We start from the raw sequence: 57,059 nt of genomic DNA, 5'->3' as shown, positions 1-57,059 counted from the left end.
TGTCAGCCAGGGCTGCACACCCCGTGACAAAGTAAGCCATGGACTACACGCTTTCCCTATCGACAGGCGGCACCAGCCCTCCAAAATGCTTGCTGCGGCCCCACCCCGGAGGCTTGTTGACAAGCGCACACCATGAGCGAAACCACATTCGACTACATCATTATTGGGGGCGGAACCGCAGGTGCTTTGCTCTGCAACCGCCTGAGCGCAGACCGCAATGTGCGCGTGCTGCTGCTGGAAGCAGGGCGCAAAGACGACTACCACTGGATCCACATTCCGGTCGGGTATCTGCACTGCATTGGCAACCCCCGCACCGACTGGCTATACCAGACAGAACCCGACGCTGGCCTCAACGGCCGCAGCCTGCGCTACCCGCGCGGCAAGACGCTGGGTGGCTGCTCCAGCATCAACGGCATGATTTACATGCGCGGCCAGGCTCGCGACTACAACCAGTGGGCCCAGCTGACCGGCGATGACGCCTGGACCTGGGACAACGTGCTGCCCGCATTCAAGCGGCATGAAAGCCACTGGCGACTGGATGAAGGCCAGCCCCACGACGCCAGCTTTGCTGCGCTGCACGGCAGCAAGGGCGAATGGCGCGTTGAAAAACAGCGACTGCGCTGGGACATCTTGGATGCGTTTGCGCAAGCCGCGCAGCAAGCGGGCATTCCCGCCACCCCCGACTTCAACACCGGCAGCAACGAAGGCGTGGGCTACTTTGAGGTCAACCAAAAAGACGGTCTGCGCTGGAACACCGCCAAAGCCTTTTTGCGGCCCAAGTGCTATGGCCGCCCCAATTTTGAGATGTGGACCTCGGCCCAGGCCATGCGCCTGATCACCGAAAAGCAGGCCGATGGCTCGGTGCGCTGCACCGGCGTGAATGTGTGGACGGGTGACGGCATGGAGCACGTCACCGCCACCGAAGAGGTGATTGTGTGTGCGGGCGCCATCAACTCGCCCCAATTGCTGCAGCTGTCGGGCATTGGCCCGGCCGATTTGCTGCACGCCAAGGGCATTCCGGTGGTGCACGACCTGCCCGGCGTCGGCGCCAACTTGCAAGACCATCTGCAAATTCGCTCGGTCTACAAAGTCAGCGATGCAACCACCCTCAACACTTTGGCGGCCACCCGCTGGGGCAAGCTGCGCATTGGCTGGGAATACCTGCTGCACCGCACCGGGCCCATGAGCATGGCGCCCTCGCAACTGGGGGCGTTCACCCGCAGCCGCCCGGAGCTGGAGCACCCCAATTTGCAATACCACGTGCAGCCGCTGTCGCTGGACGCGTTTGGTGAGCCATTGCACGGCTTCCCCGCGTTCACCGCCAGCGTCTGCAACCTCAACCCCACCAGCCGCGGCACGGTGCACATCCGCAGCCCCAACTTTGAAGATGCGCCCAGCATTGCGCCCAATTACCTGAGCACCGCCGAAGACCAGCGCGTGGCCGCCGAGAGCCTGCGCGTCACGCGCCGCATCGTCAGCCAATCTGCGCTGGCGCGCTACCAGCCGCAAGAATTCAAGCCCGGGGTGCAATACCAAACCGATGAAGAGCTGATCCGCCTGGCGGGCGACATTGCCACTACCATCTTCCACCCCGTAGGCACCACCAAAATGGGGCGCAACACCGACCCCATGGCCGTGCTGGACAGCCACCTGCGCGTGCGCGGCATACAGGCGCTGCGCGTGGTGGATGCCGGGGCCATGCCCACCATCACCAGTGGCAACACCAACAGCCCCACGCTGATGCTGGCCGAAAAAGCTGCGCAATGGATCCGCGCCGACCACAAAGCACGCCACGGCCTCAACGCCGCAGCACCCGCCCGCGCGCAGCCCGTGCCACAGCCAGACGCCGAGGCCGCTTCGCTTACGCTCTAAACAAAAAAGAGAGCTACCAGCGTACGTGTTTGCTTGGTTTTGATATGAAAACTATTCAAAACCCAGCAATAACAAGCGCTAGCAGCTCTCTTTTTATTTATTAATTGCCCCGAGCCTTCCACTACCCCGCCGCATGCCAGGCCAGCGGGGCACAACGGCGCCCCTGCGCGACACGGCCCATACCTGATGGCCCATCGCCCGCACAACGCCAGCCAGTCCAGGTGCTGCCAACACGGCCTTGGGCTTAGCGCAGCCGTCCAATGTAGCGCCCCGCATCCTCCGAAGTTAGCTCCGGCGCAGACGGCGGCGCCCCGGCCTGCAGCCCACGCAGCGGGGGCAGGCGTTCCTGCAGGGGCATTGCCTGCGGCCCTTGCGCAGCGGGTGCGCCGATGTGGGCTTCCAGCTTTGCCGCCAGCGCTGCCAGTGCGGCATCCCCCTCTTCGTGGGCACAGGCCCGCGCCACACGCACCACTTCGCGGGCATAGGCATCGTTGACCGCCATCCAGTCGGTATCGGTCACCCGCCCCGCTTTGCGGCGCAGGGCCACATGCAAATGCGCCGCCACGGCCATGCGTTCATTGCTGCTCATCGCTCCACTCCTTGCTCGGTCATGCGCTGGCCATCACGGGCCAAGGTGTTCGCGGTGCTGGCTGATGTCCAGCCCCTGCTGCTCGTCGGGCAGCTCCACGCGCACCGGTAGGAATCGATCCGTCACCCACATCAGCACGCAGGTAGCCGCAAAACTAAAGGCTGCCACGGCCACCACCGCCACGGCTTGCGCCAGCACATTGCCTTGCACGCCAGCAATGGTGCTGCTGGCCAGCAGCCCGGTCAGGATGGCGCCCACCATGCCGCCCAAACCGTGCACACCAAACACGTCCAGCGCATCATCAGCGCCCAGCCAGCGCTTGAACCCCGTGGCGCCCCAGTAGCAAACCAGACCGGCCACCGCCCCAATGCCCAGGCCCGCCCCCATGCCCACATAGCCTGCCGCCGGCGTGACGGCCACCAGCCCCGCAACCAGGCCCGAGCACAGCCCCAGCAGCGATGCACGGCGGTGCAGCAACCACTCGCCCGCTGCCCAGCCCAAGGCGCCCCCCGCCGCTGCCAAATGGGTGACCACCATGGCCAATGCAGCACGCCCATCGGCGGCCAGGGCCGAGCCCCCGTTAAAACCAAACCAGCCTACCCACAGCAAGCATGCGCCCAGCATGGTCCAGCCCAGGTTGTAGGGCTGAAAGGCTTCTTTGCCATAGCCGTCGCGCTTGCCCAAATAGCAGGCACACGCCAGCCCCGCCGCACCCGCATTCACGTGCACCACCGTGCCCCCTGCAAAATCCAGCGCGCCCATGCGGGCCAGCCAGCCCCCGGGCTCCCACACCCAGTGCGCCACGGGCACATACACCAGCAGGCTCCACAGCGCCATGAACAGCATCAGCGCACCAAAGCGCATGCGCTCCACCAAGGCGCCCACGATCAAGGCGGCCGTGATGATGGCAAACGTGAGCTGAAACAAGGCATAGGCCGCCTCGGGAATGTGCGGCGCCATGGGGCTGACGGCCACCTGCTGCGCCACCAACTGGTAGTCCAGCCCGCCAAACCACCAGCGATCCAGCCCACCCAGCCAGCGCGTGCCGGGCGTCAGCGCCAGCGAATAGCCCACCGCAAACCACACCACACTGACCACACAGGCGGTGCCCAGCACCGCCGCCAGCGTGCTCAGCACATTCTTGCGCCGCACCATGCCTGCATAAAACAGCGCCACACCGGGCAAGGTCATCAACAGCACCAGCGTGGCCGACACCAGCACCCATGCGGTGTCGGCAGCGTGCATCTGCGCCAAGCCCACCAGTTGCTGCGCCTGCACCGCCTGCGGCAAAGCCAGCCATACACCCCACCCCCACCGCCTACACAGTTTGCTGCGCATCTGCATGTCGACCTCTCCCGTGGATTTTTGGTGCAGGCCACCAAGCACAAGCCGTGCCTGCGCAAAGCAGGCGTGCATGCCACCACGTAAAGCAATCTCAACTAATGCTTGTCAGACACCGCACCCGCTCCTTGCGGGAAATCCCCGATGCACCATCCCGAAGCAAGGCTTACATTGACCCCACTCTAGCGCGCACCAAGGTGTGGCAGCACGGAGGGCCCGAGGAGACAACTCGATCCACAACCAGACCAATATCTACAAAGCATCCACCAATGAGATGCCTTTCCAAAGCGCCGGCACCCCCGGCGCTTTTTGTTTGGGCAAGTGACAGCTTGGGGCAACCAGCCAGCGCACAATGCAGCCCATCATGGAATGGATCTTTGTTTCTCTGGCTTCGGCCCTCGCAGGTTTTGTGGATGCCATCGTGGGCGGTGGCGGGCTGATTCTGGTGCCCGCCATGTTTGCTGCTTTCCCCCACGCCGCGCCTGCCACCTTGTTTGGCACCAACAAAAGCGCAGCCGTCTGGGGCACGGCCATGTCCACCTGGCAATACAGCCGCCGCATCTCCATCACCTGGGCCACGATCACGCCGGGCATCGTGGCCGCAGGGGTGGGCGCTTTTGTTGGCGCATGGGCGGTGACGCTGGTCAACCCCGACTTTTTGCGCAAGCTGCTGCCCTTTATCTTGCTGGGCGTGCTGCTCTACACACTGGCCAAAAAAGAGCTGGGCCGCGACCACGCCCCCCGCCACAGCGTGCGCGCCACGCAGTGGCTCACCGCAGGCATTGGTCTGGTGATTGGGTTTTATGACGGCTTTTTTGGCCCCGGCACGGGCAGTTTTTTTGTGTTTTTGCTGGTGCGTCTGCTGGGCTATGACTTTTTGAATGCCTCCATCAACGCCAAGCTGATGAACGTCACCACCAACATCGCCGCGATTGCCCTGTTTGCGCTCAAAGGCCATGTCTGGTGGCACTTTGCCGTACCGCTGGCGGTGGCCAACGTGCTGGGCAGTGTGCTGGGCACCTGGATGGCCCTGCGCCACGGCGCGGGCTTTGTGCGCGTGATTTTCATCGTGGTGGTGGGCCTGCTGATTCTCAAAACCGGCTGGGATGCCTTTGGCGCTTAGCCCGCTGCACGGCGCGACTGGGCATAAAGCCATCGGGGCTGCTCCAGCGCCCTTCTGCATCAACGAAGGCTGACTTCTATAATCACGCGCTGCTTTCGCCCTCAGGCCACCCCGTTTCGGTGCATTCAGCACCGTTGGTCGGGTGGCACAGCGGGCATCTTGTGCCCTGCTGTGGCCCCTATGTTTCCGCGCCGCGTGGTGCGTGCGGAGGCTCCAAACCCTTGGAGCCGGGGGCCGGACCCTGCGACTGTCTCCAGGAACTTCTCATGAAACGCATTTCCGTGATCGCCGCTGCCGCATTGGCAGTATTGGCTGCTACTGGTGCCCACGCCCGTAGCTTGGACGCCATCCAAAAGGACGGCACCCTCCGTGTGGCCACCGAGGGCTATTACGCCCCTTTTGCCTACTTTGAAGGCAAGAAGCTGACCGGCTTTGAAGTGGACTTGACCGAGCTGATGACCCAGAAGATGGGCCTGAAGCTGGAGTGGAAGACCATTTCTTTCGACGCGCTGCTCACCGGCCTCAAGCAAGACCGCTGGGATCTGGTCATCTCCTCGCACGGCATCACGCCCGAGCGTGAAAAAGCCGTCACCTTCACCCTGCCCCACTACTGCTCGGGCGCGCAGGTGATCTCTACCGACGCTGCCATCCAAGGCGCCAAGGACCTGAGCGGCAAGACCGTATCGGCCCAAACTGGCACCACCTACCTGGAGTACGTGCAAAAGAACGTAGCCGGTGTGAAGCGCGTGGTGAACTTCCCCACCAACGAAGCGGCCATGAACGCGCTGATGACCAAGCGCGCCGATGCGTGGGTGACCGAGCGTTTCCTGGCCAAGGAAATGCTGCAAAAAAACCCCAAGATCAAGTTCCACCAGGGCGAGTTGCTGTTTGTGGAAAAGATTGCCGCTGCCGTCGCCAAGGACAACCAGCCGCTGGCGGACGCGTGGAACAAGGCGTTTACCGAGTCCTTGAAGGACGGCAGCTACGCCAAGATTTCGCAAAAGTGGTTCCAGGAAGACATTCGTTGCCCTGACTAAACCTGCGAAGTGGCAGTGGGCAGGCGCGCCAGCATGGCGCTGCCGCGCCCCTGCCAACGCCCTGCCACCGCTGGCAGGGCGTTTTTTGTTTCACCAACCCCGTTTTTCTTATGCTTACCGCCCTTTGGCCCTCCCACTGGAGCCGTCCACAGCGCAGCAATGCCACCCTCATCACCGCCTTGCTGCTGATGGTGGTGGTCGTGTCCTTGCTGGGTGACTTGCTCAGCCTGATGCCCGAACCGATCGGGGACCACGCGGCCGAATTTGCCGAAGGCGCGCGCACCACGCTGTACCTGACCCTCATCAGCGGCGCTGTCGGCCTGCTGCTGGGTGTGTTCGCCGCGCTGGCACGCACCTCGGGCAATGCGTTGTTGCGCAGCGTCTCTGGCGCCTACATCTGGATCATTCGCGGCACGCCGCTGCTGGTGCAGATTCTGTTCATGTACTTTGCGCTGCCCGTGCTGGTGCCGTGGCTGAGCCTGCCGGACTTTGCCGCCGCCTGCGTGGCCTTGTCGCTCAACGTGGGCGCCTACAACGCCGAAGCTGTGCGCGCGGGCCTGAACGCCGTGCCCCGTGGCCAGGCCGAAGCGGCCCGCGCCCTGGGCCTGCCCAAAAGCCGCGTGTTTCTGGACGTGGTGTTCCCCCAGGCGTTCAAGATTTCGCTGCCCCCGCTGGTGAGCAATTTTGTCGCCTTGCTCAAGGACTCATCGCTGGCCTACGCGATTGGTGTGGTGGAGCTGACCAATGTGGGCAACCGCATCCAGTCGGCCACCTTCCAGCCCGTCGAGACCCTGGTCACCGTGGGCATCACCTACTTGGTGCTGACCACGCTGGTCACCCAGGTCACCGACGCCATCGAGTACCGCTTTGATGTGGAGGGCCGCCAGAAATGAACGCCACCTGCAATACCCGCATTCCTTACATCGTTTGCGAGAACGTCACCAAAAGCTTTGGCAGCCACCAAGTGCTCCAGGGCGTCTCCACCGCGTTCAGCAAAGGCGAAGTGACGGTCATCATCGGCGCTTCCGGCTCGGGCAAATCCACGCTGCTGCGCGCGCTGAACCGCTTGGAGCCGCACGACGGCGGAACCATCACCATCGACGGCGTACCTGTCACCGACCATGAAGCCACGCTGCAAAAGCAGCGCTGCGAAGTGGGCATGGTGTTCCAGCAGTTCAACCTGTTTGGCCACATGACGGTGCTGGACAACATTACCCTGGCGCCGCGGCGCATTCACAAAACCCCGCGCGCCACGGCCAATGCCAAAGCGCTGCAGCTGCTCGAGCGCGTGGGCATGCAAGACCATGCGCACAAATATCCGTGGCAGCTGTCCGGTGGCCAGCAGCAGCGCGTGGCGATTGCCCGTGCGCTGGCCATGGAGCCGCAGGTGATGCTGTTTGACGAACCCACCAGTGCGCTCGACCCCGAGATGGTGCAGGAGGTGCTGGAAGTCATGCGCGGACTGGCCCAAAGCGGCATGACCATGATCGTGGTCACCCACGAGATGGGCTTTGCCCGCGAAGTGGCCGACCGCGTGATGTTCTTTGACCAAGGCTGCATCGCTCACGAAGCGCCCCCGGCCGAATTCTTTGCCCGCCCCGCCAACGAGCGTATCGCCGCCTTCATTGGTCGCGTGGCACACTAGGCGCTGTTTTCACACCGCCCTGCGGCTTATCAAACTAAGGAGCTATCAGCGCCCGTGTTTCAAGGGTTTGAGCATTCTTGAATGCTCAAACACAGAAAACACCAGCGCTGGCAGCTCCCTTTTTTTACGTCTGTTATTGGCACATGCGTACCGAACGTTGGGGCCTTGTCGCCCTGCTCACCGTCACCGTGGTCTGGGGCACCACCTTTCCTGCGATGAAGCAGCTCACCGCCGACCTGAGCGCGCTGCAGATCATCTGGCTGCGCTTTGGCATCGCGGCCGTGGTGCTGCTGCCGCTGTGGCGGGGCCTGCGCCGCGCAGAGCTGCGCTGGGGGCTAGGCCTGGGCGTGCTGAACTTTGTCGCTTTCTGGCTGCAAATTGAAGGTCTGCAGCACACCACCAGCAACCGCAACGCGTTTGTGACGGGGCTGAATGTGCTGATCGTGCCGCTGCTGGCCTGGCTGCTGCTGCGCCGCCGCACGGGCTGGCACATCTGGGCAGCCTGTGCACTGGCCGTGGCTGGCATGTGCCTGATGTTTTTTGAAGACGCGCCGTGGAACTGGGGCGACACGCTGACGCTGTGCAGCGCCGTGGTCTACGCCCTCTACATTTTGGCCATGGAAGCCGCCGCGCTGCGCAACCAGGCAGCGCCCTTGCGGGCGCCGCGCATGGCCGCTGCGCTGGCAGGGTCGATGTGGGCCTGCACCACGCTGATGCTGCTGGTACAGCCGCAAGGCATGGTGCAGCTGTATGCCCAGGCCACCGCGCTGCCTGGCAGCGGCTGGGTGGCGATCGTTTACCTGGGCTTGATGGCCAGCGCCCTGGTCGTCGTCTTGCAGGCGTGGGGCCAGCAGTATGTGGACGCCATGCGCAGCGCGATTGTGTTTGGGCTGGAGCCGGTGTTTGCCGCGCTCACCGCGTGGTGGCTGATTGGTGAGCGCATGGGCCTGGTCGCCCTGTGCGGTGCCGCGTTGATGGTGGTGGCCCTGATTTTCAGCCAGTACGCGCCGCCGCCACCTCGCACTGCGCGCCAGCGCGGCGGGCCAGCCCGGGTGAACGCGCCCAGCACTTAGCGGCGCTGAGGGCGCCACCGCTCGCGCAGCGCCTTAATCCTCAACTTCCGGCTCGGCCCCCGCAGGAGCGGCCAGCTCCGGCGCACGCGGCGCGGCCACGTCGCCCCCACTGAGGTTCTCCAGCACGCGGGCAGCGCCCACACCGGGCAGGGCCATGCGCTCGTACCGGGCCATCATGGCCTGGCCGCTGCGTGGCGTACCGATAGGGCGCCCCACCTGCCCTTTGCGCACTGCTGCCATGTCTTCTTCGCTGGGGTACTGATCCAGCAGCCAGTAATCAAACACCCGGCGCGCGATAGGGGCCGCAGCGGCAGCGCCAAAACCGGCGTTTTCCACAATCAGTGCAACGGCAATCTTGGGGTTTTCGGCCGGGGCATAGGCGATGTACAGCGAGTGATCGCGCTGGTGTTCGGCCAGCTTGGCGGCGTTGTACTTTTCTTTCTGGCCGACCGTGACCGCCTGGGCCGTACCGGTTTTCCCCGCCGAGGTGTAGGGTGCACCACCGAACACAAAGCGCGACGTGCCCTCCACCGTGACCGCCGCCAGCGCGCTGCGCACGGCTTCCACGTGCTCAGGCTTGTAGCCCATGGAGGTGCCTTCTTCGCGGTACAGCGGCTTGAACTGGCGGCTTACGGCATCGACCGTGCCCTTGCCCAGATGCGGGGTATGCTGAATGCCGTGGTTGGCCAGCATGGACGTGGCATACGCCAGCTGCACCATGGTGAAGTGGTTGTAGCCCTGGCCAATGCCCAGCGAGATGGTTTCGCCCGCATACCACTTCTTTTGCTCGGGGCGCTTGTAGGTGTTGCGCTTCCACTCGGTGCTGGGCAGCACGCCGCGGCCCTCGCCCACCAAGTCAATCCCGGTCTGGCGGCCAAAGCCCATGGGCGACAGATACTCGTGGATGGTGTCCACCCCCATGTCATTGGCCAGCATGTAGTAGTACACATTGGACGACTTGATGATGGAGCGGCGCAGATTGGTCGGGCCGTTGGGGTGGCCCGAGCGGAAGGTATGGCCTCCAAACGTCCAGCTGCCGCTGTCCTGGATGGTGGTTTCAATCTTGCGCTTGCCCGACTCCAGCCCCGCAATCGCCATAAAAGGCTTGTAGGTAGAGCCCGGTGGGTAGGTGCCGCGCAGCGCACGGTTGAGCAAGGGGCGGTCGATGGAGTTGTTGAGAAAATCCCAGTTTTCCTGGTCAATGCCGTCCACGAACAGGTTCAAGTCATAGCCAGGCTTGCTCACCATGGCCAGCACTTCGCCGTTGCGCGGGTCCATGGCCACCAGCGCACCACGGCGCTCGCCGTACAGGTCTTCCACCAGCTTTTGCAGCCCCACATCCAGGCTCAGCACCACGGTGTCCCCGGGCGTGGCGGGGCGGCTGTTGAGGCGGCGCACCGCATAGCCACCGGCCGTGGTTTCCAGCTGCTCCCACCCCGTGGTGCCGTGCAGCTGTTTTTCGTAGCTTTGCTCAATGCCCAGCTTGCCAATCACCTCGGTGCCCCGGTAGTTGGCATAGTCATCGCTGTCTTCCAGCGCCTCTTGTTCGCGCTGGTTGATGCGGCCGATATAGCCCACCACATGGCCCGCCACATCTTCCAGCGGGTAATTGCGGAAAAAGCGGGCCTTGATATCCACCCCGGGAAAGCGCCAGCGCTGCGCGGTAAAGCGCGCCACTTCCTCATCGCTCAAGCGGCTGCGCAAAGGAATCGATTCAAAGCGCTTGGAGTCGTCCATCAACCGCTTGAACTTGCGCCGGTCGCGGGGGGTGATTTCCACCAGTTGCGACAGCTCATCGATGGTGGCCTCCAGATCCGGCACCTTGGAGCGCGTAATCTCCAGCGTGTAGGCGGAGTAGTTGGTGGCCAGCACAATGCCGTTGCGATCCAGAATCTGCCCCCGGTTGGGCACGATGGGCACCACCGCCGTGCGGTTGCTCTCGGCACGCTCGGCAAAGCTGTCGTGGCGTACCACTTGCAGCACAAACAAGCGGTAGAGCAGCACACCAAACATGAGCAGCACCACCAAGGCCACCACGGCAATGCGCACACGAAATTTGTAAAGCTCCGCTTCGCTGTTACGGACTTCGAAGCCGCTCATGCCAGCTCCTTCCAATCAGGGGCACACCGCGGACAACGCATCGCGCCCGCCTTACAAAGGACGGTTGCTGTCAGCATCGGGCGCACGGCGCTGGGGCGCCAGCAAGATCGCACTCACAAGGGGCCACAGCACCATCTCCAGCACCGGGGCCAGCGCAATGCTGAATCCGGGGAACATTCCGCCGGCCAACATGCGAATGAGCATTTGCAGCACATGGGCTGCGGCAAACACGGGCAGCAGCTGCAGCGCCTGCGTCAGCGGTGAAAACCACATCATGCGGCGGCTAAAGCGTTGCGAAAAATAAACCACCAGCACATAAGTGAGCGCATGCTGACCCAGCAAGGCGGTCTGCTGCACATCCACCCCCAGCCCCAGCAAAAACGCCACACTCATCGGCATGCGATGGGGGTGGTGCATGGCCCAGAACATCAGCACCAGCATCAGCAAATCGGGCATCCACACAAAGCCCCCCAGCGGCAGCAGGCTCAGCAAAAACACCAGCGCCACGCTAAAGGCAATAAAAGCCGGGCGCACCGGCATCAGCAGTTGCTGACCACGCGGCATGATCATCGTTGACCTCCTGCACCGGGCAAATTGGCCTTGCCCAAGGCTCGGCGCTGGGCGGACTTATCTTCGCGCTGCTGCTTGGTTTCGGCCTCTGAAGGCGCAATGGGCGCCGCATCGGGCGAATGCTGGGCCTTCACCATGTTCAGCGGCGTCAGCACCATCACATGGCGGGCGCCATCCAGGCGGGCAATCGGCTCACAGTAAATCCGCATAAAAGGCGACTGAGCGCGGCGCTCCACCTGCACCACCCGTGCAACTGGCAGCCCCGCAAGGTAGACCCCGTCCACACCGCTGGTGACCAGCTCATCCCCCACCAGAATGTCGGCATCGTTGGACAGGAAGCGCAGCTCCATGCTGTCGGTGCGCAAATTGGAGGCGTCACCATATGCCACGCTGCGCACGCCGGTGCGCGCCACCATCACCGGGATGGCCTGGTCGCGGTCAGACAGCAAGGTCACTTCACTGGAAAACGGTTGCACCCGGGTCACTTGACCCAGCACCCCCAAATCATCCAGCACAGGGCTGCCCGCCTCAATCCCGGCAACCTGTCCTTTGTCCAGCACCACGCGGCGGGTGTAGCTATCGGGGGTTTCGTACATCACCTCCGCCGCCACCGTATCTACCGTCAAGCGCGGGCGCAACTGCAGCAAATCGCGCAGTTGCTGGTTTTCTTCGTGCAAACGCTCGGCCTCGTGGGCTTTGAGCATCATGGCAGTCATTGCCTGGCGAGACGCTACCGCTTCGTTTTGCGCCTTTGCCAGATCTTCAAAATACGACTGCCCGCTGGCGAGCCACTCCACGGGCTGCATCACTGCCCACTGCAGCGGAAACAGCACCGCCGAGACGGCCTGGCGCAAGGGCTCGGTAATCTTCAAACGCGCATCAGCCAGCATCAGCACCAGGGCTACGGCGCTGAACACCAGCACCCGGGTGCCGGCAGACACACTGTGTTTGAACGAGGAAGGCGCGTCGCGCTCTAAGGTTCTCAAGCTCATGGTGCGCACCTGTGCGTGTGCGTTGCAGCACCGACGGCCACGCCGCGCGGCCCGTCAGAGATCCGAGCTTTCACAGAGAACATGGGGAAACCATTCCATCCAAAAGCTTGCCGCGGGCAATCAGGCACCCGGCGGCAAGCTGTGCACCGCATCAGTCGCTGGTAAAGATGCTGCCTTGACGATCCAAGCTGTCCAGCGCCATGCCGCAACCGCGCACCACGCAGGTCAGCGGCTCTTCGGCGACCAGCACGGGCAGGCCGGTTTCCTCGGCCAGCAGGCGGTCCAGGTCACGCAGCAGGGCGCCGCCGCCGGTCAGCATCATGCCGCGCTCGGCAATGTCGGCGCCCAGCTCGGGGGGTGTCTGCTCCAGCGCGTTCTTCACGGCGGAGACGATCTGGTTGAGCGGCTCGGTCAGCGCTTCCAGCACTTCGTTGGAGCTGATGGTGAAGCTGCGGGGCACGCCTTCGGACAGGTTGCGGCCCTTGACTTCCAGCTCCTTGACTTCCGAGCCGGGGAAGGCCGAGCCAATTTGCTTTTTGATCAGCTCTGCCGTGGGTTCACCAATCAGCATGCCGTAGTTGCGGCGGATGTAGCTGATGATGGCTTCATCGAACTTGTCGCCGCCCACGCGCACCGAGCCTTTGTAGACCATACCGCCCAGCGAGATCACGCCCACTTCGGTGGTACCGCCGCCAATGTCGACCACCATCGAGCCGGAAGCCTCCGACACGGGCAGGCCAGCACCGATACCGGCGGCCATGGGCTCTTCAATCAGGTACACGGCCGTGGCGCCCGCCGCTTCTGCTGCGTCCTTGATAGCGCGGCGTTCCACCTGGGTCGAGCCGCAGGGCACGCAGATGATGATGCGCGGGCTGGGCGTCATCACATTGCGGGGGTGCACCATCTTGATGAACTGCTTGATCATCTGCTCGGTGATCACAAAGTCCGCAATCACGCCATCCTTCATGGGGCGGATGGCTTCGATGTTGCCGGGCACCTTGCCCAGCATGGCCTTGGCTTCGCGGCCCACGGCCTGAATCACCTTCTTGCCGTGGGGGCCACCTTCGTGGCGGATTGCGACCACCGAGGGCTCGTCCAGCACGATGCCCTTGTCGCGGGCGAAAATCAGGGTATTGGCTGTACCCAGGTCAATGGCCAAATCGGTGGAGAAGTACCGACGGAAAGCACCGAACATTCAAATTTCCTCTCAGGCACAGCACGCGCTTCGGCTTGCTATCGCCAGGGTATAGATCAACAGGAATCAGGGGGGAGTCAAGTTTAGGCTTTTCTGCACAATCGCAGCCATCCAAAGATGGCAATTGCGCAAAGACCAGATAATACCGTATCCCCTGTGAATAACTCATGGCGGCGCACGCCGTCTGACAGCTTTACATCCGGTTTCGAACCGCAGAAAACCTATGGCACTCACCTCGAACGACATTGACCGCATCGCCAACTTGGCGCGGCTCGAACTCTCCCCAGAAGAAAGTGCGCGCATGCTCTCGCAACTCAACGGCTTTTTCGGCATGGTCGAAAAGATGCAGGCTGTGGATACCTCGGGCGTGCTGCCGCTGGCCCACCCTGTAGCCGCCATCCAAGATGTGGTGCTGCGCCTGCGTGAGGACGTGGCCAGCGAGCCCAACCAGCGCGAAGCCAATATGCGCAACGCACCCGCCCAGGGCGAGGGTCTGTTCCTCGTGCCCAAGGTCATCGAATAAGCGCAAGGCAAAAAAATTTCATGAGCACTACCGATCTGCACCACCTGGGCGTGGCCGAACTGGCCGCCCAGCTCAAGAACAAGCAAGTCTCCGCCGTGGAAGCGGCCCAGCACTTTCTGGCCCGCGCCCAGCAGCACCAGCACCTGGGCGCGTTTGTGGCCATCAACGAATACGCCACCCTGGCCCAGGCCAAGGCGGCCGATGCGCTGATTGCCGCAGGCCAAGGCGGCCGACTGGCCGGTGTGCCGATGGCGCACAAAGACATCTTTGTCACCAAGGACTTCCCCACCACCGCCGCCAGCAAAATGCTGCAGGGCTACCAGTCGCCGTTTGACGCCACCGTGGTGCGCAAGCTGGCCGACGCAGGCATGGTCACGCTGGGCAAGCTCAATTGCGACGAATTCGCCATGGGCGGCGCCAACGAAAACTCCGCCATCGCCCCCGTGGGCTTTGCTGAGCCCCAGCCCGTGCGCAACCCCTGGAACACCGAGCGCGTGCCCGGTGGCTCTTCGGGCGGTTCGGCCGCAGCGGTGGCGGCCCGTCTGGCCCCTGCGGTCACCGGTACCGACACCGGCGGCTCGATTCGCCAGCCTGCATCGTTTTGCGGCATCACCGGCATCAAGCCCACCTATGGCCGCGCCAGCCGCTACGGCATGATCGCCTTCGCCTCGTCCCTGGACCAGGCCGGCCCCATGGGCCGCAGCGCCGAAGACTGTGCGCTGCTGCTGTCCGAAATGTGCGGCCCCGATCTGGACCGTGACTCCACCAGCCTGGACCACCCCGCCGAAGACTTCACGCTGCAGTTGAACGACAGCATCGAAGGCCTGCGCATTGGTATCCCTGCTGAATTTTTTGGCGAAGGCCTGTCGGCCGACGTCCGCGCCGCCGTGGATGCCGCGCTCAAGGAATACGAAAAGCTGGGCGCCAAGCTGGTGCCCATCAGCCTGCCGCGCACCGAGCTGTCCGTGCCCGTGTACTACATCTTGGCGCCGGCCGAAGCGTCGTCCAACCTCTCGCGTTTTGACGGCGTGAAGTTCGGCCACCGCGCGGCCAAGTTCAGCGACCTGAACGATATGTACAAAAAGACCCGTGCTGAAGGCTTTGGCGACGAGGTCAAGCGCCGCATCATGATCGGTGCCTACGTATTGAGCGAAGGTTATTACGACGCTTACTACCTGCAAGCGCAGAAGATCCGACGCATGATCGCCGACGACTTCCAAGCCGCGTTCAAGGAATGCGACGTGATCGCCGGTGCCGCAGCGCCCACCACCGCATGGGCGATTGGTGGCAAGGCCGACCCCGTCAGCAACTACTTGGCCGACGTGTTCACCCTGCCCGCATCGCTGGCCGGTTTGCCCGGTTTGAGCCTGCCCGCAGGCTTTGGCGACGGTGGCATGCCCGTGGGCTTGCAGCTGATTGGCAACTACTTTGCCGAAGCCAAGTTGCTCAACGCGGCGCACCGCTTCCAGCAAGCCACGGACTTCCACCTGCAACGCCCCGCAGGCTTTTAAACCATAGCTGCCAGCGTAGGCTGCATCAACGCTAGAGGCCAAAAACACTACAAACTCTAGCGCCCCGCTTGCACTGGCACCCCGCATTGATTGCAGCAAGGACTTGTACCGAACATGACTGCCAAACTCATTCAGGGCTACGAAGTCGTCATCGGCTTTGAAACCCACGCCCAACTGGCGACCAACTCCAAAATCTTCAGCCGCGCCAGCACCGCCTTTGGTGCCGAGCCCAACACGCAAGCCTGCGCGGTGGACTTGGCCCTGCCCGGCACCCTGCCCGTGATGAACAAAAAGGCCGTGGAATGCGCCATCAAGCTCGGCTTGGCGCTGGGGAGCCACATCGCGCCCCGCTCGATCTTCGCGCGCAAAAATTACTTCTACCCCGACCTGCCCAAGGGCTACCAAATCTCCCAGTTTGAGATTCCCGTGGTGCAAGGCGGTGAGGTGAGCTTCTACGTCGGCGACAAGCTGCACACCGTGCGCTTGGTGCGCGCGCACTTGGAAGAAGACGCGGGCAAGTCCGTGCACGACCAGTTCCCCACCGAGTCCGGCATTGACCTGAACCGCGCAGGCACCCCCCTGCTGGAAATCGTGACCGAGCCCGATATCCGCAGCACCGAAGAAGCCGTGGCCTACGCCAAAGAGCTGCACAAAATCGTCACGTGGATTGGCATTTGCGACGGCAACATGCAAGAAGGCAGCTTCCGCTGCGATGCCAACGTGTCCGTGCGCAAGCCCGGTGCGCCTTTGGGCACGCGCCGCGAGATCAAGAACTTGAACTCGTTCAAGAACATGCAAATCGCCATCGACTACGAAATTCGTTGGCAGATTGAGCAGATCGAAGACGGCTACGAGATCCAGCAAGCCACCGTGCTGTTCAACCCCGACACGGGCGAAACCCGCGCCATGCGCACCAAGGAAGACGCGGCCGACTACCGCTACTTCCCCGACCCCGACCTGCCACCGCTGGTCGTGGCCGACAGCTGGGTGCAAGACGTGAAGGCCTCCATGCCCGAGTTGCCCCGCGCTATGGCCGCCCGCTTTGTGGAGCAATACGCGCTGCCCGAGTACGACGCCACCACGCTCACGCAATCGCAAGAAATGGCCGCTTACTTTGAGCGCACCGCCAAGGCCTGCGGCCAAGCCAAGCTGGCCTCCAACTGGGTGATGGGCGAAATCTCCCGCCGCCTGAACACCGAAGAAATCGGCATGGATGCGGTGAAGGTCTCCAGCGAACAGCTGGCCGCGCTGATTGGCCGCATTGCCGACGGCACCATCAGCAACAACGCCGCCAAGCAGGTGTTTGAAGCGCTGTGGACCGGTGACGGTTCGGACGTGGACGCCGTCATCGAAGCCAAGGGCCTCAAGCAAATGAACGACACCGGCGCGCTGGAAGCCATCATTGACGAGGTGATTGCTGCCAACCCCGGCAACGTCGAGCAATACCGCGCGGGCAAGGACAAGGCGTTCAATGCCTTGGTGGGGCAGGTGATGAAGGCCTCGAAGGGTAAGGCCAACCCTGGGCAAGTCAACGAGTTGCTCAAGGCCAAGTTGGCGTAAGCCGCTGCTTTTTGCCTTGCGAATACCAAGCCTCCTTCGGGAGGCTTTTTTATTGGTCGTTCATAGATTGATAGCTGCTGGCGCTTGCTGTGCCTAGGCTTCAGGCTGATTTGGTGCTTGTTGTTTGTTTGGCTTTTGCTGGCCGCTTATCGCGCGGCGGCGACTTACTTTTCTTGCTTGCACAAGAAAAGTAAGCAAAAGAAGTGCACCCCTCTACCCGTGTCCCTTTGGGCTTTGCTGCGCAAATCCCAAGCGGGCAACCTGCGGTGCTCGATCACAGGGCGGGGCCGCAGAACTCACTGCGCTCCTGCGTCGCTGCGTTCAAACAACTGCGGCCAGCTAGATGACGATGCAGATGCGTCCTGCGGCGCATCTGCCCACCCTGCGCTCTGTGCGCCTCGGCACGAGTAGAAGGGATAAAAATCGCTGCTTACTTCTATTTCCTTGCATAAATGCACATACACATGTAACACTATTCTTTTTTTAACAAAAGAGGAAAAAATGATATTCCCTGAGGTCAGATATCTTTACAAATATACCTCTGTAAATGACAACTCACTTGGAATATTTATTAAAGATGAGTTTTGGTTTGCTAAACCAGATACTTTTAATGATCCTTTGGATTGTGGAATTCAGCTAATTAATAATATTAGTAAAGAAAAATTTTTAGAAAAATCAAATGAATATTTAAAATACTTAGAATCATCTAGAAAACCTAGAACAAAAAATCCACAACTGACACAAAAAATTAAAAGTGTAAAAGAGGTAATAACCAAAGTTAAAACTGGGAATGCTCTAACAGATGAAATTCTTGATTCGTTTGCAAAAATAGCTTCAGAATCTTATTCCAAAGATATTAAAAATATTGGAATATTAAGTTTAAGTGAAGTCAACGACAATGTTCTTATGTGGTCACACTATGCAGATCAACATCGTGGTTTTTGCATCGAACTCGAACGAAATAAGGACAGCGATTTAGCTGATAACAAAAAAACACTACCAGTTAGATACTCTATTAAAAAACCGGATATCTCAATTGAAGAACATGAACAAGCAAATAAAGAAGAAGAAAAAGAGATCCGGAGAAGTTTGATTTATACGAAATCAGTTGATTGGAACTACGAAAGAGAATGGCGTGTTATTCAAGATATTGGCAACAAATCTTACAAAATAAATGCAAAAATTAACTCAGTAATTTTTGGTCTAAAAACACCAGAGCATTCAATTAAAACAATTTATGAGCTTTTTAATAAAACAGGATTATTTATAAAATTTAGAAGAGCAAGATTGAAAGAGAAAGATTTTGGAATCGAAATAGTTGATTTTGATCCAAAGTTAATGATTTTTAATGATGAAATAAAAAATGATTCATCATCACATCAATCAGCGAAATCTAATACTGCTGCAAAATTACCAAACTCCTCACCAAGCCTCGCACCTGCCAAACTAAAAGTGAATCACCCTTAATATTTCCCTTCTACCTGCGCCGAGGCGCACAGTCTGTGGGGTGGCGTGTGTGTCGAAGAACACACACGCTTCGTCAATCTGACTCGCCGCAGTTGTTTGAACGCAGCGGCACAGCCGCGCAGTGAGTTCTGCGGCGCACCCCGCAGGCGAGCACCGCAGGTTGCCCGCTTGGGTTTGGCGCAGCCAAACCCAAAGGGACGCAGGTAGCAGAGTTGTCTTTCTTTTGGTTCCTTTTCTTTGACGAAGCAAAGAAAAGGAACTCGCCTCCGGCGCGATAAGCCGGTTCTGCCCTCCACGCCTGCGCAGCATCAAGCTCGTAAAGACGTTTTCAATAAAAGTAGCTGAAAGCGCAAGCTATACAAGGGCTAAAGCCCTATTTGGCTTCATCCCACGCGCCACAGCAAAACCCTTTTCAAGCCCACAGCGCCACGTATCGCCCGTTCCCTTCTGCCCCCGCCTGCCGCGCACAGCCGCAGACGGAAACAGCCAGACGCGCTGTTTGAGCGTGCGGTACGCACGCGAGTTTGCGGCTGGCCCGTCTGGGGCGCGCACGGGAGGTGGCCCGTAGCGCAGCGAAGGGTCGGGGGCAGCAGGGTGCTCTTTCCTTTGCTTACTTTCCTTTGAGCAAGCAAATGAAAGTAAGTCGCTGCCGCGCGACAAGCGGCCTCTGTACTCAAAGCAAAAGCAATGCCCAGACAGAAAAGTGCTTTTCAAAAGCAGTAGCTGCCAGCGCTTTCTACATCAGCGCCAGAGCCCAATTTGGCTTCAATCCAATAGACCCAAAGAAAAGTCCTTTTCAAGCCCGCAGCATCCAACCGCGCCCTATCCTTTCTGCCCCCGCCTCCCGCGCACAGCCCCAGACGGAAGCAGCCAGACGCGCTGTTTGAGCCTGCAAAGCAGGCGAGTTTGCGGCTGGCCCGTCTGGGGCGCGCACGGGAGGTGGCCCGTAGCAGAGCGGAGGGTCGGGGGCAGCAGGGTCGCCTTTCTTTTGGTTCCTTTTCTTTGGCGAAGCAAAGAAAAGGAACTCGCCCCGGCGCGATGAGCCGGCTCTGTCCTCAGATCAAAGGCGGCATCCAAAACGAAAAAACCTTTTCAACAACCATAGCTACCCACGCTTACCGCACAAGCCCTACACCCTCATTTCATCCAAAAAACTGCCACCTCACGCACTTCTCCTATAGTCACGCCACGGGCGCACCCGTACAACCGCACAGCAGGAGGGCTGCCCACCATGATGGACAAAGCGTGGCAAAAAATTCATGTAATGGAAATGATCGCCGTGTGCGTGCTGCTGGGCACGGCGTGGATGTATCTGAAGGCGTATTGGGACTTTGAGCACAATTACCAGACGTGGCTGGCAAACCCGAATGGCGAGGGCATGAGCCGCGCTGAGGCGCTGGGGCTGTCGGGCGATTTTTTGGGGGGCGTGCTCAATCCGATTTTGAGTTTTTTCTCGCTGCTGGCCTTGCTGTTCACCCTGCGCCTGCAGCGGCGCGAGTTGACCGCCACGATGGAGGAGCTGAAAAAATCAACGGTGGCTGCCGAATCGAATGTGCGCCTGTTTACCGAGCAGATTGCGGCGCAGCGGCTGGATGCGTTTGAGAACACGTTTTTCTCGCTGCTCAAGCTGTTTAACAACACGTTCGAGAAGATCAACGAGCACCACGATGCCGAAGCGGGGCAGCCCGCAGGCACCAGTTTGCAGCGGCTGATGCTGCATGCACGCAGCCAGCCAACGCTGGAGGCAGCGCGCGCGGAGTTGATGGCCGACCACAGCGAGATTGACCACTTCATCTCCATCCTGTTTGAGATGCTGAGGTTCATTGAGCAGAAGTTTCCGGACACCGCCCATGGTGACCGCATGTTCTACGCCAACATTCTCAAAGCCATCATCAACCAGGATGCGTTTGAGGCGGTGGCCATGTACGCGGCCACGCGCAACCCGCAAAGCCCGTACATGGAGTTCAAGCAGCTGATTGAAAAGTATGAGTTGCTGCAGGAGCTGGATTTGCGCCCCGCGCAGCGCCAGAAGTTCATGGCGGGCTATGCGCAGTACTTTCCGCAGCTGCAGCCCCCTGCGCCGCTCTAAAGCCCCAGGCGGCGCAGCGCGCTGCAAAGTTCTTTTCAAGAATGAGAGCTGCCAGCGCTTGCTGCATGGGCGCCAGCGGTCTATTTAACTACCAGGCTGCTACTGTGTGCAACGTGCTTTTCTACCGCCTTTAGCGCGCGGGCCCTGCAGGCGGCGGGCATTTTGGGGCCGTGTGGCGCGCACGCAAACCCCGCCCGGGGTGTGCAGAACGTAGCGCCGCTTTGATCCTATGCCAGGGCAACCGGGCACGGGCAGCGCTACCATCGCCAGCATTGCCATTGCATTTGATTGCCCCGGCAGCGTTGCTGCTGCCGCCGCCCAGCGTTATGAACATTCTCTCGATCCAGTCCCATGTCTCTTATGGCCACGTTGGCAATTCCGCCGCAGTGTTTCCGCTGCAGCGCCTGGGGCATGAGGTGTGGCCGGTGTACACCGTCAACTTCTCCAACCACACGGGCTACGGCCAATGGGGCGGCTCGCCCATTCCCGCCAGCGAGGTCGGCGCCATCGTGCATGCGATGGAGCAACGCGGCGCACTGGCCAAGGTGGATGTGGTGCTCAGCGGCTACCAGGGCGGGGCTGACATTGCCGACGCCATATTGGCCACCGTGGCACGCGTCAAAGCGCTCAACCCGAGGGCCACCTACACCTGCGATCCCGTGATGGGCAACGCCAAATCGGGCTGTTTTGTGAACCCTGCCATTCCCGTGCTGTTGCGCGAACGCGTAGTGCCCCAGGCCGATTTGGTGACCCCAAACCAGTTTGAGCTGGGCTACCTGGCAGGCATGCCGGTGCACACACTGGCCGACACGCTGAAGGCGGTGGATGCCGTGATGGCCCTGGGCCCGCGCGCCGTGCTGGTCACCAGCGTGCACTGCCCCGATGCGGCGCCGGGCACCATCTCCATGCTGGCGGCCGATGCCACGGGCGCATGGCTGGTAACCACGCCGCACCTGCCGTTCAAGGCCAATGGCTCGGGCGATGTCACCGCGGCACTGTTTACCGCCCACTACAGCCAGCATTTTGGCCAAAGCGGCTCGGCCCAGCGGGCGCTGGAGCGCACCACGGCCAGCATGTTTGAGCTGCTGCAGCACACCCACCAAAGCGGGGAGCGTGAATTGCAACTGGTGCAGGCCCAAGACAGTTATGTGGCCCCGCGCGCCCACTTTGCTGCTGTGCCCATCCGTTAAGCAGGCCCTGTTTTCGCCATGCGGGGGCCACGGCCCCTTGCCCAATCGACGCGGGCGCAGCCACAATCCGTGAGCACCATCCCAAGGAGGCCGCATGGAACTCACCCTGCTGCGCGAGCAAGATGCCACTACGCTGTGGGCTTTTGAAAACCAGCACCGTCTGTACTTTGAAAACTGGATCAATCCCCGGGCCGACAGCTTCTACACCCCCGAGGGGTTTGACCAGGCGCTGCAGACTGCACTGCGCCAGCAAGCCGCTGACCAGGCCTTTCACTACCTGATCTGGCTGGGTGGCGAACTGGTGGGCCGCATCAACCTGACCCAGGTGCGCCGCGACCACTTTCACAGCGCCTCGCTGGGCTACCGCATCGCGCCCTCGCACAGCGGCCAGGGCCTGGCATCAGAGGCGGTAAAACTGGTGATGCAAAAAGCTTTTCAGGTTCACCACCTGCAACGCCTGGAAGCCACTGCGCGCCCTGAAAACCCCGCCTCCATCCGCGTGCTGCTGAAAAACGGTTTTCAGCAGTTTGGGCACTCGCGCTGCAGCTTGCAACTGCACCGCCAGTGGTTTGACTTGCTGTACTTTGAAGCGCATGCGCCGGGGTTTCACAGACCCGGGGCGGTGCTGTAGCACCCCGGTTCAAAGCCGATCCCACGGCCCAGCGAAGCGGTACGACGAAGGCGGTGCTGCAGCCGCAGGCAGTAAGAACGCACGAATGCTTGGATGCCGCGGCACCGTGAAACCGCGCTGTATGGGGAGTGTTTGAGGCGTGCCTAGGGCGTGCCATCAACGCTAAAAAGATAGCTCCTAACGCTGGATACATAAGCGCTAGAGGCCATTTTTATGAAAAAAGCCTTGTGGCATTCATCCACAAGGCTTTTGCGCGGCGGGCAGGCACACAGCCTTGCCTTCAACGCTTAAAAGGTTTCCCAATCGTCGTCCGCCGTGGCAGCAGCCACTTTGGTCATGCTGGGCATGGACGCGGCCCGGGCAGCCGCCGGCGCGGGCGCGGCCGCTGCGCTGGGCGCCAGGGCCGGGCTTGGGGAGCGTGCCACCGCAGATGCACCGGCAGGCGCAGCTACGGCCGACCGGGGGGAGCCGTGAATCACCGGGCGCTGGATGGCCAACGCGGGAGATTGCAGTGGTTGCGCACTGCCACCTTGCAGACGGAAGATGGACACGGCATGCACCAGCTCATCGGCTTGCTTGCGCAGGCCCTCGGTTGCGCCCGCCATTTCTTCCACCAACGCAGCATTTTTCTGCGTGGTTTGGTCCATGTGCGTGACCGCCTCGGCCACCTGTGCCACGCCGTTGCTTTGCTCACCGCTGGCATGGCTGATGTCGCTGATCAGCTGGGTGACTTTGCGGATTTCGGCAATGGCCTGCTCCATGGTCTCACCCGCATGGGCCGCCTGGATATTGCCTTCATGGATTTCAGCCACGCTGGTGCTGATGAGCTGCTTGATCTCTTTGGCCGCGTCGGCGCTGCGGCCTGCCAGGGCACGCACTTCCCCCGCCACCACGGCAAAACCACGGCCATGCTCACCGGCACGCGCCGCTTCCACGGCGGCATTCAGCGCCAGGATGTTGGTCTGGAAGGCAATGCCATCAATCACACCGATGATGTCGGCAATCTTTTTGCTGCTGGTGTCGATGCCCTGCATGGTTTGCACCACTTTGCGCACGGCTTCACCACCTTCGGTGACCACGCGCTGCGCTTCGCGGGTGAGTTTGTCGGCCGATTGCGCATGCTCGGCGTTGTGGGCCACCGTAGAGCCCAACTCTTCCATGGCGGCGGCCGTTTCTTCCAGCGCGCTGGCTTCGCTTTCGGTGCGGGTGGCCAGATCCATATTGGACTGGGCAATTTCCGCACTGGCCATGGCCACGCTGTGCGCCTGCTCATTCACGGCACGCACCACGCGCGTCAGCCCGGTGTTGGTGTTGTTCATGGCATCGAGCAGGTGCCCGATTTCATCGCTGCGTGTGCTGGGGATGCGCACGGTGAGGTCGCCTTCGGCAATGGCGTCTGCCATGCGGCTGGCTTCATTCAGGGGGCGCACGATCATGCGACGAATCAGCCAGAACCAGACCGCCGCCAGCACCAGCACCGCCATCAAGCCCATCACCGCAAACTTGATGATGAGGCTGCGGGTCTCGGCAATGAATTCATCGGTATACGCGCTGGAAGACACCACCCAGTTCCAGGGAGCGTAGTGGCCGAACACAGCCAGCTTTTCGCGCGCCTCGGTTTCGCCGGGATTCATCCACGGGTAGGTGATCGCGCCTTGCTTGCGCTCCAGCATGTCACGGATAAACAAGGTGCCATTGCTGTCTTTGGCATCAATGATGTTGCTGCCTTCTTGCGCAGGGTGCACCACCAGTTCGCCACGCTGGGGGCCATCTTCCGCCCGCAGCACGTAGTAATAGCCGGTGTCGCCCACTTTCAGTGCCCGCACCGACGCTTTGAGGTGGTTGAGCTGCTCCGAAAAGTCTTGCCCCACAAAGGCAATGCCCACTATTTTTCCTGCAGCATCTTTCAGCGGGCGGTAATGCGTCATGTACTGGCGCCCAAATAACTGTGCCAGGCCCATATAGCTCTGGCCTGCCTGCACGGCGGCATACGCGGGGTGGCTACGCTCCAGCACGGTGCCTACCGCCGCTTCGCCCTTGTCATTTTTCAAGGTGGTGGCAATGCGCACAAAGTCTGCGTTGCTTTGGGCGGCAAAAATAGTGGCCACCGCCCCGGTGCTGCGCGTAAACGCGGGCAGATGCGTGGCATCCCCATTGAGCGGCTCTCCATTAAGGCTCAGCAGTGGCTCGGCACCTGCTTGCTCCAGGCTGAATGTGCCCTGCAGGTGGTGGGCCAAGCTATCTGCCAGGAACTGGGTGCGCTGGCGCAGATCTTTGTCGCTCGACTCAATGAAGCGCAGCAGCATTTGAACGCCTTGCTGCATCTCACCATGCATTTTGGTTTGCAGGGATTGGCTCACACCCCACGCAATCGCCAGCACCAGCACCCCCAAAATAGAAGCGACCCAGACAAAATTGGTGATCGCCAGCTTGACGCCCAGGCCTTGGCGCCGCCAAAAACGTTGGCCGATGTGCATTGAAAACTCTCCTCTACGGCCCCTGTGGGCCACTCTTTTTTTATCTGGCTGTGCGCCCGGGCAGGTGTCTTCGCAACACATGGCAGCATGGATCTGCGCCTTCTACATGCCTGTCTGACAGGGGCCCCAAGAAGCAGGCTGCAGCGTAGCGATATGGCATCAGAAAAGATTGACGCACATCAAGTGGTAACTAAGTGTTGCAACCATTTTCTGCATCCAGTGCCCCTCATTGGGCGATGGGGCCATTCACGGGGGCAGCAGGTGAACGCTGCGCACCATCGCTGAGCGCGGACTCGTCATGCGGGATGTAATAAAAAGGGGGAGCGGGCCAATCTATACAACGCTAGCCAGCGGCTCGCTGTGCCCAACTTCTTCTTTGGACTGGTACAGCGCTACATCGGCACGGTGCAGCGCCGTATCGAGGGAGTCCATTTCATGCACTAGCGCCAGCCCAAAGCTGGCGCGACAGTTATCCAGCGATGCAAAGCGTGGCAGTCCTGCTTGGATACGTTGTACCAAGGCCTGCGCCTGTGCCATATCCAGATCGCGCAAGGCCAAGGCGAATTCCTGCGACCCGATACGGGCGACGAAATCGCCCTCTCGCACAGAGCGCAGCAGCAACTGTGCAAAGCATTGCAGTGCGAGCGCAGAACACGCCCCCATCGCATAGCGCGGGTGCTTTTTGTCTTTGAGCTCACACAGCACCACCACCGTAATCCGGCTGGCTGCAGGCAATGCACCGCAGACCACATCCAGGCCTGAACGGTTGAGCAAGTTGGTCACTACATCACGGTAGCCCGAGTTCCGGGGTTTGGTCGCGCCATCGCGCCAGGCACACCATGCCATGGTGACGCTGCAGAGGGCGGCGAGCAGGAGTGCTGCATCTGTGAAAACGGAGAGCGACAGCAGCAGCGGGCCCAGTAGCACCCAAGCGGTGAAGCCACTGTAGAGCCACCGCAACCATTGATCCAGCTGATGGCGCACTGCCCCGCGCCACGCCAAGGGCAGGGCATAGGCCAACACCAAACCCATGGCCATGCTGCCGGCCACCCCGCGTATGGGTGCGGGCAACGCGCTAGCAGCACCTATCCAAGTGACCGCCAGCACACAGCCAGCGCTGCTCACGACGACGTAGACATTCACCGACTGCCCGTAGTGGGCCACCATGGCCTGTGCGAGGGCCCATGCCGCGCCCCACAGCATCCACACCACCATCACCTGCAAAGACCACGGCACCGGTGCTTGGTGTGCCAGCGCGTAAGCCAGAGCGAGCAGCAGCATACCCAGGGCCTGCCAAAGCACATAGCGGTACGCACGTCGCTGCAACCAGACCACCAGGAGGCCAGCCGCCAGCACCCCGCACAACCAGGGCATGCTCAGCAATTCCAAAGTGGTTGGTAGCAATTTCATGCAGAAATTCCAGAGCGCAAGGGGTGAGGCATACAACAACTTGTATTTCAAATTTTTGTTACACAAGGGTATGACAAACAGGCCGATATGCGCGACAGACAATCACGCAAGTTGCACCCTTCAAACAGGTTTTAACAATTGAACACCTGATTCGTCCACCTCACACCAAAAACTGCGGATGGGCGGTCTTCAAGCACACGTGACACGCAAGGCGTGCGGAACTGGCTCTGTACGAGCAATGAGACCTTGCACTTCGCATGCAGGCAGAGACTGACCATGTACGAGGCAACAATTTGGTCTGCGTGTACTGGCCTTGCAGCAACCAACGACTGTTTGCCGCGCGTTGGATGGCGAGCGATCAAACGCAAGGCAATATGCGCATCCTCCCCGCCGTACTTGCAGATGCAGATGCAGATCCAAATCAAGTGATCTAGCGACCGGAAAGAAGCCTTTGGCCTGTGCTGCCGATCATCGAAGCACGTGATACCGCACATGCGCTGGAGCTAGCCCATCTCACCGGATTTGGCCTTTACTCCACGTCTATGCCCACAACGTGGACGCGGCGTACGCTTTGCGCGTGGCATCAAGATCACTATGGCACACATCAACACCATGTCTACCGCCAATCAGAGCAACCCCTCTTTAGGATGGAGAGCAACGCTGCGCCGAGCCTCATTAATGGCTGCAAGATTTTGGAAGCCTTTACCAGTTGGTACTGGCTCACCTTGCAAAAGCAAGACCAGAACCCTTTGCCCCTGTACGTCGCCACCCAGGTGCACAACACCTCTTGTGCCGTTACACAAGCCATGCCACATTGATGACTAGCGCTTTGTCTACGTCTTTTGAGGAGTTCTGCGATGACAACACCTATGCCGATCAATTTGGACAAACTGCGCAATGCCGTGCAAAAGTTCGGAGCGATGAGTTTTACGACCTCTCAGATCGCCGCCGATTACCATCAAGGCGAAAGCTCCATCACCGATCAGGATGCGCTGCAATTTGACAGCTTGCTGCACCGTCACGCCGCGTTGCTGGGGATTGCGGCCCAGCCCTCCAGCGCAGGAGGCGATACCGTGTGGCAAGCGCTCTGAGCGCACCGCCAAGCCTAAAAGCAAAAAGCACGCTGTATCAGCGTGCTTTTTTCTAGCCCCTATCTCCAGGTCTTCAAGACGACGAATCTGCCGCTGAAACGCTGGGTTGCTGCGACTTCCACAGAGGTAACAGCCGCTGCAGATCCGCATCAAAGCGCTTGTGAATGCGCTGCACCTCATCCGCCTGCGCAGCGAGCAATGCACGCTGCTCTTGCTGGGCTTTCTCCACGTCCTGCAAGGCGCTCTTCAAGCGCGCTGGCGTCTTGCTGGAGTCTTGTTGATAGAACTGCAACTCTTGATCCAATTGTTGCTTCTCTTTGTCCAACTCTTGCAGGCGTTTGCGTGCCAACGCTTGCATCTCTTCCATCTGCAATACTGCATCACGGCGGGCCGCATCGTGCAAGGATCGCTCGGGATAACGCGCGAGCAACACCGCATCGCGCCGCCGCTGCTCTTGCAGGCGCTGTAGTTGCAACTGCTCATTACGCCGCTGCTCTAAACGCTGTGCCATTTCCGCCTCAGTAAGAGCTGGCCCCAGGCGGCCACGCTCTACCCCTGATGGGCTCAGTACACGCTGCTCCCGATCCGCACATTGGGGAATGGGACGATCGGCCGTAATACGATGGCCGGCGGCATCGATACAGCTGTAAATGCCACTCTTGCCCGATGGCTGCGCCATCACCGATGCGGTTAATGCAATGCTGCCCAGGACACCAAACCCCACATGGAATGCCAACCGCATACGGTGATCTTTATTTAATCGTTCACTCCATAGCGCTGGCGGTAGGCCAACACCCGTTCATGGTGTTGTGCCGCTTCGCCATCGCCCCCCCGTGACCCCAAATAGGCCAGCAGGTCGGACAACGTGGAAATTGCACACACCTGCAAACCCAGTTGATTGCGCACGTATTGCACGGCGCTGTGGTCTACATCTTTGCCATTCTCTGTGGCTTTCTCTTGGCGGTCTAGTGCAATGGCCACAGCATGTGGCGTAGCCCCCGCAGCTTGAATCAACGCAATCGATTCACGCGCAGCGGTGCCTGCACTCATCACATCGTCAATGATGAGCACGCGCCCTTTGATGGGTGCGCCCACCAAGGTGCCGCCTTCTCCATGGTCTTTCGCCTCTTTGCGGTTGTACGCAAACGGAACGTTCTTGCCCATGCGCGCCAGTTCCACAGCGACCGTCGCCGCCAACGGGATGCCTTTGTAGGCGGGCCCGAAGACCATATCAAACTCCATGCCGCTGGCCACAATGGCTTTTGCATAGAATTCGGCCAAACGGGCCATCTTGGCACCGTCGTCGAACAAGCCAGCGTTAAAGAAGTACGGGCTCATGCGCCCTGCCTTGGTCTTGAATTCACCGAAACGCAGCACCCCTGCGTCTACGGCAAACTGCACAAACTCTTGCGCCAATAAATCGTTCTGTTTTTGTTGCGCGCCACTGATAGACATGGATTCTTCCCTTTTTAAATTGACCAGCCTCAACCTCAACGGCATCCGCTCTGCCGCATCCAAAGGTGTGGAGGAATGGATTGCGGCGACCGGCCCGGATTGTATTTGTGTGCAAGAGGTCAAGGCGCAAGCTGCGGATATTGCGGGAAAGTTTGACACCTTGGCGGGCATGCCCGGCGTTTTCCATTTTGCGCAAAAGAAGGGCTACTCCGGTGTAGGCATTTACAGCCGCCATGAGCCCAGCGATGTCATCGTGGGCTTTGACCCGGAAGAATTCGATGCGGAAGGCCGCTATGTAGAAGCGCGCTTTGATACACCGACCCGCAAGTTCTCCATCATCAGCAGCTACTTTCCCAGTGGCTCATCCGGCGAAGAGCGTCAAAGTGCGAAATTTCGCTTTTTGGCCAAGATGCACACGCACTTGATGCTGCTGAAAGCTGAGCGTGAATTTGTGCTGTGCGGTGATATCAATATCGCTCACCGCAAAGAAGATTTGAAAAACTGGCGCGGTAACCAAAAAAACAGCGGCTTCACCCCTGAGGAGCGCGCCTGGATGGACATGCTGCTGGCCGAAACCGACACCGGCGGCATCAAGGACGTCTATCGCTGCTTGCAACCCGACACCACCAACGCCTGCTACACGTGGTGGAGCAACCGCGGACAAGCGTATGCCAACAACGTGGGGTGGCGTTTGGACTACCACCTGGCCACACCCGCCATCGCTGCGCTGGCCCGTTCTGAATCCATCTACAAAGGCGAGAAGTTTTCAGACCATGCGCCAATCACGATTGGCTATGCGATGAAGCTCTGACCAGCAGCATGCACACACCTGTACGTATTCGCAGAGAGCTGGCTCCGCTGGTATTGCGCGAATGCGCAATACCAGACCATCAGACCGCACGCGATGAAGAGGCCAACACGGTTTTCCCTTCCAGCTGGCATACGCCACCCCAGAAAGCCACCAAGGCAAATAGATAAAACATGTTGCCGCTGTTGTGGACGAAAAAAACCTGTGTCCATCCAAAACCGAAATAGGCAATTGGCAGCAAAGTAGCTGCCACACGCAGACTCAGCAACCGATCGCGCACGATCCATGGCACCTGCGCCATGCGTTTGCGCGTGGGCCAAAACACTGCCAGCGGAACCCCATACAGCAGAAGCAGCATCACCAGACCCAGTACGCCGCGTTTGGCCAGCATGTCCAAAATTTCATTGTGCGCATGGCCATAATCCATGACAGAGGGATGGGCCAATCCTTGATCTACACGCAGCTGCTTGCCTTGTGCAAACCCCTGCGTGCCCCAGCCCAGCAAGGGCTTTTGCTCCCACAGCGCCCATGCCAAGCGCCATTGCTCCAACCGCTGACCAATTGAAGTTTCAGCTGCCTGCACGGGGTTAGCGGCATACGCCTGCAACTCCACCACCGCAGTATTCGCGCGGGAGGTAAATTTTTCACCGTACGGGATCACCATTACAGCAACAGCCAGGACCATAGCCACCACGGCTATGCCTGCCAACTTGGCCTGGCCATACTGGAACATCCACACCAGCAGACACAACACCAGCACAGGCGCCACCACCCAAGCACCCCGCGTCTCCGACAGCAACGACCCCAGCACCGCACAAGCCCCACCGACAGCAAACGCCAGGCGCGCGGGCCATTTTTGTTTGCTCAACAGAGCCACAGACCATGCAGCCACACCCAAGTACATGGAAATATCCCCATACTGGATCGCATTGGTATGGCCAGACGCTTTATTCATACCCAAAACCAAATACTGGTAGGCCGCAATCCCCAAAGAGCCCAGGCCACCAGCAGCAATACCGTAGGCCACCCACGAAAAATCAATGCCTATTTTTGCAACGGCCAGTACACACACCGCTGCAATTCCGTATTTCACCCAGTAATCTGATTTCGTCATTTCGAAAATATTTTCAAAAGAATGACTCCAAAAAATACCGGCTGCAATTAATAGCAAGCACAAAATAATCGTTGGCTTATCAAAATTCCCATGCCGCCACACATTAAATCCGAAAATAGCCGTCAACAAAAACAATAAAGATCCATAGGAATACCCGGAAGGAAATGCAAGTACCGCCGCGAAAAAAACAAAAGCGGAGATATTTGCCATTTTTTTATTATTGAATTTCAACATTTCTTACACCATTATCTTTTTGCAAAAAACTTCAATGAATCTCTATCATATTCCAGAGCTGCATATCTAAAAAATGCTTCCAATGCATGGAAAATTGCATAAAGAAAACCAGCCCCACCACACATAAATCCACGGTGCAAAAAATACAATCTAAAAAAAATTGTAAATCCAGAAAGAAGGCCACGACAGACCCCACCCTTCTTTCCTTGTTCCGATCTCTTCAAAGCACCCAGCATGACATATTGTGTCATTTTATTCAAACTACTTTGAATGCTTTCTCTGGAAGAATGCAAAACAGCATTTTTAATCAAATAACGCTTTACATGAGGATTTCTCAACTGCGCCTTCTCATGGACAACACCTTGAAATTCTTTGATATTATCTCGCAAAAATAGTCGCTCTACATAAGCAGTACTTTTCAAGTATTTCAACTCATGACCAAACGCTACGATTCTCCATTTAATCTTCCAGACGGCATCTTCACCAGATTGAGTAACTGCTTCAATCTCTTTTCTGCACGAATCATTGATAACTTCATCAGCATCCAAAAAGAAAATGTATTTACCCTTGGCATGCTGTAGCAATCTGTTGCGCTGCACGGCAAAACCTTGCCAGTCTGGATAACTAAATACTTCAGCCCCCATTTGACGGGCAATAGAGACCGTATCGTCGGTGCTTCCCGAATCTACAACGATCACTTGGTCTGCAAAGCTAGCACTCTGGAGGCAGACGGCAATGCGGTGTGCCTCATTCATGGTGAGCACACCAATCGTCAGCAACGGCTTTTGCAGTTCATCTTTCATTATCTATCCTTCATGCTTGATGAAGCTATTCATACAACATTTAAATTCCTCAAGAAGCAGCAAATCCTTCTTCAAGGAGTGGGTTTTGGAATATCTTCAGATCCTTCGTCCAAAGAAGCTGTCGCAGTTATCACCAATCATCGGGCTCTTTGAGTTGAAAGCAATTTCACTAATCTAGTTGCTAATCGAGAATAAATGCAGCATGGTTACACATCCTTTATGCTTGAAAATTTCAACTTGTTCAAAGCAATATCCATGAGCACAAATATAATCGAAAAAATTCTTGAATACGTATATCCCGTGCTGAAGCCATAAAATATTAGCAATCGTCAACGAAAAACAATTTGAATGCATCAAGCAGAATCTGTTAATATTTTTTATTAATTCTAATATTCACAATATTAAATTCAGCTGCATTTTTTGCAAAAATTCCACGAGTTGAATGATTTTTTTCTCAGGTGCCAAACCGAGCACAGTACATCAAACCCAATCACAACAGCGTATTCACAAGCACAATTTTTCAAAAAAATATCAACGCCAAGTGCATGGTTTGGGTAGCCCACATTTCGCCACCTTTCATGCTGCACTTCATGTAGCGCAGGTTTTTTCGTCATAACTTCGGAGCTCTGAAGCCTCCCGCTGTCTTACATCAGCGATGGTGCGGAGAATTCGCAGCTTCTGCCCGCAGTTGTGCCACGGCTCATTCCAGCCTCACATCAATGCCATCCAGACTTATCAAATAAAAAATGATCATCATGACGCTGGAAATTGCATAAAAAAATCAACTGAGATTCAGTTGATTTTTAATTGTCGTACGAAGCATAGTACGCACTCCCGCCAACAACGCATGCATTAGCCGTTGGCGGGCAGCTGCCACATGCTCAATGCCCACCGGCAAAAACCTCACCTGCCTTGAGCTTATAGACCGTTCCGCAGTACGGGCACTTGCCTTCGCCGTGGTGGGCGACATCGATATACACCTTGGGGTGGTTGTTCCAAAGCTGCATATCTGCCTTAGGGCTGGGGCAGTAAACACCGCCTTGCTGGTTCAGGTCTTTGGCAGCCAGTTCGACGACGGCAGTGGTAGGCATGGTGGGTGTCTCTCTCGCAGGTGGAAGCAGCCTGTACATGCAAGCTGCATAAATGAAAATCTGGGGCCAGCCTCCGGCGCCAGCCGATCAAGCTGCTGATTTTAATGGCTCACGCAGGGCTTGGGCCACTGTCCGAGCCGATAGGTTCCGGTTTGGTGGGGCGCTCCAGCGTCCATTTCGCCAAACGGCCATGGACAAATTCGCACGTCACGTGCGAATCCGTACCGTCCGTCCAGCGGTATACCTCGGGCTCTTGCCCTTCTTGTGAAATGCGCACGCCCAAAGAGCGTGTCATGGCCACCACGTGCATCAGATTCACTTTGGGCTTGAGTTTGGCGTTGAGCATCACGGCACTACCCACATAGCCGATGGGGCGCTCTGCAGCGCGGCGCATCACCGTCATCAGACGGGTGAAGTGCAGCAGCAACCACATCAAAATGCCGCCACCCACGGCGGCCACACCCTGCCAGCCCAGCGAATCGTAGGCCACATAAATCAACGCCGCCAAGCCCAGCGGAATCACAATATTGCGCATATTCATGGGCTTATTGTCTTATGGAGTGACCTGCTCCGTTTTGCGGGCAGTGCGTATGTCCTTATGGACTAATCCAGCCCGCGCACGACTTGCATGGCCTCGTCCACGCGCTCCACGGCATGGATGGTCAGCCCCGCAATCGCTTTTTTGGGCGCATTGGCTTTGGGTACCACGGCCACAGTAAAGCCCAGTTTGGCGGCTTCTTTCAAGCGATCTTGCCCGCGCGGGGCCGGGCGCACTTCGCCCGCCAAACCCACTTCACCAAAGGCAAAAAAGCCTTTGGGCAAGGGTTTGCCCCGCAAGCTGGAGGTGATGGACAGCATCACCGCCAAGTCGGCCGCCGGTTCGTTGATGCGCACCCCGCCCACGGCGTTCACAAACACGTCCTGATCAGCGCAGGCTACGCCCGCATGGCGATTGAGCACGGCCAGCAGCATGGCGAGGCGGTCTTTGTCCAGCCCCACCGACAGGCGCCGCGGCGCAGGGCCAGCGCTGTCCACCAACGCCTGAATTTCCACCAGCAGTGGGCGCGTGCCTTCCAGTGTCACCATCACACAGCTGCCGGGCACGGGCTCGGTGTGCTGGCTCAGGAAGATGGCGCTGGGGTTGCTCACGCCCTTGAGACCTTTTTCGGTCATGGCGAACACGCCAATCTCGTTCACCGCGCCAAAGCGGTTTTTGATGGCGCGCACCAAGCGGTGCGGGCTGTGGGTGTCGCCCTCAAAGTACAGCACCGTGTCCACCATGTGCTCCAGCACGCGCGGGCCTGCCAGGGCGCCTTCCTTGGTGACGTGGCCCACCAAAATCACGGTCACGCCCGTGCCTTTGGCCATGCGCGTGAGGTGCGCGGCGCATTCGCGCACCTGCGCGACCGAGCCCGGGGCACTGGTGAGCTGGTCGGAGTACGTGGTCTGGATGGAGTCGATGACCACCACCGCCGGCTGCGTGGCCTCCACCGTAGCCAGAATTTTTTCCAGCTGAATTTCGGCCAGCAAATTGACCTGGCTGCCATCAATACCCAGACGGCGCGAGCGCAGCGCCACCTGGGCGCCGCTTTCCTCACCGGTCACATACAGCGTGGGCAGGCCCGCGCGCTGCAGGGCATCCATGGCCTGCAGCAGCAGGGTGGATTTGCCAATGCCCGGATCGCCCCCAATCAGCACCACCCCGCCTTCCACCACGCCACCGCCCAGCACGCGGTCCAGCTCCTCGATGCCGCTGGGGGTGCGTGCCACGTCTTGCGCTTCGATGGCAGACAAGGGCGTGACGGGCTGGGCATTGGCCAGGCCTGCGTAGCCTTGTGGAGCGCTCAGGCGGTTTTTACCGCCTGATGCGGCCTCGGGCACGCTTTCGATCAGGCTATTCCAGGCGCCGCAGTTCGGGCATTTGCCCAGCCAACGCGGCGTGCTGCCGCCACAGGCGTTGCAGGTGTAGATGGTTTTGTCTTTGGCCATAGGCGCTCACTATATCGGCGCGCCTCGGCAGCAAGGCGCGGCGCGCATCAATCCATAAAAAAGAGAGCTGTCAGCGCTTATTTAACAAGCATTTTCGATGCTTATGCATCTGAAATGCCTGCACATTCAACGCCAGCAGCTCTCTTTTTAAATTCAATCCCCGCGTTATTTGCGTGCGGGGGGTGCCTCGTCGCTCACTACCGGCACGCGGGGTGCCACGGCGCACATCAGCTCATAGCCGACGGTGCCGCCCGCAGCGGCCACCTCGTCAATGCTGAGCACCGCGCCCGTACTCGGGCTTTGGCCCCACAGCACCACTTCGCTGCCCATGCCCGCGCCGGGCACGGGTGTTAAATCGACACAGATCATGTCCATGCTCACACGCCCCAGCAGGCGCGTGCGCACGCCGTTGACCAGCACTGGCGTGCCCGTACCACAGCTGCGCGGGTAGCCGTCGGCATAGCCGCAGGCAATCACACCCAGCTGCATGGGGCCGTCGGCGGTGAAGGTGGAGCCGTAGCCCACGGTGTCTCCGGCCTTCAGCGTTTGCGTGCCAATCACCTTGGTGGACAGCGTCATGGCGGGCTGCAGCCCCCAGTCATCGGCCGTGCGGGCCGGGTAGTCGGGGGCAGATCCGTAGAGCACGATGCCCGGGCGCACCCAGTCGTTGCGCACCTGGGCATCGCCCCCAAAAATCAGCGTGGCCGCGCTGTTGCAGTCGCTGCGCTCACCCGGCAAATCGGCCGTCACTTCCATGAACACTTGCCACTGGTGGTCAATGCCACGCACACCGTCGGCATCGCTGAAGTGGGTGATGAACGATATTTCTTCCACCTGCGGCAGCGCATTCAGGCGCGCATAGGCGCTGCGAAAGCGCTCGGGCGTAAAGCCCAGCCGGTTCATGCCGCTGTTCATCTTCAAAAATACGCGGTGTGGCACCTGGGTTTTGTGGGCGGCCAGCCAGTCGATCTGTTCATCGCAATGGATGGTGTGCCACACCCCCAAGCGCGAGCACAGCTCGAGGTCGCGCGCCTCAAACACGCCTTCCAGCAGCAAGATGGGGCCGCGCCAGTCCAGTTGGCGCAGGCGCTGGGCTTCGGCCAGCTCCAGCACGGCAAAGCCGTCGGCGGCGCGCAGGCCCTCAAACGCGCGCTCCACCCCGTGGCCATAGGCGTTGGCTTTGGTGACACACATCAATTTCGCATCCGGCGCCGCCTGGCGAACACGTTCCAAGTTATGGCGAATCGCTTGGGGATGGATGGTGGCAAGAATGGGACGCGGCATGACGAAAGGTTTTCTCAGAGCAAACAACAGGCATTCTGGCACTTGTGGCTAAGGCCTGCGTGATATAACCGTCTGTCGTTCGCCACTGGGACAAACATTTCCGTGCGCTTGCCCCAGAGGGCAGGGGCGCGCCAGCATTTCATGAAGCGCGGTTTCTACACCATCATGTCAGCGCAGTTTTTCAGCTCGCTGGCCGACAATGCCCTGTTCGTCGCAGCCGTAGAGCTGCTGCGCACGGGCGGAGCACCCGAGTGGCAAAGTGCCGCCCTGGTTCCCATGTTCGCGCTGTTCTATGTCGTGCTGGCCCCGTTTGTGGGGGCGTTTGCCGATGCCCTGCCCAAAGGGCGCGTCATGTTCATCAGCAACGCCATCAAAGTGATTGGCTGCTTGCTGATGCTGTTTGGCCACCACCCGCTGCTGGCCTATGCCGTAGTGGGGCTGGGCGCTGCGGCCTACTCCCCGGCCAAATACGGCATCTTGACCGAATTGCTGCCCGCCTCGCAGTTGGTCAAGGCCAATGGCTGGATTGAGGGGCTGACCATCACCTCCATCATCCTGGGCGTACTGCTGGGTGGCCAACTGGTCGGCCCGGTCATCTCCGGCCACCTGCTGGCGCTGAACGTGCCGGGCGTCACCACCGCCGCCGAAGCCGCCATTGGCGTGCTGGTGTTCATCTACGCGCTGGCATCGATTTTTAACCTGCGCATCCCGCGCACTTCGGCCCCCTTGGTGCCGTTGCGCCAAGATCCCGGCAAGGGGCGGCTCACCAACGCCTTGGCCTTGCTGCCCGATTTCTGGGATTGCAATGCCCGCCTGTGGCGCGACAAGCTGGGGCAAATTTCGCTGTCCACCACCACGCTGTTTTGGGGCGTGTCGGGCAATCTGCGCTACATCGTGCTGGCCTGGGCCGCCGTGGCGCTGGGCTATGGCACCACACAAGCCTCGGCCTTGGTCGGCGTGGTGGCGATTGGCACGGCAGCGGGCGCGGTGCTGGCGTCCATGCGCATGCGCCTGCAGCACGCCACCCGCGTGATTCCCATGGGCATTGCCATGGGCTTGCTGGTGATTTGCATGAACTTCATCAGCAACCTGTGGGTGGCCGTGCCGTTCCTGATCGTGCTGGGCGGCTTGGGCGGCTATCTGGTGGTGCCGATGAATGCGCTGCTGCAGCACCGTGGCCACAACCTGATGGGCGCGGGCCGCTCGATTGCGGTACAAAACTTCAACGAGCAGGCTTGCATCCTGGGTCTGGGCCTGTTCTATAGCCTGAGCACCATGTGGGGGTTGTCGGCCTATGGCGCGATCACCGGCTTTGGCTTGGTGGTGGCCTTCACCATGTGGCTGATCCGGCGCTGGTACCTGTACAACTGCCGCAACCACGGCGGCGAAGTACGGCGCCTGCTGAACGTGGCCCGCCACGACCACCACTAAAAACTCCCTTATTCATAGCTACCGGCGCAGGTACTACCTGCGCCGGAGTCATTTTTAGCCATGCATTCTGCTTTGCCATATTTGTCCCTGCTGTTCAACGCCATGGTGTGGGGCCTGGCTTGGTGGCCCTTCCAGACCATGCACGCCCAGGGCCTGGTCGCGCCCTGGGCCACCAGCATGATTTACGGCCTGCTGGCCGTGGGCACCGCACTGTGCGTGCGCAGCAGCTTGCCGGGCTTTTTCTCGCACCGCGTGCTGTGGCTGCTGGCCCTGTCGTCCGGGCTGACGAATGTGGCCTTCAACATGGCGGCCTCTACCGGGGATGTAGTGCGCGTCATCTTGCTGTTCTACCTCATGCCCGCCTGGACGGTGCTACTGGCCTGGCGCTTTTTGGCCGAGCGCCCTACCGCTGCCGGGCTGCTGCGTCTGGTGCTGGCCTTCAGCGGCATGGCCCTGGTCATCCTTCCGCAAGGCACGGGGCTGAGCCGTTTGACGGCCGACATCGGCCTGCCCGAGTGCCTGGCCCTGTTCGGCGGCTTTTGCTTTGCCTGCACCAACGTGATCTTGCGCCGCAGCTTCCACACACCCAGCATGTCGCGGGTGCTGGCCATGTTTATTGGCTGCATGAGCGTGGGGCTCATCACTGCCAGCACGGGTTTTGCCACGGGGTACTTCCCGGCCATTCCGGCGCCCAACCCCGTGTGGGTGAGTTGTGCCCTCGGCATGGGGGTGCTGGTCGGGGTGGGTTCATGGGCGCTGCAGTACGGCGCGGCCCGCGTGCCCACCGGCACCACCTCACTCATCATGCTGTCCGAAGTGCTGTTTGCCAGCAGCTCGGCGTGGCTGCTGGGCGCTACGGAACTGACCCTGCGCATGCTCATGGGTGGGGTGCTGATCGTCGGTGCCGCACTGCTGGGGGTGTTGCAGAGCAATAAGCGCTAGGCCGCCTGGCAGCCATCAAAAAAACCGCCCGTGGCCTTCATAGTCACGGGCGGTTTTTTGATGGGTTACCGGCTTCAAGGTTTTTCTGCGGCTGCCGGAGCAGATGCAGGCGCAGCTGCTTCAGGCAACAACTCCGCCACTGGCGTGGCGGGCCGGCTGTGGGCCACGTAAAAACCATAGCCCATGCCGCTCAACAGCACGATGGCAGAAAGAATCAATGCCGGAATGCCGTCTTCCAGCACATAGGGCAGCAATCCGCGTTGCATGGTGCACCTCCTTGATCGTGTCTTGCAATATGCGCTAAAAATTTACTCCAGATCACGCCACAACTCAAATCACACCCGTCCGTGCGGGCCACGGCAGCGCGGCAGGTGGTGGCAAGATGCATGCCTTCCCTGCTTGCTCCAAGGCCCACCATGACGAGCTTCTACGATTTTTCCGCCACCCGTATCGACGGCCACAGCCACGCTCTGTCCGATTACCGCGGCAAGGTGGTACTGGTGGTCAACACCGCCAGTGCGTGCGGCTTTACGCCGCAGCTGCAAGGCCTGCAGCAGCTGTACCAGCGCTATGCCGACCAAGGGCTGGTGATTCTCGGTTTCCCCTGCAACCAGTTTGGCCAGCAAGACAAGGGCAGCAACGCCGAGATTGCCAGTTTTTGCCAGCGCAACTATGGTGTGGACTTTCCCATGATGTCCAAGGTTGATGTGAATGGCGCCCACGCGCACCCCTTGTTCACCTGGCTCAAAGCCCAGACACCGGGCATTTTGGGCACCGAGATGATCAAGTGGAACTTCACCAAATTTCTGCTGGGCTGCGATGGCCGCGTGTTGCAGCGCTTCGCCCCCAGAGACACGCCGCAAAGCCTGACCCCAGCGATTGAAGCGGCCTTGCAAGCCCGCCCCACCGAAGCATGAAAAAAGGAGCCCTGGAGCTCCTTTTTACTGGGTGCAATCTGCCAATCAGGCTTGCGCTGCCTGCAACTGGCTGGCACGGTGCAGCTGGCGCATCACCGCGCGGGCATCCATGCCGTACATCTCTGCAAACGCACGGATATCACCGGAGCCGCTGGCCACGTAGGCACGCTGCACCGCCTCGGCCTTGGCGTCTTGCTCGGCCACTTCATTCAGCGCAGCATCCAGCAGCGCCTGGGTGGCTTCATCGCGCACTTGCACGCGTTCTGCATAGGCTTCACGGCTCAAGCCTGAAGCCACAAAGGCCTGCGCCATGCGGCGGCGCAACGTCGCTTGCAGATCCTGACCTTCACGGGGCTTTTTGCGCTTGAACACCTCCACCAGCGCATGGAACACGTGCTCGGGGGCCATGGCCTCCACTTCCTTGCCGTCCAGACCATGGCGGGCAGCGCCCGAAGCCACGGCATTCAGGTAGCGCGTGGAACGGGTGTGGATGGACAGCGCCAGCTTCAAGCCGGCCTTGTCCAGCGCTTCGCCGTGCAAAGCCAGCAGGTCTTGGAAGATGCCGCGCTTGAGCGGCAGCACATTCTCACCAAACAGCACGGGGTGCAGTTGCGCCAGTTGCACCAGCACGGGGTGCAGCTCACGCGCAGGGCGGGCCGCCGGTTTGCCAGCCGCAGCATTGCCACGGCCACGACCGCCACGCTGGTTGGGGCGGCGGTCTGCGCTGGCAGGTGCTGGCGCAGGCACAGCGTTGTCAACAGTGGTGGTCACAGATTCAGTCATGGGCGAAGGGCCAATACGAGAAAAATCAAAGCCGCGATGATGCCAGCATTGCGGGCTGCGTGTGAACCTGCTCCCCTATGACTGCATCGGACTTATTCCATTTCCCTGCTTTCGGGGTGCAAAACTGCGCTGCAGACCTTGCTGCAGCCAGGCCGGGCAAGAGGTTCAAAGACAGGGTCAATGCAGCAACGGCATCAGGCCTGCAAGGCTTCATCCAGCACTTCCACCCAGTGGCGCACGGGCACATCGGTGCCACTTTGCAAATGCACAATGCAGCCGATATTGGCCGACAAAATGGCCGCAGGCGCCGCCACTGCGTCGTCCAGTGCTTTCAATTTGCGATCGCGCAAGGTTTTGGAGATCACGGGCTGCAACACCGAGTAGGTGCCCGCAGAGCCGCAGCACAGGTGGGACTCGGTGCGTGCCGTAGTCAGCTGAAAGCCCAGCTTGGCCAGATTGCTTTCCACCACGCCCTTGAGTTTTTGCGCGTGCTGCAGCGTGCATGGCGGGTGGTAGGCCATGGGTTGGGGGTTGACCTGCACCCGGCCTTGCAGCTTGTCGGCCAGCTCCGGCAGCAAGGCGGGCAGCAGCTCGCTCAAATCCTTGGTCAGGGCGCTGATGCGCGCTGCTTTCTCGGCATACGCTGGCTCATGGCGCAGCACATGGCCCCAGTCTTTGAGCATGGCGCCGCAGCCCGAGGCATTGCTGACAATCGCCTCGACCTCGCCCGCTTGCACCGCAGGCCACCATGCATCGATATTGGCGCGCATTTGGGCCTTGCCGCCGTCGTGGTCGTTGAGGTGGAACTTCACCGCGCCGCAGCACTGGCTTTGCTGCACCAGCACGGTTTCAATGCCCACCGCGTCCAGCACGCGTGCGGTGGCGTAGTTGATGTTGGGCAGCATGGCAGGCTGCACGCAGCCCATGTGCAGCAGCACCTTGCGGGCATGACTGCGGCTGGGCCACACGCCGTGTTCGCTCTTGGGTGGCACCTTGGCCTGAATGCTTTCGGGCAGCAGGCTGCGCACCGATTGCCCCAGCTTCATGGCTGGCGCAAACAGCGGTGAGGTCAGCCCTTCTCTGAGCGCCCAGCGCTGCAGGCGCTCACCCATGGGGCGCTTGACCTTTTCTTCCACCACTTTGCGGCCAATGTCCACCAGGTGGCCGTATTGCACACCGCTGGGGCAGGTGGTTTCGCAGTTGCGACAGGTCAGGCAGCGATCCAGGTGCTCTTGCGTGGCGCGGGTGGGCTGCTGCCCTTCCAGTACCTGCTTGATGAGGTAGATGCGGCCACGCGGGCCGTCCAGCTCATCGCCCAGCGTTTGGTAGGTGGGGCAGGTGGCGGTGCAAAAGCCGCAGTGCACGCATTTGCGCAAAATGGCTTCGGCCTCTTGGCCCGCCAAGGTGCCAAGGTATTCGGGGGCGAGATTGGTTTGCATGGGGTGTCTCTTTTTTTAGTGGTCAGAAGCTGGCCCTTGCCAGCGTTGGCGCCAATGTTTTGCATCGGCCCACAGCGGTGGCAAAGACACCGCCATCAATAACAGCGCCAGCGGCACCACGCAGACAAAACCCCAGCGCTGAAAGCCCAGAGCCCCTGCGATGCCACCGGCTAAAAACATGGCCAACAGGCCGCTAAACAGCCGCACCCGCGACCAGTTGGCATGCACTTGTTGCGGGGCTTCACGCCCTGCACGGTTCCAAAACAGCATCTTGCCCAGCTCAATGCCCAAGTCCGTCACCACCCCTGTCATGTGCGTGGTGCGGATGGTGGCGTGCGACATCTTGGTCAAGGTGGCGTTTTGCACCCCCATGGTGAATGACAGCAGCAGCACCGTCAGTGGCACGGCAAACCAGGTGGTCCAGTGCGTGGTCACCGCACCCACCAGGCCGAAAACCAGCACCAGCAGCGCCACCAGCAGCAGCGGCAGCGCATAGGTGCTGCGCAAATGCATGTGCCGCGCCCAGTTCACCAAGATGGCCGACACGGCCGCGCCGGTCATGAAGGCCAGCAGTGCGCCCAGCGCCGACAGCACCAGCGCTGTGTTGCCCAGTACCAGGTTGTCGGCCAGCATGGACACGAAGCCCGTCATGTGTGAGGTGTACAGGTGCAACACCATGAAGCCGCCTGCGTTGATGGCACCGGCATTGAAAGCCATCAAGTAGCCCAGTGCACGGTTGGTGGCACCAGTGCGGTGGGAGCTTGTGAGATGGCGCAATCTGCGCATGGCTCACCCTTGAGCCATGGCACGCCCGGGATTGAAGATACCGGCCGGGTCAAACGCCTGCTTGAGTTGTGCGTGGATGCGCTGCATGGCTGCAAGTTGTGGGTCAAAAATGGCTTCCGCGCTTATCTGGCCTGCGCTTTCAGCTCTAAAGAGTGAAGCGCTCCCGCCCACTTGCTGCGCCAGCGCCTTGAGGGTGGCGCCCATGCTGCGCGGGGCTTGCACCCAGCGCAAGCCACCGTGCCATTCCACCAAAGGTGCGGCCACCCCAGCAGGCAGCGCCAAGGCTGGTGCCGTTTGCGGCACCGACAAGCGCCACAGGCAGTCCGTGGCAGCACGTGCGCTGAACCAGGGCAGTGTTTGCTCGCGGCATGCTATCCAATTTGGAGCTGCCTGCGCCGCATCCATGCGGGTTCCGCCCATGTTGTGGCATGCCGCTTCGACGGCTGCCACCGCACCACGCAGCCGCACGTACAGCGTGCCCACGCCGTTGTCTTCGACCCAGCAGCTGGCGTTCAGCGGCAAAGGCTGGCCGCCCCACTGGTTCAGGCGCTGCAGCGCTTCGGCCTGGCTGATGCCTTCAAAGCGCAGCGTGGCTTCACCCGGTGCCACCGGCAGCACTTTGAGGCTGACTTCGGTGATCAAGCCCAGCGTGCCCCAGCTGCCCGCCATCAGGCGCGACACGTCGTAACCGGCCACGTTTTTCATCACCGTGCCGCCAAAGCGCAGCAGCTCGGCTTGGCCGTTGATGATTTCAATCCCCAGCACAAAGTCACGCACGGCACCCACGCTGGCACGGCTGGGGCCACTCCAGCCAGCAGCCACCATGCCGCCTACGGTGGAAACATCCCCCTCCACACCAGCAAAGTGCGGGGGCTCAAAGGCCAAGCATTGGCCTTGCTCAGCCAATGCGGCTTCCAGCTCCGCCAAGGGCGTGCCGGCGCGCACCGTCACCACCAGCTCGCTGGGCTCGTAGCTGACGATGCCGTGCAAACTGCGGGTGTCCAAAATAGCGCCCTGCAACTGCAAGGCATGAAAGTCTTTGCTGCCGCCCCCGCGAATGCGCAGTGGCGAAGAATCAGCAACGGCAGCGCGTACGCGCTCAAGCGTCTGGTGAAGGGCGGTATCCATGGGCTGAATCGTAGCCGCCTCACGCGGATTTGCCTGCGCTGACCATGTGAATTTTTTGAATGCCCACCGTGAATCAGACTGTGAGGGCCAAAAAAAAGCCGCCCCGAAGGGCGGCTCTGGTACCTCCAGCAGGCACTGCGCCTGCCTGCGCACTCTGCTTAACGGTTGTAGGCGGACTCACCGTGGGTGGTGATATCCAGACCTTCGCGTTCCGCATCTTCAGCCACCCGCAGACCCACCAGGACATCTGCGATCTTGAAGCAAATGAAGGAGACCACACCGCACCAGACGATGGTGACGATCACGCTCTTGAACTGCACCCACACTTGGTGTGCCATGTTGAAGCCTTCGGGCTCCACGCCGCCCAGGCCGGCAGCGCAGAACACGCCGGTCAAGATGGCACCCAAGATACCGCCGACACCGTGTACGCCAAATACGTCGCACACATCGTCCACCTTCAGCAGGCGCTTCAGACCCGAAACCCCCCACAGGCACAGAGGGCCAGCAATCAAGCCCATCACGATGGAGCCCATGGGGCCCACAAAGCCTGCCGCAGGCGTGATGGTGACCAGGCCCGCCACCGCACCCGAGGCCGCACCCAGCATGGAAGGCTTACCCTTGTGCAGGCCTTCGGCCACGATCCACGCCACGGCTGCTGCGCCGGTCGCCAAGATGGTGTTGATGAACGCCAGACCCGCAATCCCGTTGGCTGCGCCGGCCGAGCCCGCGTTGAAACCAAACCAGCCCACCCACAGCAGCGATGCACCCACCATGGTCAGTGTCAGGCTGTGCGGGGGCAGGGCTTCTTTGCCAAAGCCGATGCGCTTGCCCACCATGTAAGCACCCACCAGGCCCGCCACGGCGGCGTTGATGTGCACCACGGTGCCGCCCGCGAAGTCCAGCGCGCCGTCTTTGGCCAGCAGGCCACCGCCCCACACCATGTGTGCCATGGGGATGTAGCTGAAGGTGAACCACAGCACAGAGAAGATCATCACGGCCGAGAACTTGATGCGCTCGGCAAAAGCACCCACGATCAGCGCCACGGTAATGGCTGCAAAGGTGGACTGGAAGGCCACGAACACATACTCCGGAATGGTCGCCAGCGTTGCAGAGAGCGTGTCCGGGGTAATGCCTGCCAAGAAAATCTTGTCAAAGCCGCCAAAGAACTTGCCCTCACCACCAAAGGTCAGCGAGAAGCCGTAAATGGCCCACAGCACGGTAATCAGCGAGAAGATGGTGAACACCTGCGCCAGCACGGACAGCATGTTCTTGGAGCGCACCAAACCGCCGTAAAACAGCGCCAAACCGGGGATGACCATCAGGATCACCAGCATGGTGGAGGTCAGCATCCACGCGGTGTCACCCGCGCTCAGTGCAGGAGCGGCTTCGGCCGCAGTTTCCACCACAGCCTCAACGACGGCAGCCACCGCGGGGGCCGCCTCTTGGGCCCAGGCACCGGTTGCTGCGGCCATCAGGCCCAGACCCAGTGCAATTGCAGGGAGTGATTTTTTCATGTCAGTCTCTTGCCTCAAGGGTTGCGTTACAGGGCATCGTTGCCGGTTTCACCGGTACGGATACGCACGACCTGCTCCAAGTCATACACAAAAATCTTGCCGTCGCCAATCTTGCCGGTGCGCGCGGCACCTTCGATGGCTTCAATGACTTGCTCGAGCACCGCGTCATCGACGGCAGCTTCCAACTTCACTTTGGGCAGAAAGTCCACGACATATTCCGCGCCGCGGTACAGCTCGGTGTGACCTTTTTGGCGGCCAAAGCCCTTGACCTCGGTCACGGTAATACCCTGTACACCAAGCTGCGACAGGGCTTCTCGCACCTCGTCGAGCTTGAAGGGCTTGATGATGGCTGACACCATTTTCATGAGACGTTCCTCCGGGAAGCGGGAAGTTGTAAAAAGTGTTGTGACAAGCCCTTTAAGCAGGGAGCGTGCCAACCAGCGGGCTTGGTGCAGCGCGGCCGGGCGTCCTACAGTGGCAAACGTGGCAATCGCCTCGAAGCACCAAGTTGGTGCAGCCGGATGGGACGTTTGCTGCTTTTTTACGCACTGTTTTAGGGAGAAACACGCCATGAGTTTGGCCTGCGTGCAAAGCCGGGCGCTTTTGGGGCTGCAAGCGCCGTCTGTCACCGTGGAAGTGCATTTGGCCAACGGACTGCCCAGCTTCACTTTGGTGGGGCTGGCCGAGGTTGAAGTCAAAGAGGCGCGGGAGCGCGTGCGCTGTGCGATTGCCAACAGCGGGCTGGAATTTCCCACCAACAAGCGCATCACCGTCAATCTCGCGCCGGCCGACCTGCCCAAGGACAGCGGACGTTTTGACCTGCCGATTGCCTTGGGCATCTTGGCGGCCAGCGGGCAAATCGATGCCACGCGGCTGCCCGGCTGGGAATTTGCGGGAGAGCTGTCGCTCTCGGGGGAGCTGCGCCCGGTACGCGGCGCGCTGGCCACCAGCCTGGCCTTGCAGCTGCAGCACATTCAGACCCGCTTGGTGTTGCCCATGGAAAGCGCGGCAGAAGCGGCCTGCGCGCCCCAGGCCGAGGTCTATGGCGCCCAGCATTTGCTGGACGTGGTGGCCCAGCTGCTGCCGCCCTCCGCATCGCCGGATGCCAGCAACGCGCCAGGCTGGCACAAGCTGCCCACCCCGCCACGTGCGCGCTTGCAGGGGACTGCCGACATGGGCGAAGTCAAGGGCCAGACGCCCGCCAAGCGGGCGCTGGAAATTGCCGCAGCAGGTCAACACGGCGTGCTGCTGGTGGGGCCGCCGGGCTCGGGCAAATCCATGCTGGCCCAGCGCTTTGCCAGCATCCTGCCCCCGATGACCGAGCAAGAAGCTGTAGAAAGTGCCGCGATTGCCAGCCTGTGCGGGCGCTTCAAAGCCGAAGAATGGGGGCTGCGCCGCACCGCCAGTCCGCACCATACGGCCAGCGCCGTGGCGTTGGTGGGCGGCGGCTCACCCCCAAAGCCAGGGGAGATTTCCTACGCCCACTTTGGCACTTTGTTTTTGGATGAATTTCCGGAGTTTTCACGCTCGGCGTTAGAGGCTTTGCGCGAGCCCCTGGAGACGGGCCGCATCACCATTGCCCGCGCGGCGCACAGCAGCGAATTTCCGGCCCGCTTTCAGTTGGTGGCGGCCATGAACCCGTGTCCCTGCGGGTTTTGGGGCAGCGCACAGCGCGCTTGCCGCTGCACGCCCGATCAGGTGGCGCGCTACCAGGGCAAGCTCAGCGGGCCGCTGCTGGACCGTATTGATCTGCATGTGGAAGTGGCCCACCTGCCCGCCGAGCAGTTGCTGACCACGCGCCAGGGCGAGGCCAGCGCCGCCATCCAAGCCCGCGTCACCCAGGCGCGGGCCATGGCCTTGGCCCGCCAGGGCTGCAGCAACCAGATGCTGCAAGGTGATGCGCTGGACCAGCACCTGCAACTGGACGAAGCCGCCGCCCAGCTGCTGCGCAAAGCCGCCGACCGTTTGGGCTGGAGCAGCCGCGCCACCCACCGTGCGCTGCGCGTGGCGCGCACGATTGCCGATCTCGCAGGCAGCCCCAGCGTGGCGAGTGCCCATGTGGCCGAGGCCATGCAATACCGCCGTGCCCTGCTGCACACGGCGACGTGATTAGATCGGTGTGGCTGCGGTCGCGACCATCGTCACTGCAGCACCCTCCATTCCCAGCTGCTGCACCAGGGCGCGCAACTGCGGCGACCAGCCCTGGGGCTGCGGCGCCACCAACCACGTGTCGACCACGCCAATCTGGCTGCGCAAGGGCTCCGGCAGCGGCGTGCAGTGAATGCCAAAGCGCGCTTGCTGCGTGTGCATCAAGGCACGGGGCATCAGCGCAAAACCCATACCTGCGGCCACACAGCCCAAGATGGCATCGAGCGTGCCCATCTCCATGATGCGTGCCGACGTAATGCCCTGGCTGGCCAGCAGCAGCTCAATACGCTGGCGGTAGCTGCAACCTTGGCGAAACGCCAAAAACGGCGTGCGCAGCAACATCTCCGGGCTGGGCAAGCCGGGCAGCGGCGTGGGGCTGACCAGCACCAGTTCTTCTTGGAACACCTGCTGCCCCCACCAGCGGGGCTGCGGAGGTTGGCCAGCCACAAAAGCACAGTCGAGCAGGCCGCGCTGCAAATCCTCCAGCAAACTTCCCGTCGGCCCGGTACGCAGTTGCAAATCCATGTGGGGCTGGGTTTGGTACAGCTGCGCCAACACCGGCGGCAGGCGCAAGGCGGCGGTGCTTTCCATCGCCCCTATGCGCAAGCACCCTGCGGGTGGCGCGCTGCCGGCAAACAGCGCGCAGGCTTGGTCATGCGTTTGCAGCAGGCGCTGCGCGTGGGGCAGCAAGGTGTGGCCTGCGGGCGTGAGATGTACGGGGCTGCTGCTGCGCTCAATCAGTTGCACCTGCAGCTCATCTTCGAGCTTTTGGATATGGGCCGTCACATTGGACTGCACGGTGTGCAGGCGCTGGGCCGCCGCCCCAAAACTGCCGGTACTGGCCACAGCGTCAAAAATGCGCAGGGATTTGATTTGCATGGCACCAATGCTTTCGATCTACAACATCATGAAAAACGATGATGGATTTCATTTTGAATCATTGGACATGATGATGCCAGCCCCTTAATCTGCTGCCCATTGCTCTGCAAGGCCCCCTGTGATTCAACGCTCTGAACTTCCCCTCTTTTTCACCGGCTTTCTGGCCACGCTCAGCGGCGTGGGACTGGCCCGTTTTGCCTACACCGCGCTGATGCCGCAAATGGTGCTGGCCGGCTGGTTCACGGGCGAGCAGGTGGCCTACCTGGGCGCCGCCAACCTGCTGGGCTATCTGATCGGTGCACTAGCTGCAGCCCCGCTGGCGGACCGGCTGGGCGCGGTGCGCGTGCTGGTGCTGTGCTGGGCGGCAGTGGCGCTGAGCTTTATCGGCTGCAGCTTTGCCCAGCCCATGCCCGTGTTCTTTGTCTGGCGGCTGATTTCCGGCATGGCAGGCGCCACGCTGATGGTGCTGGGTCCCTCCATCGCCATGGCGGCCACCCCGCTGGCGCGGCGGGCAGCCCTGGGCCCGCTCATGTTTTGCGGCATTGGCGTGGGCGCCCTGCTGTCGGCCACCTTGGTGCCCAGCCTGGCGCTGCAAAGCCTGGGTGCCGTGTGGTGGGGCCTGGCGCTGGTGTGCGTGGCTGCGTTATGGGGCGGCTGGCGCTGCGCACGCTTGCTGCCCGCTCCAGCCCCCATCACCATCACCCCACAGGCCCTCGCCTCGGCCTTGCCAGCGCCGGCCCTCTGGACGCTGCCCGTGGTGCTGGTGCTGCTGGCGTATGTCACCGACGGTTTTGGTTTTGTGCCGCACACCGTGTTCTGGGTCGACTACCTGGCGCGCGAGCTGCATCTGGGCGCCAGCTACGCCTCCACCCAATGGGCTATTTTTGGCCTGGGCGCCGTCGCGGGGCCGCTGTGCGCATCGCTGTGCGCCACGCGCTGGGGCTGGTGGCGCACCACCGCCGGGGCCTACGCCCTCAAAGCCGCCGCGATTGGCCTGCCGCTGGTGTGGGCGGACTTTGCCGGGCATGCGGTATCGGGCTTTGTGGTGGGGGCGCTGTCGCCCGGCATGGCCGCCATCACCTCAGGCTATGTGATGCAGCTGCTGGGCCCTGCACAGCACAAAAAAATGTGGGGCTATGCCACCGCTGCATTTGCCCTGCTGCAGGCCACGGCAGGGTATTTCATGGCCTATCTGTACGCCAGCACGGGCAGCTACCACAGCCTGTTTATCTGGGGCTGCGCGGCACTGAGCCTGGGTATGCTGCTGATTGTATTTTCCAGACAAAAAGCGGCTTCTACGCCCGTCTAGCAAGCGCCATCCGCTCACTTTTTATTTCTCTACCTTTTCACCTTTGCCATGCAACTCTTCCTCAACGCCACCTCCCCCTTTGCCCGTGTGGCCCGCGTGGCGGCCCTGCACCACGGGCTCGCCGATCAGCTCACGCTGGTCTGGAGTGACCCGTGGAACCAAGACCCCGCCTTGCTCGCGGCACACCCGCAGTTGCGCATTCCGGTGCTGGTCACCGGCGAGGGCCACGCCATCAGCGAATCGCTGCTCATCGCCCAGTATCTGGAGCACATCGGCAGCGGCCCCGCCTTGGTGCCTGCTGACCACAGCGCCGCCGTGCTGGCGCGCGCCAGCGTGGCCTACGGGTTGATGGAATCTGCATTCAACGTAGTGATTGCGCGCAAATACGAGGGTGCAGCGGTGGCCGATGCCAGCGTGCTGGGCCAGCGCCGCCTGGCCGCCCTCAACCGCGCGCTGGCGCTGCTGGAAAACGCGCCGCCCGCCCTACAGGAACACCTGACGCTGGATGTGCTGTGCACCGCCGTGACGCTGGACTATGTGCGTTTTCGCCTGCCGCAGCTGCTGCCAGCCCAGCGCTACCCGCAGTTGCATGCGTGGCTGGCACAAGCGCTGCTGCAGCCCCATTTGCACGCTACGCGGTTTGAGGGCTAAGCGGCCCAGCTGCACATATCCGCTCATCCGCGCACTGCTGCACCAAGCTGTGCGCGGATGAGGGCTGCAAAGCGTTTTTCAGACGCCCAAATACTGCTGGCGCACCTGGGCATTGCCCGCCAGTTCGGCCATAGGGCCGCTGTGCACGATCTGGCCTTTTTCCAGCACATAGGCGCGGTCGGCCACCACCTGCGCAAACGGCAGGTTTTGCTCGCTCAGCACAATGGCAATGCCCTGGGCTTTGAGCTGCAAAATGGTTTTCGCCATTTGCTCCACGATCAGCGGCGCCACCCCTTCGCTGGGCTCATCCAGCAGCACCACATAGGGCTGGCCCATCAACGTGCGCGCTACGCTGAGCATTTGCTGCTCGCCACCGCTCATCTGGCCGCCGGGGCGCTGCGGCATTTCGCCCAGGTTGGGAAACAACGAAAAAAGCTTTTCAGGCGTCCAGTGCGGCAGCGCTCTGCCGTCGGGCCAGCTGCGCGCTGCTTGGCGGCCCACTTCCAGGTTTTCCAGCACCGTCAGCTCGGTAAAGATGCGCCGGTCTTCGGGCACATAGCCCAGGCCCAGCCGCGCAATCTGGTGTGGGGCTTTGCGGCCGATGTCAGCTCCCATGAAAAGAACTTTTCCTTGGCGCCGCTCCACCAGCCCGACCATAGATTTGAGCGTGGTGGATTTGCCCGCGCCGTTGCGCCCCATCAGTGCCACCACTTCGCCGCGCCCCACATGCAGCGACACGCCGTGCAAGATGTGTGCGGCACCATACCAAGCGTTTAGGCCTTCTACCTGCAGCAAAGGGGTTGATGGTGTTTTTGGCTCTTCAGGCATATCTGGCAAGCGCTGATAGCTATCAACTTCATTCATTGCGACTTCTCCAGCACCAAGCCCGTACCCAAATAGGCCTGCTGCACGCGCGCGTCATCGCGCACCTGCTGGGGCATGCCTTCGGCCAGCAACTGGCCACGCACCAGCACGGCCACGCGGTCGGCCTGGCCAAACACCACATCCATGCTGTGCTCGGTAAACAGCACGCCCATGTGGCGCTGCTGTGCCAGCTGGCGCGTGAGTTGCATCAGCGCCACGCGCTCACCGGGGGCCATGCCGGCGGTGGGCTCGTCCATCAGCAGCAGCTGGGGGTTGGGGGCCAGCGCCATGGCCAGTTCTACGCGCTTGACGTCGCCATAGGCCAGCTCACTGCAAGGCCTGTCGGCCTGCGCGGCCATACCCACCTGATCGAGCAGCGCCAGCGCATCGCTGCGCCGGTGCGCGGCAGCGCGTGGCCACCACTGAAAAATCCGGCGGTCGTGCGAAAGCAAGGCCATCTGCACGTTCTCCACCACGGTGAGTGAGGCAAAGGTCTGTGCAATCTGAAAGGTGCGCCCCACGCCTTGGCGCCAGATGGCACGCGGCGCCAGGCCAGCAATATTGTTGCCGTGCAGCCGCACACTGCCACGGTCTGGCGTGAGCTGCCCGCCCACCATGTTGAAGGTGGTGGATTTGCCCGCGCCGTTCGGCCCAATCAGCGCCAGCAATTCACCGGCTTGCAGCGTCAGCGACACATCGCGCACGGCCTGCACGCCGCCAAACGATTTGCTGATGTTCTGCACTTGCAGCAAGGCAGTCATGCGGCCACCTGCACTTTCTTTTTGGAAGCAACCCACGCTTGCAGTTGCTGCGCAAAACCCGCAATCCCTTGTGGAAACAGCAGCACCAGCACCAGCATGATGCCGCCCATCAAGGCCCGCCAGTAGTCGGTGTTGCGTGCCACCGTGTCGTGCAACCAGGTGAACGCCGCCGAGCCCACCACCGGGCCTGCCAGAGTTTGAATGCCACCCAGCAGCACCATGACCAGCGCATCCACGCTCTTGGTCACGCTCAGGCTGTCGGGTGCCACACTGCCTTTGGAGAACACAAACAGCGCCCCGGCCACCCCGGCCACAGCGGCGGCAATCACCAAGGCCGTCCATTGAATGCGGCGCACATCCAGCCCTATCGCATCGGCACGCACGGCGGAATCCCGCGCAGCCCGCAGGGCATAGCCCAGGGGCGAAAACAGCATGCGGCGCAGCAGGTAGATGCCTGCCGCACACAGGGCCAGCGCCAGCCAGTAAAAGTTCGCCCCCTGGTCGGCCCATGCCGAAGGCCACACGCCCGTGAGACCGTTGCTGCCGCCCGTGAAGTCATCCCACTGAAACACGATGGCCCAGGTAATTTGTGCCAACGCCAAGGTCAGCATGGTCAGGTACACGCCCGACAGGCGCACGCAGAACCAGCCGTACAGCAGCGCGCCCGCAGCCGCCGCCAGTGGGCCAAACAGCAGGGCCGCTTCCATGGGCAACTCCAAGGCACGCACCGCCAGCGCAGCGCCATAAGCGCCCAAGCCAAAGTAGGCCGCATGGCCAAATGAGTGCATGCCGCCGGGGCCGAGGATGAAGTGCAAGCTGGCCGCAAACAGCGCGGCAATCAGCATGTCGGTGAGCAGCACGGTGGCGTAGTTTTCCGCCGCCAGCAGCAAGGGCAACACCGCCAGACCCAGCCCCAGTGCACACCATGCCCACACCGCTTGCGGGCTGGCGCTGCGCAAGGGCATCTCCGGCGCACCGCCGTGGCGCGCAGGTGCTTGGGGCTTGCCCAGCAAACCCCAGGGCCGCCAGATCAGCACCGTGGCCATCACCACAAATTCCACCACCAGCGTGAGCTTGGAGAACGACACCTCCACGCCCGCAATCTCTTGCACACCCAGCCAGATGCACACGGCCTTGATTTGCGCAATCAGCAGCGCGGCAATGAATGCCCCCGGAATGCTGCCCATGCCGCCCACCACCACCACCACAAAGGCCGCGCCGATGGTGGTCATGTCCATCTCTAAACTCGCGGGCTCGCGCGGCAATTGCAGTGCACCGGCCAGGCCCGCCAGCAGCGTGCCCAGCGCAAACACCGCCGTGAACAGCCAAGCCTGGTTCACCCCCAGCGCGCCCACCATTTCGCGGTCTTGCGTGGCCGCACGCACCAGCGTGCCAAAGCGGGTGCGCGTGAGCAGCAGATGCAGCCCCAGCAGCACCAGGGGGCCGACGGCGATCAGCAGCAGGTCATAGGTGGGGAACTGCCGGCCCAAGATCTCGACCGCGCCTTCCAGACCCGCCGCGCGCGGGCCAAACAACTCTTCCGGGCCCCACAACCACAGCGCGGCATCTTTGATGACCAGCACTAGCGCAAACGTGGCCAGCAGCTGAAACAGCTCCGGCGCTTGGTAGATGCGGCGCAGCAGGCCGATTTCCGTCAACGCGCCCAGCAGGCCGCAGGCCAGGGGCGCCAGCAACAGCGCGGGCCAAAAACCGATGTGGGGCGCGAGCGACTCCACGCTGGAAAACGCAAGGTAGGCGCCCAGCATAAAAAACGAGCCGTGCGCAAAGTTGATGGTGCGCGTGACCCCAAAAATCAAGGACAGGCCCACCGACACCAGAAACAGCGACGAGGCGCTGGCCAGTCCGTTGAGCAATTGGGCCAGCAGGCCAGATGCACTCATATATTCCCAGCAGTTTGCTGTAAAAAGATAGCTGCTTGCGCTCGCGGGTATTGCCTGAGAGCGCCAAAACGCTTCAAACTCACCGCCCTGCGCAAGCAGCTAGTTTTTCCATGCGCCGTGGCGCTTTATTGCGCGCTGGCAGGGCGCAGCTTTTTCACCTCAGCGTCCGACGGCTGAAAGTCTTTGCCATCGGCATAGTAGAAGTTGGTCATGATGCCGCGCTGCAGCTCTTTGCTGTAGGCGGTGGTGCCCACATACGCGCCCATGGTGGACTGGTTGTCCTGGGCACGGTAGGTGATGGGGCCCCAGGGCGTGTTCACGTTCAGGCCCTTGAAGGCCTTGATGAGCGCTTCGGTGTCGGTGCTGCCCGCCTTGGTGATGCCGGCCGCCAGCGACTGGATGGCGTTGTAGCCCACGATGGTGCCCAGGCGCGGGTAGTCCTTGAACTTGCCCTGGTAGGCCTTCAAGAACGCATCGTGCGCAGGCGTTTTGATGCTGTACCAGGGATAGCCGGTGACGATCCAGCCCTCGGGCGCTTCTTGGCGCAAGGCGTCCAGGTATTCCGGCTCGCCCGACAGCAGGCCCACCACAGTGCGGTCTTTGAACAGACCGCGGGTGTTGCCCTCGCGCACAAACTTGCCCAGGTCCACCGAGAACAGCACGTTGAAGATGGCATCGGGCTTGGCATCGGCAATCGCTTGCACGACAGAACCGGCATCGATCTTGCCCAGCGCCGGCGCTTGCTCGGCAACAAACTCAATGTCGGGCTGCGCCTCTTTCATCAGCTGCTTGAAAGTGGCCACGGCGGATTGGCCATATTCGTAGTTGGGGTAGACGATGGCCCAGCGCTTTTTGTTGAGCTTTTTGGCCTCTTGCACCAGCATGGCCGTCTGCATGTAGGTAGAGCCACGCAGGCGGTAGGTGTAGCGGTTGCCGTTTTGCCAGACCACCTTGTCGGTCAGCGTTTCGGAGGCGAGGAAGAAACGCTTTTTCTGCCCCGCGTAATCGGTCAGTGCCATGCCTACGTGCGACAGGAACGAGCCGGTGAGCACATCGATCTTCTCGCGGGTGTACAGCTCTTCGGCAGCACGCACGGCATCGCCGGGGTTGCCGTTGTCATCGCGCGTGACCAGCACCACTTGCTTGCCCAGCAAACCGCCCTGGGCGTTGATTTGCTCTACCGCCAGGTCCATGCCTTTTTTGTAGGGTTCCAGAAAAGCCGGCATGGCTTTGTAGCTGTTGATTTCGCCAATCTTCAGCACCCCAGGTGCTGCCCACGCAGGCAAAGCAGCCATGGCCAGCACAGGCAAAGTCCAGCGCAATTGCATAGGTCGTCCTCCACGGTGTGGCACACACCATTCCTATTAATACTCAAATTGAGTATATGTAGTGGTAAAAAAAGCGCCGAGGCCTTGGGCACCCAGCACGAGCGCATTATGCTAAATCCGAGCATTAATCAATGTCAAGGTTTCCGTCACTTTTGCCCGCAGCGCAGCAGCTTATTACTAATCCATCTCAAACCAAAGACCGCAACCGCCCCCCAGGCCTGGCATTTCTCGGACAATACGAGTTTGAAATATAAAAAGTCGGCCTGCTATACCCCTTGCGCATATGCGCAGTACCTCCGGGTTCGCCAACTGGCTTTTTAAGCCCGGGCCGGTTGTGCCCGTTTTTACGCTATCCAACCCTTTTCATCATGAGTGCTTTTCTCGAAGAACGCGTCCTGTCCGTGCACCACTGGACCGACCGCCTGTTTTCCTTCACGACCACCCGTGACACCTCGCTGCGCTTCTCCAACGGCCACTTCACCATGATTGGCCTGAAGGTGGACGGCAAAAATCTGCTGCGTGCGTACTCGATTGCCAGCCCCAACTACGAAGAGCACCTGGAGTTTCTGTCGATCAAGGTCGAAGATGGCCCGCTGACTTCGCGCCTGCAGCACATCCAGGTGGGGGACACCATCATCGTCGGCAAAAAGCCCACGGGCACGCTGCTGATCGACTACCTGCTGCCCGGCAAGAACCTGTACATGATTGGCACCGGCACCGGTCTGGCCCCTTGGCTGGCCGTGGCACGTGACCCCGAAACCTACGAAAAGTTTGACAACGTAGTCGTGGTGCACGGCGTGCGCGAGGTGAAAGAGCTGGCCTACCAGGAAATGTTCGAGCAACTGCCCGAGCATGAATTCCTGGGCGAGATCGTCAAGGGCAAGCTGCACTACTACCCCACCGTCACCCGCGAGCCTTTCCGCAACCAGGGCCGTATCACCGACCTGATCAACAACAACGTGTTCCCCCAGTGCCTGGGCCTGCCCGCACTGAACCCCGAGACCGACCGCGTCATGCTCTGCGGCAGCCCCGCCATGCTGGCGCAGCTCAAGGAAATGATGGAGCAGCGCGGCTTCAAGGAAGGCAACACCACCACCCCCGGTGACTTTGTGATCGAGCGCGCTTTCGTCGAAAAGTAAGCGGCTTGCACGGGCCACAGCCCAGCCTGCCCATGCACAGCATCGGCAGGCTTTTTTGTCCGCGAAAGCCCTCTGGCGCGACAACGGCGGGCTTCCCATAATCGGTGGCATGCCTGCCCGCTTGCCGCCCTCTTCCGATTCCAGCGACCGCAACTACGTCACCGCCTTGGCGCGCGGTCTGGATGTGCTGTCGTGTTTTCGCTCTGGCGAAAAACTGCTGGGCAACCAAGACATCGCCAAACGCTGTGGCCTGCCCAAATCCACGGTGTCGCGGCTGACCTATACGCTGACCACGCTGGGCTATTTGATCCATGTGCCCAGCGAGGGCAAATACCGCCTGGGCACGGCCACGCTGGCGCTGGGCAGCGCCATGCTGTCGGGGCTGGATGTGCGCAAGCTGGCGCGGCCCTTGATGCACAAGCTCAGCGACATCACGCAAACCGAAGTGGCTCTGGCGACGCGCGACCGGCACAACATGGTCTACATCGAACACAGCCCCAGCCCGCTGCCCATGGATTCCGACCTGAACATTGGCACCCGCCTGCCGCTGGGCACCACCGCCATGGGGCGGGCATGGCTGGCGGCCTGCCCGCTGGATGAGCGCCAGCAAGCCATGGATTACCTGCAGGCCCATGCCCCGGACCAGTGGGAAGCCGCCATGCAGCAGCAGCACTTGTGGCCGCAGCACCAAGACCGCGCCCACCCGTGGCTGACCACCTCGTTTGGCGACTGGCTGCCGCATGTGAATGCGATTGCGCTGGCGTTTTCGCCCGGGCGTGGGCTGCCGCTGATGGCCATCAGCTGCGGCGGCCCTGCGCGGCTGATCTCTGCCGAGATGCTGATGCAACGCGCCAAGCCCGAGTTGGAGCGCATCG

Annotated in this window: 51 protein-coding genes (1 of these 51 cut by a window edge); 23 read left to right on the top strand and 28 right to left on the bottom strand. The window is 60.8% G+C overall.

Features of this window, described 5'->3' with window-relative positions; all coding sequences use genetic code 11:
* Positions 1-132 precede the first annotated feature (132 nt).
* Complete coding sequence (locus QEP12_RS05030) at positions 133-1,872, top strand: GMC family oxidoreductase (RefSeq protein WP_284213562.1); 1,740 nt, start codon at positions 133-135, stop codon at positions 1,870-1,872.
* A 244-nt stretch (positions 1,873-2,116) separates the two neighbouring features.
* On the opposite strand, the gene QEP12_RS05025 is transcribed toward QEP12_RS05030, so the two are convergent.
* Positions 2,117-2,461 (bottom strand): hypothetical protein, encoded by a 345-nt coding sequence (locus QEP12_RS05025; RefSeq protein WP_284213561.1) that lies wholly within the window; start codon positions 2,459-2,461, stop codon positions 2,117-2,119.
* 33 nt (positions 2,462-2,494) lie between these two features.
* Positions 2,495-3,799, bottom strand: a complete 1,305-nt coding sequence (locus QEP12_RS05020; protein WP_431308063.1) for an ammonium transporter — start codon at positions 3,797-3,799, stop codon at positions 2,495-2,497.
* Positions 3,800-4,166: 367 nt separating this feature from the next.
* Between QEP12_RS05020 and QEP12_RS05015 the strand changes: the two genes are divergently transcribed.
* The 5 genes from QEP12_RS05015 (at position 4,167) to QEP12_RS04995 (ending at position 8,680) form a co-directional block, all read left to right on the top strand.
* The gene (locus QEP12_RS05015; protein ID WP_284213559.1) at positions 4,167-4,925 is read left to right on the top strand and encodes a sulfite exporter TauE/SafE family protein; all 759 of its coding nucleotides are present in this window, start codon (positions 4,167-4,169) and stop codon (positions 4,923-4,925) included.
* Between the two features lie 266 nt (positions 4,926-5,191).
* Positions 5,192-5,962: an ABC transporter substrate-binding protein gene (locus QEP12_RS05010; RefSeq protein WP_284213558.1), complete on the top strand. Its 771-nt coding sequence runs from the start codon at positions 5,192-5,194 to the stop codon at positions 5,960-5,962.
* A 110-nt stretch (positions 5,963-6,072) separates the two neighbouring features.
* On the top strand, positions 6,073-6,855 hold the full coding sequence (locus QEP12_RS05005) for an amino acid ABC transporter permease (RefSeq protein WP_284213557.1): 783 nt from the start codon (positions 6,073-6,075) through the stop codon (positions 6,853-6,855).
* Complete coding sequence (locus QEP12_RS05000) at positions 6,852-7,607, top strand: amino acid ABC transporter ATP-binding protein (RefSeq protein ID WP_174862180.1); 756 nt, start codon at positions 6,852-6,854, stop codon at positions 7,605-7,607. The genes QEP12_RS05005 and QEP12_RS05000 overlap by 4 nt, the downstream gene beginning before the upstream one ends.
* A gap of 143 nt (positions 7,608-7,750) precedes the next feature.
* The gene (locus tag QEP12_RS04995) at positions 7,751-8,680 is read left to right on the top strand and encodes a DMT family transporter (protein ID WP_174862179.1); all 930 of its coding nucleotides are present in this window, start codon (positions 7,751-7,753) and stop codon (positions 8,678-8,680) included.
* Between the two features lie 33 nt (positions 8,681-8,713).
* On the opposite strand, the gene mrdA is transcribed toward QEP12_RS04995, so the two are convergent.
* The 4 genes from mrdA to QEP12_RS04975 form a co-directional block, all read right to left on the bottom strand.
* A complete protein-coding gene (gene mrdA, locus QEP12_RS04990) occupies positions 8,714-10,780 on the bottom strand; it encodes a penicillin-binding protein 2 (RefSeq protein ID WP_284213556.1) in 2,067 nt (688 codons plus the stop codon).
* Between the two features lie 51 nt (positions 10,781-10,831).
* Positions 10,832-11,350, bottom strand: coding sequence for a rod shape-determining protein MreD (gene mreD, locus QEP12_RS04985; protein ID WP_174862178.1), 519 nt, complete (start codon positions 11,348-11,350; stop codon positions 10,832-10,834).
* Positions 11,347-12,342 (bottom strand): rod shape-determining protein MreC, encoded by a 996-nt coding sequence (gene mreC / locus QEP12_RS04980; protein WP_284213555.1) that lies wholly within the window; start codon positions 12,340-12,342, stop codon positions 11,347-11,349. Before mreC ends, mreD begins: the two co-directional genes overlap by 4 nt.
* A 151-nt stretch (positions 12,343-12,493) precedes the next feature.
* Positions 12,494-13,537 (bottom strand): rod shape-determining protein, encoded by a 1,044-nt coding sequence (locus QEP12_RS04975; RefSeq protein WP_219163491.1) that lies wholly within the window; start codon positions 13,535-13,537, stop codon positions 12,494-12,496.
* Positions 13,538-13,760: 223 nt separating this feature from the next.
* Between QEP12_RS04975 and gatC the strand changes: the two genes are divergently transcribed.
* From gatC to QEP12_RS04940, 7 genes are all read left to right on the top strand, one after another.
* A complete protein-coding gene (gatC, locus tag QEP12_RS04970) occupies positions 13,761-14,060 on the top strand; it encodes an Asp-tRNA(Asn)/Glu-tRNA(Gln) amidotransferase subunit GatC (RefSeq protein WP_174862176.1) in 300 nt (99 codons plus the stop codon).
* Between the two features lie 20 nt (positions 14,061-14,080).
* Positions 14,081-15,571, top strand: a complete 1,491-nt coding sequence (gatA, locus tag QEP12_RS04965; protein ID WP_284213554.1) for an Asp-tRNA(Asn)/Glu-tRNA(Gln) amidotransferase subunit GatA — start codon at positions 14,081-14,083, stop codon at positions 15,569-15,571.
* A 114-nt stretch (positions 15,572-15,685) separates the two neighbouring features.
* Positions 15,686-17,131, top strand: a complete 1,446-nt coding sequence (gatB, locus tag QEP12_RS04960) for an Asp-tRNA(Asn)/Glu-tRNA(Gln) amidotransferase subunit GatB (RefSeq protein ID WP_284213553.1) — start codon at positions 15,686-15,688, stop codon at positions 17,129-17,131.
* Between the two features lie 501 nt (positions 17,132-17,632).
* A complete protein-coding gene (locus QEP12_RS04955) occupies positions 17,633-18,598 on the top strand; it encodes a DUF2971 domain-containing protein (RefSeq protein ID WP_284213552.1) in 966 nt (321 codons plus the stop codon).
* Positions 18,599-19,829: 1,231 nt separating this feature from the next.
* Positions 19,830-20,687 (top strand): putative phage abortive infection protein, encoded by an 858-nt coding sequence (locus QEP12_RS04950; protein WP_284213551.1) that lies wholly within the window; start codon positions 19,830-19,832, stop codon positions 20,685-20,687.
* Between the two features lie 326 nt (positions 20,688-21,013).
* Positions 21,014-21,877 carry a pyridoxal kinase PdxY gene (gene pdxY / locus QEP12_RS04945; protein WP_174862173.1) on the top strand — a complete coding sequence of 288 codons (864 nt, stop codon included), beginning with the start codon at positions 21,014-21,016 and terminating at the stop codon, positions 21,875-21,877.
* Positions 21,878-21,971: 94 nt separating this feature from the next.
* Positions 21,972-22,508 carry a GNAT family N-acetyltransferase gene (locus QEP12_RS04940; RefSeq protein ID WP_174862172.1) on the top strand — a complete coding sequence of 179 codons (537 nt, stop codon included), beginning with the start codon at positions 21,972-21,974 and terminating at the stop codon, positions 22,506-22,508.
* Between the two features lie 287 nt (positions 22,509-22,795).
* Here QEP12_RS04940 and QEP12_RS04935 read toward each other — a convergent pair whose 3' ends face one another.
* Together QEP12_RS04935 and QEP12_RS04930 are read right to left on the bottom strand one after the other, a co-directional pair.
* Positions 22,796-24,985, bottom strand: a complete 2,190-nt coding sequence (locus tag QEP12_RS04935) for a methyl-accepting chemotaxis protein (RefSeq protein ID WP_284213550.1) — start codon at positions 24,983-24,985, stop codon at positions 22,796-22,798.
* Between the two features lie 333 nt (positions 24,986-25,318).
* A complete protein-coding gene (locus QEP12_RS04930; RefSeq protein ID WP_284213549.1) occupies positions 25,319-26,395 on the bottom strand; it encodes a GGDEF domain-containing protein in 1,077 nt (358 codons plus the stop codon).
* An 857-nt stretch (positions 26,396-27,252) separates the two neighbouring features.
* Between QEP12_RS04930 and QEP12_RS04925 the strand changes: the two genes are divergently transcribed.
* The gene (locus QEP12_RS04925) at positions 27,253-27,486 is read left to right on the top strand and encodes a hypothetical protein (RefSeq protein WP_174862167.1); all 234 of its coding nucleotides are present in this window, start codon (positions 27,253-27,255) and stop codon (positions 27,484-27,486) included.
* Positions 27,487-27,559: 73 nt separating this feature from the next.
* Here QEP12_RS04925 and QEP12_RS04920 read toward each other — a convergent pair whose 3' ends face one another.
* Positions 27,560-28,228 (bottom strand): DUF4124 domain-containing protein, encoded by a 669-nt coding sequence (locus QEP12_RS04920; protein ID WP_174862166.1) that lies wholly within the window; start codon positions 28,226-28,228, stop codon positions 27,560-27,562.
* A gap of 14 nt (positions 28,229-28,242) precedes the next feature.
* Complete coding sequence (pyrE, locus tag QEP12_RS04915; protein WP_284213548.1) at positions 28,243-28,941, bottom strand: orotate phosphoribosyltransferase; 699 nt, start codon at positions 28,939-28,941, stop codon at positions 28,243-28,245.
* Here pyrE and QEP12_RS04910 point away from each other — a divergent pair.
* Positions 28,940-29,752: an exodeoxyribonuclease III gene (locus tag QEP12_RS04910; protein ID WP_284213547.1), complete on the top strand. Its 813-nt coding sequence runs from the start codon at positions 28,940-28,942 to the stop codon at positions 29,750-29,752. The genes pyrE and QEP12_RS04910 overlap by 2 nt on opposite strands.
* Before the next feature lie 79 nt (positions 29,753-29,831).
* Here the strand turns inward: QEP12_RS04910 and QEP12_RS04905 are convergent, their stop codons facing one another.
* From QEP12_RS04905 to alr, 6 genes are all read right to left on the bottom strand, one after another.
* A complete protein-coding gene (locus QEP12_RS04905; protein WP_284213546.1) occupies positions 29,832-31,097 on the bottom strand; it encodes an O-antigen ligase family protein in 1,266 nt (421 codons plus the stop codon).
* Positions 31,098-31,108: 11 nt separating this feature from the next.
* Positions 31,109-31,900, bottom strand: a complete 792-nt coding sequence (locus QEP12_RS04900) for a glycosyltransferase family 2 protein (protein WP_174862163.1) — start codon at positions 31,898-31,900, stop codon at positions 31,109-31,111.
* A gap of 881 nt (positions 31,901-32,781) precedes the next feature.
* Positions 32,782-32,991, bottom strand: coding sequence for a zinc-finger domain-containing protein (locus tag QEP12_RS04895; RefSeq protein WP_174862162.1), 210 nt, complete (start codon positions 32,989-32,991; stop codon positions 32,782-32,784).
* Between the two features lie 109 nt (positions 32,992-33,100).
* Positions 33,101-33,532 carry a glycerate kinase gene (locus QEP12_RS04890; RefSeq protein WP_174862161.1) on the bottom strand — a complete coding sequence of 144 codons (432 nt, stop codon included), beginning with the start codon at positions 33,530-33,532 and terminating at the stop codon, positions 33,101-33,103.
* Positions 33,533-33,594: 62 nt separating this feature from the next.
* Entirely contained in the window at positions 33,595-34,980 is a 1,386-nt protein-coding gene (gene radA / locus QEP12_RS04885; protein ID WP_284213545.1) for a DNA repair protein RadA, read from the bottom strand.
* A 165-nt stretch (positions 34,981-35,145) separates the two neighbouring features.
* Entirely contained in the window at positions 35,146-36,264 is a 1,119-nt protein-coding gene (gene alr / locus QEP12_RS04880; RefSeq protein WP_284213544.1) for an alanine racemase, read from the bottom strand.
* Positions 36,265-36,405: 141 nt separating this feature from the next.
* Between alr and lplT the strand changes: the two genes are divergently transcribed.
* A complete protein-coding gene (gene lplT / locus QEP12_RS04875) occupies positions 36,406-37,695 on the top strand; it encodes a lysophospholipid transporter LplT (RefSeq protein WP_219163471.1) in 1,290 nt (429 codons plus the stop codon).
* Positions 37,696-37,755: 60 nt separating this feature from the next.
* Positions 37,756-38,637: a DMT family transporter gene (locus tag QEP12_RS04870; protein ID WP_284213543.1), complete on the top strand. Its 882-nt coding sequence runs from the start codon at positions 37,756-37,758 to the stop codon at positions 38,635-38,637.
* A 74-nt stretch (positions 38,638-38,711) separates the two neighbouring features.
* Here QEP12_RS04870 and QEP12_RS04865 read toward each other — a convergent pair whose 3' ends face one another.
* Positions 38,712-38,903: a hypothetical protein gene (locus tag QEP12_RS04865; RefSeq protein WP_174862160.1), complete on the bottom strand. Its 192-nt coding sequence runs from the start codon at positions 38,901-38,903 to the stop codon at positions 38,712-38,714.
* Positions 38,904-39,053: 150 nt separating this feature from the next.
* Here QEP12_RS04865 and QEP12_RS04860 point away from each other — a divergent pair, with 150 nt between their 5' ends.
* Complete coding sequence (locus tag QEP12_RS04860) at positions 39,054-39,554, top strand: glutathione peroxidase (RefSeq protein ID WP_284213542.1); 501 nt, start codon at positions 39,054-39,056, stop codon at positions 39,552-39,554.
* A gap of 45 nt (positions 39,555-39,599) precedes the next feature.
* Here the strand turns inward: QEP12_RS04860 and QEP12_RS04855 are convergent, their stop codons facing one another.
* The 6 genes from QEP12_RS04855 to QEP12_RS04830 form a co-directional block, all read right to left on the bottom strand.
* Positions 39,600-40,337 carry a ProQ/FinO family protein gene (locus tag QEP12_RS04855; protein WP_174862159.1) on the bottom strand — a complete coding sequence of 246 codons (738 nt, stop codon included), beginning with the start codon at positions 40,335-40,337 and terminating at the stop codon, positions 39,600-39,602.
* A 194-nt stretch (positions 40,338-40,531) separates the two neighbouring features.
* Positions 40,532-41,776, bottom strand: a complete 1,245-nt coding sequence (gene glcF / locus QEP12_RS04850; RefSeq protein ID WP_284213540.1) for a glycolate oxidase subunit GlcF — start codon at positions 41,774-41,776, stop codon at positions 40,532-40,534.
* A gap of 15 nt (positions 41,777-41,791) precedes the next feature.
* Complete coding sequence (locus QEP12_RS04845; RefSeq protein ID WP_174862158.1) at positions 41,792-42,562, bottom strand: YoaK family protein; 771 nt, start codon at positions 42,560-42,562, stop codon at positions 41,792-41,794.
* A gap of 3 nt (positions 42,563-42,565) precedes the next feature.
* On the bottom strand, positions 42,566-43,699 hold the full coding sequence (glcE, locus tag QEP12_RS04840; RefSeq protein WP_284213597.1) for a glycolate oxidase subunit GlcE: 1,134 nt from the start codon (positions 43,697-43,699) through the stop codon (positions 42,566-42,568).
* Between the two features lie 149 nt (positions 43,700-43,848).
* Complete coding sequence (gene amt / locus QEP12_RS04835) at positions 43,849-45,204, bottom strand: ammonium transporter (RefSeq protein ID WP_174862157.1); 1,356 nt, start codon at positions 45,202-45,204, stop codon at positions 43,849-43,851.
* Between the two features lie 26 nt (positions 45,205-45,230).
* Complete coding sequence (locus QEP12_RS04830; protein ID WP_219163464.1) at positions 45,231-45,569, bottom strand: P-II family nitrogen regulator; 339 nt, start codon at positions 45,567-45,569, stop codon at positions 45,231-45,233.
* Positions 45,570-45,774: 205 nt separating this feature from the next.
* Here QEP12_RS04830 and QEP12_RS04825 point away from each other — a divergent pair, with 205 nt between their 5' ends.
* A complete protein-coding gene (locus QEP12_RS04825; protein ID WP_284213538.1) occupies positions 45,775-47,313 on the top strand; it encodes a YifB family Mg chelatase-like AAA ATPase in 1,539 nt (512 codons plus the stop codon).
* Here the strand turns inward: QEP12_RS04825 and QEP12_RS04820 are convergent, their stop codons facing one another.
* On the bottom strand, positions 47,314-48,231 hold the full coding sequence (locus QEP12_RS04820; RefSeq protein WP_174862154.1) for a LysR family transcriptional regulator: 918 nt from the start codon (positions 48,229-48,231) through the stop codon (positions 47,314-47,316).
* A 118-nt stretch (positions 48,232-48,349) separates the two neighbouring features.
* Here QEP12_RS04820 and QEP12_RS04815 point away from each other — a divergent pair, with 118 nt between their 5' ends.
* Positions 48,350-49,540, top strand: a complete 1,191-nt coding sequence (locus tag QEP12_RS04815; RefSeq protein ID WP_284213537.1) for a YbfB/YjiJ family MFS transporter — start codon at positions 48,350-48,352, stop codon at positions 49,538-49,540.
* Positions 49,541-49,588: 48 nt separating this feature from the next.
* The gene (locus QEP12_RS04810; protein WP_284213536.1) at positions 49,589-50,191 is read left to right on the top strand and encodes a glutathione S-transferase family protein; all 603 of its coding nucleotides are present in this window, start codon (positions 49,589-49,591) and stop codon (positions 50,189-50,191) included.
* A 78-nt stretch (positions 50,192-50,269) separates the two neighbouring features.
* Here the strand turns inward: QEP12_RS04810 and QEP12_RS04805 are convergent, their stop codons facing one another.
* From QEP12_RS04805 to QEP12_RS04790, 4 genes are all read right to left on the bottom strand, one after another.
* Positions 50,270-51,055, bottom strand: a complete 786-nt coding sequence (locus tag QEP12_RS04805; protein ID WP_284213534.1) for an ABC transporter ATP-binding protein — start codon at positions 51,053-51,055, stop codon at positions 50,270-50,272.
* Positions 51,052-51,816 (bottom strand): ABC transporter ATP-binding protein, encoded by a 765-nt coding sequence (locus tag QEP12_RS04800; protein WP_284213533.1) that lies wholly within the window; start codon positions 51,814-51,816, stop codon positions 51,052-51,054. Before QEP12_RS04800 ends, QEP12_RS04805 begins: the two co-directional genes overlap by 4 nt.
* A complete protein-coding gene (locus QEP12_RS04795; protein WP_284213532.1) occupies positions 51,813-53,717 on the bottom strand; it encodes an ABC transporter permease in 1,905 nt (634 codons plus the stop codon). The genes QEP12_RS04800 and QEP12_RS04795 overlap by 4 nt, the downstream gene beginning before the upstream one ends.
* A 125-nt stretch (positions 53,718-53,842) precedes the next feature.
* Positions 53,843-55,045, bottom strand: a complete 1,203-nt coding sequence (locus QEP12_RS04790; protein WP_174862150.1) for an ABC transporter substrate-binding protein — start codon at positions 55,043-55,045, stop codon at positions 53,843-53,845.
* 368 nt (positions 55,046-55,413) lie between these two features.
* On the opposite strand from QEP12_RS04790, the gene QEP12_RS04785 reads away from it, so the two are divergent.
* Together QEP12_RS04785 and QEP12_RS04780 are read left to right on the top strand one after the other, a co-directional pair.
* A complete protein-coding gene (locus QEP12_RS04785; protein WP_284213531.1) occupies positions 55,414-56,184 on the top strand; it encodes a ferredoxin--NADP reductase in 771 nt (256 codons plus the stop codon).
* Between the two features lie 109 nt (positions 56,185-56,293).
* On the top strand, positions 56,294-57,059 hold the 5' portion of the coding sequence (locus QEP12_RS04780) for an IclR family transcriptional regulator (RefSeq protein WP_284213530.1). The gene runs 35 nt beyond the window's last position; only the first 766 of its 801 coding nucleotides appear in the window; it begins with the start codon at positions 56,294-56,296; the stop codon falls past the right edge of the window.

This window comes from Comamonas jiangduensis (assembly GCF_030162955.1).
Classification (GTDB): domain Bacteria; phylum Pseudomonadota; class Gammaproteobacteria; order Burkholderiales; family Burkholderiaceae_C; genus Comamonas; species Comamonas jiangduensis.
This window is presented reverse-complemented; position numbering and strand designations above follow the sequence as displayed.

Excerpts from the sequence above, each read along its gene's own strand:
- QEP12_RS05030 (WP_284213562.1), top strand. The coding sequence starts at position 133 with ATGAGCGAAACCACATTCGACTACATCATTATTGGGGGCGGAACCGCA.
- QEP12_RS05025 (WP_284213561.1), bottom strand. The coding sequence starts at position 2,461 with ATGAGCAGCAATGAACGCATGGCCGTGGCGGCGCATTTGCATGTGGCC.
- QEP12_RS05020 (WP_431308063.1), bottom strand. The coding sequence starts at position 3,799 with ATGCGCAGCAAACTGTGTAGGCGGTGGGGGTGGGGTGTATGGCTGGCT.
- QEP12_RS05015 (WP_284213559.1), top strand. The coding sequence starts at position 4,167 with ATGGAATGGATCTTTGTTTCTCTGGCTTCGGCCCTCGCAGGTTTTGTG.
- QEP12_RS05010 (WP_284213558.1), top strand. The coding sequence starts at position 5,192 with ATGAAACGCATTTCCGTGATCGCCGCTGCCGCATTGGCAGTATTGGCT.
- QEP12_RS05005 (WP_284213557.1), top strand. The coding sequence starts at position 6,073 with ATGCTTACCGCCCTTTGGCCCTCCCACTGGAGCCGTCCACAGCGCAGC.
- QEP12_RS05000 (WP_174862180.1), top strand. The coding sequence starts at position 6,852 with ATGAACGCCACCTGCAATACCCGCATTCCTTACATCGTTTGCGAGAAC.
- QEP12_RS04995 (WP_174862179.1), top strand. The coding sequence starts at position 7,751 with ATGCGTACCGAACGTTGGGGCCTTGTCGCCCTGCTCACCGTCACCGTG.
- mrdA (WP_284213556.1), bottom strand. The coding sequence starts at position 10,780 with ATGAGCGGCTTCGAAGTCCGTAACAGCGAAGCGGAGCTTTACAAATTT.
- mreD (WP_174862178.1), bottom strand. The coding sequence starts at position 11,350 with ATGATCATGCCGCGTGGTCAGCAACTGCTGATGCCGGTGCGCCCGGCT.
- mreC (WP_284213555.1), bottom strand. The coding sequence starts at position 12,342 with ATGAGCTTGAGAACCTTAGAGCGCGACGCGCCTTCCTCGTTCAAACAC.
- QEP12_RS04975 (WP_219163491.1), bottom strand. The coding sequence starts at position 13,537 with ATGTTCGGTGCTTTCCGTCGGTACTTCTCCACCGATTTGGCCATTGAC.
- gatC (WP_174862176.1), top strand. The coding sequence starts at position 13,761 with ATGGCACTCACCTCGAACGACATTGACCGCATCGCCAACTTGGCGCGG.
- gatA (WP_284213554.1), top strand. The coding sequence starts at position 14,081 with ATGAGCACTACCGATCTGCACCACCTGGGCGTGGCCGAACTGGCCGCC.
- gatB (WP_284213553.1), top strand. The coding sequence starts at position 15,686 with ATGACTGCCAAACTCATTCAGGGCTACGAAGTCGTCATCGGCTTTGAA.
- QEP12_RS04955 (WP_284213552.1), top strand. The coding sequence starts at position 17,633 with ATGATATTCCCTGAGGTCAGATATCTTTACAAATATACCTCTGTAAAT.
- QEP12_RS04950 (WP_284213551.1), top strand. The coding sequence starts at position 19,830 with ATGATGGACAAAGCGTGGCAAAAAATTCATGTAATGGAAATGATCGCC.
- pdxY (WP_174862173.1), top strand. The coding sequence starts at position 21,014 with ATGAACATTCTCTCGATCCAGTCCCATGTCTCTTATGGCCACGTTGGC.
- QEP12_RS04940 (WP_174862172.1), top strand. The coding sequence starts at position 21,972 with ATGGAACTCACCCTGCTGCGCGAGCAAGATGCCACTACGCTGTGGGCT.
- QEP12_RS04935 (WP_284213550.1), bottom strand. The coding sequence starts at position 24,985 with ATGCACATCGGCCAACGTTTTTGGCGGCGCCAAGGCCTGGGCGTCAAG.
- QEP12_RS04930 (WP_284213549.1), bottom strand. The coding sequence starts at position 26,395 with ATGAAATTGCTACCAACCACTTTGGAATTGCTGAGCATGCCCTGGTTG.
- QEP12_RS04925 (WP_174862167.1), top strand. The coding sequence starts at position 27,253 with ATGACAACACCTATGCCGATCAATTTGGACAAACTGCGCAATGCCGTG.
- QEP12_RS04920 (WP_174862166.1), bottom strand. The coding sequence starts at position 28,228 with ATGCGGTTGGCATTCCATGTGGGGTTTGGTGTCCTGGGCAGCATTGCA.
- QEP12_RS04910 (WP_284213547.1), top strand. The coding sequence starts at position 28,940 with ATGGATTCTTCCCTTTTTAAATTGACCAGCCTCAACCTCAACGGCATC.
- pyrE (WP_284213548.1), bottom strand. The coding sequence starts at position 28,941 with ATGTCTATCAGTGGCGCGCAACAAAAACAGAACGATTTATTGGCGCAA.
- QEP12_RS04905 (WP_284213546.1), bottom strand. The coding sequence starts at position 31,097 with ATGTTGAAATTCAATAATAAAAAAATGGCAAATATCTCCGCTTTTGTT.
- QEP12_RS04900 (WP_174862163.1), bottom strand. The coding sequence starts at position 31,900 with ATGAAAGATGAACTGCAAAAGCCGTTGCTGACGATTGGTGTGCTCACC.
- QEP12_RS04895 (WP_174862162.1), bottom strand. The coding sequence starts at position 32,991 with ATGCCTACCACTGCCGTCGTCGAACTGGCTGCCAAAGACCTGAACCAG.
- QEP12_RS04890 (WP_174862161.1), bottom strand. The coding sequence starts at position 33,532 with ATGAATATGCGCAATATTGTGATTCCGCTGGGCTTGGCGGCGTTGATT.
- radA (WP_284213545.1), bottom strand. The coding sequence starts at position 34,980 with ATGGCCAAAGACAAAACCATCTACACCTGCAACGCCTGTGGCGGCAGC.
- alr (WP_284213544.1), bottom strand. The coding sequence starts at position 36,264 with ATGCCGCGTCCCATTCTTGCCACCATCCATCCCCAAGCGATTCGCCAT.
- lplT (WP_219163471.1), top strand. The coding sequence starts at position 36,406 with ATGAAGCGCGGTTTCTACACCATCATGTCAGCGCAGTTTTTCAGCTCG.
- QEP12_RS04870 (WP_284213543.1), top strand. The coding sequence starts at position 37,756 with ATGCATTCTGCTTTGCCATATTTGTCCCTGCTGTTCAACGCCATGGTG.
- QEP12_RS04865 (WP_174862160.1), bottom strand. The coding sequence starts at position 38,903 with ATGCAACGCGGATTGCTGCCCTATGTGCTGGAAGACGGCATTCCGGCA.
- QEP12_RS04860 (WP_284213542.1), top strand. The coding sequence starts at position 39,054 with ATGACGAGCTTCTACGATTTTTCCGCCACCCGTATCGACGGCCACAGC.
- QEP12_RS04855 (WP_174862159.1), bottom strand. The coding sequence starts at position 40,337 with ATGACTGAATCTGTGACCACCACTGTTGACAACGCTGTGCCTGCGCCA.
- glcF (WP_284213540.1), bottom strand. The coding sequence starts at position 41,776 with ATGCAAACCAATCTCGCCCCCGAATACCTTGGCACCTTGGCGGGCCAA.
- QEP12_RS04845 (WP_174862158.1), bottom strand. The coding sequence starts at position 42,562 with ATGCGCAGATTGCGCCATCTCACAAGCTCCCACCGCACTGGTGCCACC.
- amt (WP_174862157.1), bottom strand. The coding sequence starts at position 45,204 with ATGAAAAAATCACTCCCTGCAATTGCACTGGGTCTGGGCCTGATGGCC.
- QEP12_RS04830 (WP_219163464.1), bottom strand. The coding sequence starts at position 45,569 with ATGAAAATGGTGTCAGCCATCATCAAGCCCTTCAAGCTCGACGAGGTG.
- QEP12_RS04825 (WP_284213538.1), top strand. The coding sequence starts at position 45,775 with ATGAGTTTGGCCTGCGTGCAAAGCCGGGCGCTTTTGGGGCTGCAAGCG.
- QEP12_RS04820 (WP_174862154.1), bottom strand. The coding sequence starts at position 48,231 with ATGCAAATCAAATCCCTGCGCATTTTTGACGCTGTGGCCAGTACCGGC.
- QEP12_RS04810 (WP_284213536.1), top strand. The coding sequence starts at position 49,589 with ATGCAACTCTTCCTCAACGCCACCTCCCCCTTTGCCCGTGTGGCCCGC.
- QEP12_RS04805 (WP_284213534.1), bottom strand. The coding sequence starts at position 51,055 with ATGAATGAAGTTGATAGCTATCAGCGCTTGCCAGATATGCCTGAAGAG.
- QEP12_RS04800 (WP_284213533.1), bottom strand. The coding sequence starts at position 51,816 with ATGACTGCCTTGCTGCAAGTGCAGAACATCAGCAAATCGTTTGGCGGC.
- QEP12_RS04795 (WP_284213532.1), bottom strand. The coding sequence starts at position 53,717 with ATGAGTGCATCTGGCCTGCTGGCCCAATTGCTCAACGGACTGGCCAGC.
- QEP12_RS04790 (WP_174862150.1), bottom strand. The coding sequence starts at position 55,045 with ATGCAATTGCGCTGGACTTTGCCTGTGCTGGCCATGGCTGCTTTGCCT.
- QEP12_RS04785 (WP_284213531.1), top strand. The coding sequence starts at position 55,414 with ATGAGTGCTTTTCTCGAAGAACGCGTCCTGTCCGTGCACCACTGGACC.